Annotated in this window: 47 protein-coding genes (1 of these 47 cut by a window edge); 19 read left to right on the top strand and 28 right to left on the bottom strand. The window is 39.3% G+C overall.

The window, feature by feature from the left end:
• Positions 1-137, top strand: partial view of an alpha/beta hydrolase gene (locus V6R21_RS28490; protein ID WP_334246899.1) — the end only. It extends 832 nt beyond the left edge of the window; the window shows 137 of its 969 coding nt (coding positions 833-969); the start codon falls outside the window, past its left edge; its stop codon occupies positions 135-137.
• Between the two features lie 121 nt (positions 138-258).
• Positions 259-1,422, top strand: coding sequence for an AIR synthase related protein (locus tag V6R21_RS28485; RefSeq protein ID WP_334246898.1), 1,164 nt, complete (start codon positions 259-261; stop codon positions 1,420-1,422).
• Positions 1,423-1,504: 82 nt separating this feature from the next.
• Here the strand turns inward: V6R21_RS28485 and V6R21_RS28480 are convergent, their stop codons facing one another.
• From V6R21_RS28480 to V6R21_RS28460, 5 genes are all read right to left on the bottom strand, one after another.
• Positions 1,505-2,425 (bottom strand): DUF3078 domain-containing protein, encoded by a 921-nt coding sequence (locus V6R21_RS28480; RefSeq protein ID WP_334246897.1) that lies wholly within the window; start codon positions 2,423-2,425, stop codon positions 1,505-1,507.
• A 123-nt stretch (positions 2,426-2,548) separates the two neighbouring features.
• Entirely contained in the window at positions 2,549-3,229 is a 681-nt protein-coding gene (locus V6R21_RS28475; RefSeq protein WP_334246896.1) for an ABC transporter ATP-binding protein, read from the bottom strand.
• Between the two features lie 20 nt (positions 3,230-3,249).
• Complete coding sequence (gene nadD / locus V6R21_RS28470; protein WP_334246895.1) at positions 3,250-3,825, bottom strand: nicotinate (nicotinamide) nucleotide adenylyltransferase; 576 nt, start codon at positions 3,823-3,825, stop codon at positions 3,250-3,252.
• Between the two features lie 153 nt (positions 3,826-3,978).
• Positions 3,979-4,548, bottom strand: coding sequence for a guanylate kinase (gene gmk, locus V6R21_RS28465; RefSeq protein ID WP_334246894.1), 570 nt, complete (start codon positions 4,546-4,548; stop codon positions 3,979-3,981).
• A 147-nt stretch (positions 4,549-4,695) separates the two neighbouring features.
• Positions 4,696-5,292, bottom strand: coding sequence for a sigma-70 family RNA polymerase sigma factor (locus V6R21_RS28460; protein WP_334246893.1), 597 nt, complete (start codon positions 5,290-5,292; stop codon positions 4,696-4,698).
• Between the two features lie 96 nt (positions 5,293-5,388).
• Between V6R21_RS28460 and V6R21_RS28455 the strand changes: the two genes are divergently transcribed.
• Positions 5,389-6,378 carry a glycosyltransferase family 9 protein gene (locus tag V6R21_RS28455; protein WP_334246892.1) on the top strand — a complete coding sequence of 330 codons (990 nt, stop codon included), beginning with the start codon at positions 5,389-5,391 and terminating at the stop codon, positions 6,376-6,378.
• A gap of 28 nt (positions 6,379-6,406) precedes the next feature.
• Here the strand turns inward: V6R21_RS28455 and obgE are convergent, their stop codons facing one another.
• From obgE to V6R21_RS28440, 3 genes are all read right to left on the bottom strand, one after another.
• On the bottom strand, positions 6,407-7,411 hold the full coding sequence (obgE, locus tag V6R21_RS28450) for a GTPase ObgE (RefSeq protein ID WP_334246891.1): 1,005 nt from the start codon (positions 7,409-7,411) through the stop codon (positions 6,407-6,409).
• A gap of 261 nt (positions 7,412-7,672) precedes the next feature.
• Positions 7,673-8,245: an adenylate kinase gene (locus V6R21_RS28445; RefSeq protein WP_334246890.1), complete on the bottom strand. Its 573-nt coding sequence runs from the start codon at positions 8,243-8,245 to the stop codon at positions 7,673-7,675.
• Positions 8,246-8,503: 258 nt separating this feature from the next.
• Positions 8,504-8,866, bottom strand: a complete 363-nt coding sequence (locus V6R21_RS28440; RefSeq protein WP_334246889.1) for a hypothetical protein — start codon at positions 8,864-8,866, stop codon at positions 8,504-8,506.
• 568 nt (positions 8,867-9,434) lie between these two features.
• Here V6R21_RS28440 and V6R21_RS28435 point away from each other — a divergent pair.
• The 4 genes from V6R21_RS28435 (at position 9,435) to V6R21_RS28420 (ending at position 14,680) form a co-directional block, all read left to right on the top strand.
• Positions 9,435-9,965: an RNA polymerase sigma factor gene (locus V6R21_RS28435; RefSeq protein WP_334246888.1), complete on the top strand. Its 531-nt coding sequence runs from the start codon at positions 9,435-9,437 to the stop codon at positions 9,963-9,965.
• Between the two features lie 31 nt (positions 9,966-9,996).
• Complete coding sequence (locus tag V6R21_RS28430; protein WP_334246887.1) at positions 9,997-11,025, top strand: FecR family protein; 1,029 nt, start codon at positions 9,997-9,999, stop codon at positions 11,023-11,025.
• 144 nt (positions 11,026-11,169) lie between these two features.
• Complete coding sequence (locus V6R21_RS28425; protein WP_334246886.1) at positions 11,170-13,878, top strand: TonB-dependent receptor; 2,709 nt, start codon at positions 11,170-11,172, stop codon at positions 13,876-13,878.
• Position 13,879: 1 nt separating this feature from the next.
• Entirely contained in the window at positions 13,880-14,680 is an 801-nt protein-coding gene (locus V6R21_RS28420; RefSeq protein WP_334246885.1) for a DUF4249 family protein, read from the top strand.
• 42 nt (positions 14,681-14,722) lie between these two features.
• Here the strand turns inward: V6R21_RS28420 and der are convergent, their stop codons facing one another.
• The 4 genes from der to V6R21_RS28400 all read right to left on the bottom strand — a co-directional run bounded on the left by der (position 14,723) and on the right by V6R21_RS28400 (position 20,112).
• Entirely contained in the window at positions 14,723-16,036 is a 1,314-nt protein-coding gene (gene der / locus V6R21_RS28415) for a ribosome biogenesis GTPase Der (protein WP_334246884.1), read from the bottom strand.
• 277 nt (positions 16,037-16,313) lie between these two features.
• Positions 16,314-17,237, bottom strand: coding sequence for a lytic transglycosylase domain-containing protein (locus tag V6R21_RS28410; RefSeq protein ID WP_334246883.1), 924 nt, complete (start codon positions 17,235-17,237; stop codon positions 16,314-16,316).
• Positions 17,238-17,540: 303 nt separating this feature from the next.
• A complete protein-coding gene (locus V6R21_RS28405; RefSeq protein WP_334246882.1) occupies positions 17,541-18,305 on the bottom strand; it encodes an LOG family protein in 765 nt (254 codons plus the stop codon).
• Positions 18,306-18,336: 31 nt separating this feature from the next.
• The gene (locus tag V6R21_RS28400) at positions 18,337-20,112 is read right to left on the bottom strand and encodes a hypothetical protein (protein ID WP_334246881.1); all 1,776 of its coding nucleotides are present in this window, start codon (positions 20,110-20,112) and stop codon (positions 18,337-18,339) included.
• Between the two features lie 136 nt (positions 20,113-20,248).
• Between V6R21_RS28400 and V6R21_RS28395 the strand changes: the two genes are divergently transcribed.
• Positions 20,249-20,770, top strand: coding sequence for a hypothetical protein (locus tag V6R21_RS28395; RefSeq protein ID WP_334246880.1), 522 nt, complete (start codon positions 20,249-20,251; stop codon positions 20,768-20,770).
• Positions 20,771-20,833: 63 nt separating this feature from the next.
• Here the strand turns inward: V6R21_RS28395 and V6R21_RS28390 are convergent, their stop codons facing one another.
• The 3 genes from V6R21_RS28390 to V6R21_RS28380 all read right to left on the bottom strand — a co-directional run bounded on the left by V6R21_RS28390 (position 20,834) and on the right by V6R21_RS28380 (position 25,531).
• Complete coding sequence (locus tag V6R21_RS28390; RefSeq protein WP_334246879.1) at positions 20,834-23,371, bottom strand: M14 family metallopeptidase; 2,538 nt, start codon at positions 23,369-23,371, stop codon at positions 20,834-20,836.
• Between the two features lie 99 nt (positions 23,372-23,470).
• Positions 23,471-24,709: a S41 family peptidase gene (locus V6R21_RS28385; protein WP_334246878.1), complete on the bottom strand. Its 1,239-nt coding sequence runs from the start codon at positions 24,707-24,709 to the stop codon at positions 23,471-23,473.
• 33 nt (positions 24,710-24,742) lie between these two features.
• Positions 24,743-25,531 (bottom strand): hypothetical protein, encoded by a 789-nt coding sequence (locus V6R21_RS28380; protein ID WP_334246877.1) that lies wholly within the window; start codon positions 25,529-25,531, stop codon positions 24,743-24,745.
• A gap of 458 nt (positions 25,532-25,989) precedes the next feature.
• Between V6R21_RS28380 and V6R21_RS28375 the strand changes: the two genes are divergently transcribed.
• On the top strand, positions 25,990-26,403 hold the full coding sequence (locus V6R21_RS28375) for a hypothetical protein (RefSeq protein ID WP_334246876.1): 414 nt from the start codon (positions 25,990-25,992) through the stop codon (positions 26,401-26,403).
• A 243-nt stretch (positions 26,404-26,646) separates the two neighbouring features.
• Positions 26,647-27,879 (top strand): nucleoside recognition domain-containing protein, encoded by a 1,233-nt coding sequence (locus tag V6R21_RS28370; protein ID WP_334246875.1) that lies wholly within the window; start codon positions 26,647-26,649, stop codon positions 27,877-27,879.
• A 73-nt stretch (positions 27,880-27,952) separates the two neighbouring features.
• Here V6R21_RS28370 and V6R21_RS28365 read toward each other — a convergent pair whose 3' ends face one another.
• Entirely contained in the window at positions 27,953-29,260 is a 1,308-nt protein-coding gene (locus V6R21_RS28365; RefSeq protein WP_334246874.1) for a tetratricopeptide repeat protein, read from the bottom strand.
• 272 nt (positions 29,261-29,532) lie between these two features.
• Between V6R21_RS28365 and V6R21_RS28360 the strand changes: the two genes are divergently transcribed.
• Positions 29,533-31,023, top strand: a complete 1,491-nt coding sequence (locus V6R21_RS28360; RefSeq protein ID WP_334246873.1) for a TIGR00341 family protein — start codon at positions 29,533-29,535, stop codon at positions 31,021-31,023.
• Between the two features lie 47 nt (positions 31,024-31,070).
• On the opposite strand, the gene cydB is transcribed toward V6R21_RS28360, so the two are convergent.
• From cydB to V6R21_RS28335, 6 genes are all read right to left on the bottom strand, one after another.
• Positions 31,071-32,147 carry a cytochrome d ubiquinol oxidase subunit II gene (gene cydB / locus V6R21_RS28355; RefSeq protein ID WP_334246872.1) on the bottom strand — a complete coding sequence of 359 codons (1,077 nt, stop codon included), beginning with the start codon at positions 32,145-32,147 and terminating at the stop codon, positions 31,071-31,073.
• Positions 32,148-32,192: 45 nt separating this feature from the next.
• A complete protein-coding gene (locus tag V6R21_RS28350) occupies positions 32,193-33,605 on the bottom strand; it encodes a cytochrome ubiquinol oxidase subunit I (RefSeq protein WP_334246871.1) in 1,413 nt (470 codons plus the stop codon).
• 92 nt (positions 33,606-33,697) lie between these two features.
• Entirely contained in the window at positions 33,698-33,790 is a 93-nt protein-coding gene (locus V6R21_RS32440) for a DUF2180 family protein (protein ID WP_408613146.1), read from the bottom strand.
• A gap of 295 nt (positions 33,791-34,085) precedes the next feature.
• On the bottom strand, positions 34,086-34,925 hold the full coding sequence (locus V6R21_RS28345) for a phosphatidate cytidylyltransferase (protein WP_334246870.1): 840 nt from the start codon (positions 34,923-34,925) through the stop codon (positions 34,086-34,088).
• Positions 34,909-35,115 carry a putative signal transducing protein gene (locus tag V6R21_RS28340; protein WP_334246869.1) on the bottom strand — a complete coding sequence of 69 codons (207 nt, stop codon included), beginning with the start codon at positions 35,113-35,115 and terminating at the stop codon, positions 34,909-34,911. The genes V6R21_RS28345 and V6R21_RS28340 overlap by 17 nt, the downstream gene beginning before the upstream one ends.
• A 73-nt stretch (positions 35,116-35,188) precedes the next feature.
• Positions 35,189-36,136, bottom strand: a complete 948-nt coding sequence (locus V6R21_RS28335) for a CPBP family intramembrane glutamic endopeptidase (RefSeq protein ID WP_334246868.1) — start codon at positions 36,134-36,136, stop codon at positions 35,189-35,191.
• Positions 36,137-36,337: 201 nt separating this feature from the next.
• On the opposite strand from V6R21_RS28335, the gene dusB reads away from it, so the two are divergent.
• Entirely contained in the window at positions 36,338-37,333 is a 996-nt protein-coding gene (gene dusB, locus V6R21_RS28330; RefSeq protein ID WP_334246867.1) for a tRNA dihydrouridine synthase DusB, read from the top strand.
• Between the two features lie 78 nt (positions 37,334-37,411).
• Here dusB and V6R21_RS28325 read toward each other — a convergent pair whose 3' ends face one another.
• Together V6R21_RS28325 and miaA are read right to left on the bottom strand one after the other, a co-directional pair.
• Positions 37,412-37,651 carry a hypothetical protein gene (locus V6R21_RS28325; RefSeq protein WP_334246866.1) on the bottom strand — a complete coding sequence of 80 codons (240 nt, stop codon included), beginning with the start codon at positions 37,649-37,651 and terminating at the stop codon, positions 37,412-37,414.
• Positions 37,652-38,077: 426 nt separating this feature from the next.
• A complete protein-coding gene (gene miaA, locus V6R21_RS28320) occupies positions 38,078-38,980 on the bottom strand; it encodes a tRNA (adenosine(37)-N6)-dimethylallyltransferase MiaA (RefSeq protein ID WP_334246865.1) in 903 nt (300 codons plus the stop codon).
• Positions 38,981-39,177: 197 nt separating this feature from the next.
• Here miaA and V6R21_RS28315 point away from each other — a divergent pair, with 197 nt between their 5' ends.
• The 3 genes from V6R21_RS28315 to V6R21_RS28305 all read left to right on the top strand — a co-directional run bounded on the left by V6R21_RS28315 (position 39,178) and on the right by V6R21_RS28305 (position 44,369).
• Positions 39,178-39,777 (top strand): thymidine kinase, encoded by a 600-nt coding sequence (locus tag V6R21_RS28315; protein WP_334246864.1) that lies wholly within the window; start codon positions 39,178-39,180, stop codon positions 39,775-39,777.
• A 354-nt stretch (positions 39,778-40,131) separates the two neighbouring features.
• Positions 40,132-43,905, top strand: a complete 3,774-nt coding sequence (locus V6R21_RS28310; RefSeq protein WP_334246863.1) for a PAS domain S-box protein — start codon at positions 40,132-40,134, stop codon at positions 43,903-43,905.
• Positions 43,906-43,928: 23 nt separating this feature from the next.
• Positions 43,929-44,369: a peptidylprolyl isomerase gene (locus tag V6R21_RS28305; protein ID WP_334246862.1), complete on the top strand. Its 441-nt coding sequence runs from the start codon at positions 43,929-43,931 to the stop codon at positions 44,367-44,369.
• 81 nt (positions 44,370-44,450) lie between these two features.
• Here V6R21_RS28305 and tatC read toward each other — a convergent pair whose 3' ends face one another.
• On the bottom strand, positions 44,451-45,281 hold the full coding sequence (tatC, locus tag V6R21_RS28300) for a twin-arginine translocase subunit TatC (protein WP_334246861.1): 831 nt from the start codon (positions 45,279-45,281) through the stop codon (positions 44,451-44,453).
• A gap of 373 nt (positions 45,282-45,654) precedes the next feature.
• Here tatC and V6R21_RS28295 point away from each other — a divergent pair, with 373 nt between their 5' ends.
• On the top strand, positions 45,655-46,860 hold the full coding sequence (locus V6R21_RS28295) for an N-acetylmuramoyl-L-alanine amidase family protein (RefSeq protein WP_334246860.1): 1,206 nt from the start codon (positions 45,655-45,657) through the stop codon (positions 46,858-46,860).
• A gap of 216 nt (positions 46,861-47,076) precedes the next feature.
• Here V6R21_RS28295 and V6R21_RS28290 read toward each other — a convergent pair whose 3' ends face one another.
• Both V6R21_RS28290 and V6R21_RS28285 read right to left on the bottom strand, forming a co-directional pair.
• Positions 47,077-47,559 carry a nitrous oxide reductase accessory protein NosL gene (locus V6R21_RS28290; protein WP_334246859.1) on the bottom strand — a complete coding sequence of 161 codons (483 nt, stop codon included), beginning with the start codon at positions 47,557-47,559 and terminating at the stop codon, positions 47,077-47,079.
• A gap of 27 nt (positions 47,560-47,586) precedes the next feature.
• Positions 47,587-48,102, bottom strand: coding sequence for a TlpA family protein disulfide reductase (locus tag V6R21_RS28285; protein ID WP_334246858.1), 516 nt, complete (start codon positions 48,100-48,102; stop codon positions 47,587-47,589).
• 239 nt (positions 48,103-48,341) lie between these two features.
• Here V6R21_RS28285 and V6R21_RS28280 point away from each other — a divergent pair, with 239 nt between their 5' ends.
• From V6R21_RS28280 to V6R21_RS28270, 3 genes are all read left to right on the top strand, one after another.
• Positions 48,342-49,718 (top strand): neutral/alkaline non-lysosomal ceramidase N-terminal domain-containing protein, encoded by a 1,377-nt coding sequence (locus V6R21_RS28280; protein ID WP_334246857.1) that lies wholly within the window; start codon positions 48,342-48,344, stop codon positions 49,716-49,718.
• A gap of 361 nt (positions 49,719-50,079) precedes the next feature.
• Entirely contained in the window at positions 50,080-51,648 is a 1,569-nt protein-coding gene (gene rho, locus V6R21_RS28275) for a transcription termination factor Rho (RefSeq protein ID WP_334246856.1), read from the top strand.
• A 246-nt stretch (positions 51,649-51,894) separates the two neighbouring features.
• Positions 51,895-55,269, top strand: a complete 3,375-nt coding sequence (locus tag V6R21_RS28270) for a cyclic nucleotide-binding domain-containing protein (protein WP_334246855.1) — start codon at positions 51,895-51,897, stop codon at positions 55,267-55,269.
• Between the two features lie 30 nt (positions 55,270-55,299).
• Here V6R21_RS28270 and V6R21_RS28265 read toward each other — a convergent pair whose 3' ends face one another.
• Positions 55,300-57,486 carry a bifunctional alpha,alpha-trehalose-phosphate synthase (UDP-forming)/trehalose-phosphatase gene (locus V6R21_RS28265; protein ID WP_334246854.1) on the bottom strand — a complete coding sequence of 729 codons (2,187 nt, stop codon included), beginning with the start codon at positions 57,484-57,486 and terminating at the stop codon, positions 55,300-55,302.
• Positions 57,487-57,671 lie beyond the last annotated feature (185 nt).

The raw sequence follows: 57,671 nt of genomic DNA, 5'->3' as shown, positions 1-57,671 counted from the left end.
CAGAGAATATTCCTGACATGATAGACTATTTGTATGAAACTGTGATACAAAAAAGAACTATTCAGCAGCATATTATTGTAAAAAATAAAATAGAGGACCGTTGTGCCGCCTACGGTACTTATGATTTCTGTGAGTAACAGAAAAGGAGTTTAGGGTAAATTTTCCTGTATTATTAAGTGGAAAGTCCTAGATTTGCGGCAAATAAGGCTTTGATTTATCCTAAATTCCTTCAATTCTTAAAAAAATAAGCATAGCGTCATGCAAGAAAGATATGCACAGCGGGGTGTTTCAGCCTCCAAAGAAGATATCCACAATGCCATCAAGGATCTAGACAAAGGACTTTTCCCAAAGGCATTCTGTAAGATTGTTCCTGACTTTCTGGGCGGAGACGATGCGTACTGCAACATCATGCACGCTGATGGAGCGGGCACAAAGTCTTCACTGGCTTATCTGTACTGGAGAGAAACAGGTGATATGTCTGTATGGAGAGGCATTGCACAGGATGCAATTGTCATGAATACTGATGACCTGCTGTGTGTAGGTGCAACTGGTAACACTTTGTTGTCTTCTACGATTGGTAGAAACAAGAACTTGATTCCAGGTGAGGTGATTTCAGCATTGATCAACGGAACTGAGGAAGTTCTTCAGATGCTGAGAGACAATGGTCTGAACATTGTCAGCACAGGTGGTGAAACTGCTGATGTAGGTGACTTGGTACGTACACTGATTGTGGACAGTACAGTTACTACTCGTATGAAGCGTGAAGACGTGATTAGCAATGACCGTATTAAGGCAGGTGATGTGATTGTAGGTCTTTCATCTTTCGGACAGGCTAAGTACGAAACAGAGTACAATGGTGGTATGGGCTCAAACGGTTTGACTTCAGCTCGCCATGACGTATTTGCCAAGTATTTGGCAGAGAAATACCCTGAAAGCTTTGACCCTTCAGTTCCTGAAGATTTGGTATACTCAGGTAATAAGAAGTTACTTGATGCAGTAGCCAATGTTACTTTGGATGCTGGTAAGCTGGTATTGTCCCCTACTCGTACATATGCGCCAATCATCATTGAAGTACTGAACAAGTACCGCAAGGTGATTAACGGTATGGTACATTGTAGTGGTGGTGCTCAGACAAAAGTATTGCACTTTGTAGATAATGTACATGTAATCAAAGACAACATGTTTGACACGCCTCCACTGTTTGACATGATCCATAAGGAAAGTGGTACTGATTGGAAAGAAATGTACAAGGTATTCAATATGGGACACCGTATGGAGATCTACTTGCCTGAGCAGTATGCGCAAGACATTATTGATATCTCAACATCATTTGGTGTAGAAGCGAAGATTGTCGGAAGAGTAGAAGCACATGAAGGTAAGAAACTGACACTGAAGAGCCAGCATGGCGAGTTTATTTACTAAACTTCAGTTGTTACTTTATATAAAAAATGGGATGGAAAATCAGTTTTCCATCCCATTTCTTTTATCTAATCGCTGAGGCTTACTAGATAGAATAAGTGAAGCCAACATTTAGGACGTTTTTAAACTGTATCCCCTCTCCTGTAGTTCCATCAGACCTAGGTACATCTACATCAGGGTCATAGATTAGCTGAGTGCCAAAATTGGTTGTGATAAACTTATTTACTTTCATGACAAGTAATGTACCCCAGTTAGCAACCCATTTATCCATATTATCATATGGTGAAAAGAGTGTAAAGTTAGACTGGAACTTGGTATTCTTGAAAAGCGGTACATCAATATTGTTGTTGAACGTAAAACCCACCTGATAACGTACATGCTCACCCGGATCTACACCAAATGCTCCTCTTGCTGAAAGCGTATCGTCCATTACAAACGTAATCCTGTTAGAGAGTGGTGAAACAGAGAAGTTAATATGCTCACTTGGCTTATAGAGTCCTGTCAGGTTTACCCCCAAGTAACCTGGAGACATAAAGTTGGAAATAATGTTACGAGACTCAGGGTTATTATCACCGTCAGCCGCCTTATATTCATAACCGATATTGAACTGTGTAGCAAGGCTCATTCCTGCTTTTACCTGCCACTTTTTATTGAACTTATAACCATAGTCGGTCGAGAACAAAAATTCATCATCGGTTTTCCGGATTTCATATTCAGTATTCTGCTGCTTGATGATACCGTAAGCCATACGAAGCTTATTTGTCCAAACAGTTTTTTGTCCTTCACGAACTGTTTGGACATCAACCAATGCACCTGCAGATATGGAACTGGAACCACCACCTGCCCATTGGTATAATCCTACATTGGAGAGGTTGATACCAAAAGTACCTTGGTACTTCCACACAGAGTCCTGTGAATATTTTTGTGCACTAGCTTGGCTGGTAGTAAAAATCAAAAAGACAGCTAATGCAGCTAGATACTGCATTAAGTGTAAATACTTTTTCATAGATAAGCGGATAGAGCTAAGGTATTTAAAATAATGTACTATTTCATCTTACAAAAGTAACATATTTTCATGTCTCCCCCATAAGTGTTAACTAATGTTAGAATAGTGTTTTTAGCTTATCTATCAGTGTTTTACAACAATTCCATCTCGCATTTCAATTACTCTGTCAATCATAGGGTGCTGTTCCACTATTGGATCGTGTGTGGTCATCAAAATGGTTTTTCCTTTACTTTTCAGATCTGCAAAAATTTCAAGAACTCCTTCAGAGTTGTGGCTGTCTAAATGAGCAGTTGGTTCATCAGCAAAAAGCAACTCAGGATTACTGACCAATGCACGTGCAATAGCCACACGCTGTAGCTCACCTCCTGAAAGGGTATCTACCTTGAAGTTTAGGCGGTGATCAATATTGACTTTAGCAGCAGCTTCTTTTGCTTTGGCGTCTATCTCCTGTTGAGTATACCCCAAGGGAAATAGTGGTAACCCGATATTTTGGGATGTTGTAAAGCCCTTTATCAGGTTGAAATGCTGAAATACAATTCCAATATGGTCTTTTCTAAAGCGTGTCAAAAACTTTTCTGACCAATGGGATACAGGTTTCCCTAGACATAAATACTCTCCCGATGTAGGCTTGGAAAGACAACTGAGCAGCGTGAGCAGTGTGGTTTTCCCTGAGCCAGAAGGACCTTTCAGTAGTACGCACTCTCCAGTTTTAACACTGATACTAACCTCATTGACAGGGCGTACTTCATTTGGCTTTCCAAGGTTGAAAGCCTTGGTGACAGCTTTGGTTTCTATCGCATTCATAGCTTGTTTGTCAGAATTTTTTAGTCAAGGTAAAACTTCTTGCGTTTGATCAGTTCCAGCACAGCCTCGTGTACAAGGTAACGGATTGTCTTGCCATCACGGATTGCGTCACGTATAAATGTAGCTGAAATATCAACCAAAGGGGCTTTAATAACTTTCACATTAGGGTGGTCAAGCAATGGAGATTTGACAGTATTAGGACGAGGGTAAACAATCAGGCCGTAATATTCCAAGATCTGTTCTTGATTCTTCCATTTATGGAAATGCTGGAGGTTATCTTCTCCTACAATTACCTTGAACTTGTGTTTAGGATACTTATCTGACAGGTAGGCTAGCGTGTCGATAGTGTAGCTCGGTTTTGGCATCTTGAATTCAACATCAGTTACACGGAGTTTGGGATTTTCAACGATAGCCTGCTGAACCATATCGTAGCGGTCAAACTCATGCAGCAATGTTTTCTTTTTCTTGAAAGGGTTTTGTGGTGATACCACAAACCACACTTCGTCAACTTCTCCACTTTCTGCAATGGTATTGGCAATAATGAGATGCCCTACATGGATGGGATTGAATGAGCCGAAAAATAAACCAATTCTCATGAATGTAATTTCTTAGATAAAAGCATTCTGTTCATTACAAAGTTATACGAAGATCAATAGGATTAGAAAGGAAATAGTATTTTTCACTGAAAACAACAATCCCCATCACAGTCTTGCTGTAATGGGGATATAAGCTGTTGCAATATTTTTGGTCTAGTTGTCTATTTTTTCCTGAACCAATCTTTCTGCTTCTTCAAAAGCATGCTCCAGTGTATCATTGATCAAGATTGTATCAAACTGACATGAGTATTCCATCTCAGAGGCAGCTTTGCTGACCCTTTCCTGAATACTTTCTTCTGTGTCTGTCTGACGGCAACGTAGCCTGTTTTCAAGTTCTTCAATACTTGGAGGCTGGATGAATACAGCAAGCGCCTTGTCACCAAAATATTTTTTCAGGTTGACTCCCCCTTGAACGTCTACATCCAGTACTACGTGTTTGCCTTCAGCCCAAATTCTTTCAATCTCAGACTTGAGTGTACCGTAGTAAAGACCTTCATACACCTGTTCGAATTCAACAAATGCATCAGCATCAATTTTAGCCTTGAACTCTTCAGGCTTCAGGAAGTAATAGTCTTTGCCATGAACTTCTTTCCCGCGAGGTTGGCGTGTGGTAGCGGAAATCGAAAAAGTGAGGTGCGGATTTTTCTTGAGTAAATGATGTACAATCGTAGTTTTGCCCGAACCTGATGGTGCCGAAAAGATAAATACCTTGCCAGATGCCATGTTTTGTATGATGCCTTTTTTTGAAAATGGAATATGATTTTAAAGAAGAGAAGCCATACATACACCTGACGTGCAGTTGCTCTCTTTTGAGGTTCTGAATATTCAGCCTCCGTTAAGAGCACGCAAACTTACAACAAATTTGGAGTTTTACATATCTTCTTCAGCGTTGTAGCCCATTTTCTTGGCATATTTGGCGAGTTTCTCTTTCAGCAAGTTACGGGCGCGGTGAAGTCGGCTTCTAACTGTACCAATCGGAATATCCAATATTTTGGACATTTCCTCATAGGTGAAGCCTTCAAGGTCACAAAGTATAATGACAATACGGAAATCGACAGCGAGAGAATTAAGGGCGTTGGTTACCTCGTCCCCTATCCTGTTCTGCATGGTTTCCACACGAAGGTCTGTGGTGATATCCATATCGACATCGTCAGAGTTGTAGATACTTTCTACTTCCTGATAGTCGATTTTGGAAGGTTGCTTACTCTTTTTGCGGTAGTCGTTGATGAAGCTATTTTTAAGAATTCGGAACAGCCATGCCTTGGCATTGGTTCCTTGTTCGAAAGAGGCAATAAATCGGAAGGCCTTCATGTAGGTGTCCTGCACGAGGTCTTTAGCGTCTTCTTCGTCGAGCGTGAGCTTGTAAGCAAAATTGTACATCGAATCTAGATGAGGAACGAATTCTGATTCAAAGATCCTCATCTTTTCATTCTCCGTATAAGCTGGCTTTATAGGATCTTTCTCCATAAGGTGGAACCTTTAGTAAGTTGAATAATATACAAAACACCTTAAAATAATTAAAAGTAATTTTGCACTCTCCGAAGCATCATTACAGTGAAATACATGAAAAAGATAGTAATCAATAGTACTGGAACGGAAAGAGATACTTTTTTGAACCTACCGGTGGCGGGTTTTCTTAAGGAAAAGGTTCCGGGTTGTGAAATATATTTTATAGCACATGAGCATAGCCGGTTTTTGGTTGCGTCTTCAAAGCTGGTGGACGGGTTTGTTTCCGTGCGTAATGTGTTAGCGGAACTGAAAGATATTGTTCCCGATGTAATAATTTTTCTCAATAAAGATAAGCAAATCGCAAAAGCTGCCAAAAACGCAGCCGTTCCATTAAGAATTTGTGAGAAATCTTCTGTCACTGACAGGCTTTATTACAATAAAAGATTGGTTTTAGACAAAACAGAGACAACCTCTTTGCGTAGTCTTGCTTTTGTTGCCAAAGCACTTGAGTTGGATTTTGAATGTAAGGTTCAGCTTGAATGGTTAGGTATGGAAGAACCGGTTTCATCACGAATGAAATATCGGGGTATTATTAAGAAGACACTTTACAATGTTGTACTCTACCCTTTTGCAAAAGGAGAAGATAAAATATGGCCTTTGGTAAAGTACCTTGAGTTGGTGGAGAGCTTACCAAAACATCAATTCAATTTTATAGTGGTTGGTTCGGAATGGGAAGGAAATCTACTGAAACAATACCTTCCAGAATTGTTCAGGCAGCCGAATGTCAAAGACATGACAGGAATGGAAAGCCTTCAGGAAGCTATGGATCTAATTGTTCATGCAGATACCCTGATTTCATTCAATAGCTTACTTGCCCATTGGACGTCGACGCTTGGAAAGTCAACGCTGATGGTTACGGCTCCTGCTGAGTTGCCATATTATCAGCCATTGAATCCGGATATAAAACTTTTGGTGATAGATAATATAGGTTGCAATACCTGTACACAGAAAAAGGCTTGTGCTTGTATCAAACAGGTTGAGGTTGATATTGTGAAGCAGGCTTTACTGGAAGAAATGGAGAAAGTAAAAGGCGCAGAAGAATAATATTCTTTGCGCCTTTTAATTATTTGATTTAGATATCTGTTCTATCATGGATTGCTTTCCATAAAAGGTCTTTCAGTTCTGTTAGACCTTTTTGAACAACCGATGAAATAAAGACATACGGAACATTTTTTGGAATAGTTTCCAATAATAGTTGTTCTAGTTCATCATCAATCATATCAGACTTGGTGATAGCTAGAACTCTATTTTTGTCGAGCAGTTCCGGATTGTATTTCTTGATTTCGTTTACCAAAATCTGGTATTCTTTAGAAATATCATCGGCATCTGCTGGCACCATAAATAGGAGTACAGAGTTACGCTCAATGTGGCGCAGGAAACGAGTCCCTAATCCTTTACCTTCCGCAGCACCTTCAATGATACCAGGGATATCTGCAACAACAAATGACTTAGAGTCACGATAAGCAACAACACCAAGGTTTGGCGTCATGGTAGTAAAAGGATAATCTCCGATTTCTGGTTTAGCTGCAGAAATAACAGAAAGCAGTGTGGATTTACCTGCGTTAGGGAAACCTACCAAGCCTACATCAGCCAATACTTTCAATTCCAAGATAATCCAAGCTTCTTCACTTGGCTCACCTGGTTGTGCATAGTGTGGAGCCTGATTGGTAGCAGTCTTGAAGTTGGTATTACCCAAACCACCTCTACCTCCTTTCATCAGGGGCTTCTCTTCACCATGCTCAGTGATTTCAAACAATACCTTACCTGTTTCAGCATCCTTGGCAACAGTTCCCAAAGGTACAGGCATAATTATATCCTCACCTTCAGCACCTGTACTTCCATGACCACCTCCGGGTTTACCATTAGGAGCATGAATGTGTTTGGTATACTTGAGGTGAAGCAATGTCCAGTAGTTGCTGTCACCTCTCAAAATAATGTGACCACCTCTACCACCGTCACCACCATCAGGGCCGCCTTTGGGTACAAATTTCTCTCGACGGAAGTGTACAGAACCTGCACCACCTTTACCGGAGCGGCAAAATATTTTTACGTAATCTATAAAGTTGGATGAAGCCATTGTCAAGTGACCAGTTATCAGCGGCCAACCTATTCAAAGGCATCAATGCCTTTATATATTAAGCTTAGGAGAATTCAGCCTGCTGAAGTTGTAAATTATTTTCAGAAAAAAAGAGGTATTGATTGAGTCAATACCTCTTTTAGTTTGCAAAGATATGAAAAATTCATTCGAAGAAATGAATCTTTTTCGTTAATGCTTATTGATCTGCAAGTTGTCTTCTAACCAATTCAAAATGTTGATTATCAGTTAACCCATGATGACTTATAATGAGTCAATTGCAGAACACAGTTTGTCGAAGATTTCTTCAATGCTGCCAACTCCATATACAGACTTGAATTTGTCTTGCGCTTTGTAGTAATCAGCAACTGGCGCTGTCTTGTTCTCATACTCTTGAACTCTGTTTCTGATCAGCTCTTCGTTCTGATCATCAGCACGGTTAGAAGTCTTACCTCTTTCAAGAATTCGAGTAGTCAGCTCTTCTTCATCTACCTCAAGAGCCACCATGCCAGAGATAGAAGTATTGTTTTGCTCCGTCAGCGTATCCAACGCTTTAGCCTGCTCCACTGTTCTAGGGAAACCATCAAAGATAAAACCGTTAGCAGCTTTATTTTCTTTTAGTTTGGAGTCGATCATCCCAATTACAACTTCGTCTGGAACAAGTTGACCTTGATCCATCAGGGACTTAGCCTTTAAGCCCAGCTCCGTACCTGCCTTAATTTCAGACCTAAGCAAGTCACCAGTTGAAAGGTGTACGAGGTTGTATTTTTCCTTGATTTTAGCACTTTGCGTGCCTTTTCCTGCACCCGGAGGGCCAAACAATACAAGATTAAGCATCTTTTATGTAAAATGTTTATTTAAAGTAACTGATTATCAGTCAGGTAGTGTAAAAAAGGCAATAATTGTCACCGTGCATGTTTTGCCTATCTCCCAACGAAAAAATAAATAAAACACATTTATTTAAAATTCGGAAGAAGTAATGGTAATATAGCCGTAAAATATAGGAAAAGAGGAGTTTGCCATAACGAAGACTAGTATAGTACTATAAGTAGATACAGGACTATATAAAGAAACTGACTAAAGTGGAGAGAAAAGCTATGAGACTGATACCTTATCAGAAACAGTCTCAATCACATTGTTGAGAACAGGCATTAGATTATTGAATGCCGTCAACCCATCACCTGATTTAGAAGTCATATACATGTAAAGGCAAAAAATAAGTGCAGTGGCCAATAAAATGACAGCACCTGCTGCTAAAAAAATATAACGGCGACCGAAGCTACTTTTCTTCGCTGAGGAGGAAGATATTTGCTGAGACAGTTTATTCCATGCTTCACCTTGATCTTTACCTACAGGAACTTTCCATTGACCCGCCGCTTGTGAAATGTCTACGAGTTGCTGACCTTCCTCAGACTTGCTTAGTTGGTCCATCTCCTCGTTAGATAATTGGTCTTCCATCAGCCTTTGTATTGTTTTGTCGCTAATGTGGTTATTCTCCATGCTTAACTATTCTTTTTATTTAGGTAAACACAACCAACTCAAAGAATTGGTATGTTAAAATTTAACACTGAACTAAAAGTGAATGATGGTGCTTATTTAGCATTAATACAGTTCAGACTTGCCTTTACCCTACCACGATGCTGCATTAACTATGAAATAACGAGTAAATGTAACTTTTCTTATATTTTATTAATTTCCACATTTCTATTAAGAATCTGTTAAAAAGTAGTACCACTAGAATTATTGCCATTAAGTTGTGAATCTTTCTAAACGAAAGTGGAAGTGTACGAATTATATATAATATTTGAAGGAATTAATATTAACAGAAGTTCTTTGTACTTAGTGGTTTGGCAGCATATAATCGAATGAAATTATCCGAAACTGCCAAATTCTGATCTGTAATAGAAGAAGGGATACATGTAGGGCTGGTGAACTGATCAAGTCAAAATAGGGTTTGGTTTTTTAGTGATGAGTGGCCGGAACGTAATTTGTATCCGGAGTTATTTACCTAAAATACTGAACTACATTGGCTGATATTGAAATGACAAAAGAGCGTACTACTGGACTGGAGCTGGATAACTTCAAGCAGCTTTTTGACCAGTATTATGAAAGCATTCGTAACTTCGCCTATTATAAGGTGGGAGATATAGATGTAGCGGAGGATCTGACACAGGAAGCTTTCATAAAAGTTTGGGAGAAACGTGAAGACATCAAGCAGGAGACTGTAAAGACACTCCTGTATACCATCACAGGAAACTTGGCAATTAATCATTTGAAGCATGGCTCTGTCGTGTTTAACTTTGTGTCAAACTACCAAGGAAATGATTCGTCAAATGGTCCTGATTTTGAAATGGAGATGCAAGAGTTTGACCAACGATTGAAGAAAGCGATTGGAGATATTCCAGAGAAGAGTCGTGAAGTTTTTCTGATGAATCGTATCGAAGGCTTGACCTATAATGAAGTAGCTGAAAGGCTTGAAATTAGTGTAAAGGCAGTAGAGAAGCGAATGCGAAAGGCCTTGGAGTTACTTAGAGAAAGAATCGACTATAAGATATAATTATAACTGTACCTAATAAATCAATGTTGCGATGTCACACGACCTTGATGACTTAATACGAAGGTGGTTAGAAGGTACTATTTCCGAAAGTGAAAAGAATGAGCTCCAAGAAATCATAGAGACAGAGGGTGAGTCTTTTCACGAATTGGAGCGTTCTGTTGAGCGGATTGCTCAGTTGAATGTACCGGAAAACCAAAACAAGGATGTGGCATGGTTAAAAATTAGCGAAAAATTGGACCTATCTGATTATAACCAAACAGTCAAAGGCAATAATTTAACTGTTCAGAAGCCAAACGAAGAGCTTTTTGAAAATGGTAAGAAATCACGACCTCGTGTCGTAGTGTGGACGCAGCGTGCGTACTTTTCATCTGTAGCAGCAGCAGTTGTCTTACTTGCCGCAGCTTTTTGGACCGTTTTAGCAAATCAGGGGACAAAAGTTGAGTCAGGTAATGGAGAACAGCTCTCTGTTGTATTGCCTGATGGCTCGGAAGTTCAGCTTAATGCAGGAACAACGCTCTCCTATGATGAAAGCAGTTGGGATGATAGCCGTATTGTCACCTTAGACGGACAAGCCTATTTTGATGTGGAAAAAGGAAGTCGATTTGATGTAGAAACGGAGAATGGTACAACAACAGTATTGGGTACGCAATTTTCCGTTTTGTCAAGAATTGGTCAATTCAAAGTAGATTGTATTGAAGGGAAAGTAGCCGTAAAAGTAGGGGATGGTGTTGGAGAGCAGCAGGTACTTAGTAAAGGTAAGTCTACTAAGCTGCTAGAAAATGGCTTGCTTTGTGAACCTTATGACAATGATGCTGAAAAAGTGTTGGGTTGGCAAACAGGTACGTTTTATTTTGACCAAGAACATTTACAGAATGTGTTTGGTACACTTGAGAGACAGTATGACGTTAAAGTTGATTGTCCGCAAGAAGAAGGAAAAAGAAAGTACACAGGCTTCTTTGCCAATGATAATCTAGAAAAATCATTGAAGTTGGTATGTGTGCCAATGGGACTCAAATATAAAGTCGACAGAAATAAAAGAGTAGTCAGTATTACTCATTAGCATATTCACTTTCATATCAGCTTGCAGAAGAATGAAAAACCTTTGGAGTAAATCCAAAGGTTTTTCTCGTTTCTATGAATTGATTTATTGAAAGATGTAACTTGCTGTTTGGATTGATAATAGGGTGATCCACAATAAGGGAATATGATGATTCGTGACTTAAAGCTAAAACTGATCTTTTTATTGATGCTCGGGTTGTTCTGCTCATATGCTGGTAATGTTGAAGCACAGGTGCAGGATACCTTAAAGATTTCAGAGAGCTATCAGGATGTATTATTAATGGACATCTTGGAGGACTTTCAATCGAAGTACAATTTGCAGTTTGCTTTTGATGGAGATCTGCTAAAAGATATCAAGATAAGTGTAACACTAGATGAGGCCTCCGTGGTTGAGGCAATGAATACCATTCTTTCAGACACAGATTTAGGTTTTATGCTGCTTGATGATGTTCAAATTCTAATTAGACCAAAAGATGAGATCGAAGAACTGAGTGAAGTGTCTTATGATATAAATATCACAGGGACCCTGAAAGATGCCCAATCGGGAGAGCCATTACCATATGCAACCATTTATGTAAAAGATACCCGCAAGGGTACAGTAACCAACCAGTTTGGTTTTTTTACTTTATTGGAAGTACCTACCGATACATCCACGATAGTCTGTCAGTATATTGGTTATCAGCCAATGGAATATAAGCTATCATCTTATGTAAGTAAGCAAAGGTTAGACTTACGCATGGAAAGAGGCGCTAAAGAGCTTCAGGAGGTAGTTGTTTGGGACGATAATATACCACAGTTGCTGGATGCATCATCTGATGCAGGTAGTTACTCAGTAGACCCCTCTACATTTAAGGTATTGCCATCATTGGGACAGGTAGATGTTTTTAGGTCTTTACAGCTGATGCCTGGAATAGGAAGTACCAACGAAACATCGGGAGGATTAGTCATACGGGGAAGTGGAAATGATAAAAACCTGATGCTTTTTGATGGTATATCAATCTATCACTTGGACCATTTTTTTGGAACCTTCAGTGCATTTAATGCTGATGCCATCAAGAATATTCAGGTAAACAAAGGAGGTTTTGGTGCCGAATATGGAGGAAGGGTTTCAGGAGTAGTAAATATAACAGGAAAAGAAGGTAGCAGTTCCAAGATGGGTGGTACGATGGGAGTTAACTTGTTAAGTGCATCCGGATATTTAGAGGTTCCGCTTGTTAAAAATAGGTTACGGTTGATGCTGGCAGGTAGACGCTCCTATACGGACCTAGTAAGAAATAGATTATTCCAGAAACTATTTGATGCTGCGGTTGAAACAAATGCATCTATTGATAGGGTTGGTTTTGGTGGAGAACCTTTTATACCTACGTTTTTCTTTTATGATGTAAATGCAAAGTTGACATGGACACCTAAGGATAAGGATGTGTTTTCATTATCCTATTATGGAGGTCGGGATGAACTGATATTTGATGAAAGGCAACAAGACTCAGAAGATGGGTTTCTAGTTACTTACAACCTTGATCAATTACAGAATTGGGGAACAAAGGGAGGTAGCTTTCGATGGGGGAGGCAGTGGAGTGACCGTTATGCTTCTGACTTCAAAATCTCATATTCACTGTACAGGAGTAAGCTAGATGACCGCCACCTTTTTACATTGAAATCAGATGCAACAGGTGAAGAAGGAGTAATTTTCAATTTCTTTCAGGTACAAAATAATAAAGTACAGGATGCATCAGTAAAGTGGGACCATGATTATGCTTTAAACTCAAAACATAGACTTTCGTATGGTGTGCAGGCAACTTACAATGATGCCCGATTGACATTTGATTTGGTCTCGACAACACTGGATGAGTTTGATGAGGAAGGAACACAGGTAGGTGTTTACGTACAGGATATATACAACCCAATACCAGATTGGAGTATTACGGCAGGACTTAGGTACAACTATTTTGACCTGAGTAGGTCCAAAATATTGGAACCAAGGTTATCAACTTCTTATTCCTTTAATCCTTCTTTGAGGGTGAAAGCAGCATGGGGACAGTACAGTCAGTTTGTTTCTAGGGTTGTAAGGCATACGGTATATAGTGGTAGTCCTGATTTTTGGGTACTAGCCAATGGTAACGAGGTTCCAGATATTACAGCGACCCATTATATCGCAGGTGTTACTTATGAGCAGGACGCTTGGTTATTGGATGGAGAAGTTTATTTCAAGAAGTCAGAAGGGATTGTCAGTTATATTCCGAGAGTTGTGAACTTCTCTCCTACTGTTGTAATTTCAGAAGATGACTTCTATTTCCCCGGAGATGAGCGGGTAATTGGACTAGATGTATTGCTTCAGAAAAAAGTTGGCAAATACACGGGTTGGATAAGCTACACACTAGCAAAGGTGACGAACAAGTTTGACAAAGTGAATCAGGGAGAATGGTTTCCAGGACAGGATGACCATCGGCATGAGTTCAAAACTGTCAATATTTATAACCTTAAAAGATGGGTGTTTGCACTTACTTGGGCTTATGGTTCAGGTAAGCCTTTTACTTTACCTGATAATACTTTAACCATTGAAAACCCAAATGGAGATGAGTTACTTTTTAACTATGCTGATATCTATAATGATAACCGTTTGCCTGCATATCATCGACTTGACATTTCTGTAACTTATAGGACGCATATAAAGGATAAACTGGAGTTGGAGCTGGGAGCATCATGCTTTAATCTTTATAACAGGAAAAATATCAAGTACAAGAAATTGGTGAGCGTTCCACAGGAAATTACAGAGCAAACAGGGCGAACATTTGTACTGACAGATGTTCAGCAATTGGGAATATTACCGGGTGTATCCATGAAAATCAGTTTTTGAGATGAAGGCTTTTTTGGGAATATTTTTAGCGTTATTAGGGTTTGTTTCCTGTGAGAGTACAGAAGTTCGAGACCCCTCGAATGTAATTGTAGTAGAAGCCTACCTTTATGCAGGTCAACCTGTTAAGGATGTCCGTTTGAAACGGTTGAATGAAGTAGCTGTTAATGAAGGACTCTATATCAATGATGCACTTGTCACTGTTTTATGGAGAGGTAACCGATACCCACTTGAGCAGGACTCTCAAGAGGAAGGCAACTATCTTTATGAGGGGAATGAACTAGAGGTGATGGAAGGAGAACAGTATGGACTAGAAATCAGGTACAATGGCGTTTTGATCACAGCCTCCACAAGGGTTCCAATGCGGCCTAGTAATGTGAGACTTTCTTCAGGAACCATGTTTTTACGAGAAAATGATGGCTTAGTACAGCCTGGAAATAATTTTGTCAGTTTGGTTTGGGACAACCCTGATAGTGCCAATTTTATTGTGACAACCAAAAGTGTCGTTGAAGAAGAGGAGAAAATCCCGTTTGAGGAAGGAAATATATTACTAACCCTTCTTAACATAAGAGGGACACTCACCACAAAAGAAGAACAGGTGGTGTATGATGTCAATTTCCAGAAATATGGTACAAATCAAGTTACCTTGATGGCTGTAGACAGTCCTTATGTAGAGTTTTTTGGAGGAAATAACCCTGAGATAGAACACCTTTTACGGGACCCAACGAATATTGAAAATGGCACAGGAATATTTTCAGGAATCGCGACAGATACCTCTTTTATATTGCTTATACCTGCCGAATAAAAAAGCCTCTTACTGAATAGTAAGAGGCTTGATGTTTATTTTTTACTTGTTTCTGAATACGAGTTGTACAGGAACTCCTTCAAAATCAAAGTGGCTTCTCAGCTTGTTTTCCAAATACTTCTTGTAAGGATCCTTAATGTGTTTAGGGAAGTTACAGAAGAATGCAAAAGTTGGATTGTACGTTGGGATCTGTGTAATGTATTTGATCTTGATGTACTTTCCACGATACGATGGTGGTGGATAGTTTTCTATCTCTTTCAGCATCGCTTCATTCAGCTGTGAAGTAGGGATTTTCTTGCGTTTGTTCTCATAAACAGTAACAGCCTTTTCAATCACTTTCATTACACGCTGCTTTTCGTGTACTGATGCAAAAATGATTGGTAAGTAAGGCAAGTGAGGTAGTTTTGTACGAATCTCACGCTCAACATCACGAGCGGTATTGGTTGACTTTTCTACCAAGTCCCATTTGTTCACCATCAGTACCACCCCTTTTTTATTCTTGATGGCAAGGTTGATGATGTTCACATCCTGAGATTCTACACCATTGGTGGCATCTACTACCAATACACAGATATCCGAGTTCTCAATGGCCTTGATAGAGCGCATTACTGAGTAGAACTCGATATTTTCATGTACTCTTGATTTACGACGAATACCCGCAGTATCGGTTAGGATAAACTCATGTCCGAATGCATTGTAATGGGCATCGACAGCATCACGTGTAGTACCTGCAATATCAGTTACGATACTTCTGTTGTTGTTCAACAAGAAGTTTACAAAAGACGATTTACCTACGTTAGGACGACCAATCACCGAAATTCTTGGAATGTTATTTTCTTTTTCGTCCGTTTCTTCCTCATCCTCTTCGAAGTGGTTGACTACTGCATCCAGCAGGTCACCAGTTCCTGAACCACTAACAGCAGCTATTGGGAATGGATCTCCCATGCTTAGTTCATAGAACTCATTGGCTGCGTACAGTTTTTCTGTATCATCAGCCTTGTTCGCTACCAAGTATACAGGTTTGTCTGAGCGTCTCAGTACTTTTGCAAAGTCCTTATCAAGGTCAGTAAGACCAGTGATACAGTCTACCACAAAAAGCACAACAGATGCTTCTTCTAATGATACAGCTACCTGATCTCGGATAGCTGCTTCAAAAGTATCCTCAGATCCTACAACATATCCACCAGTATCAATGACAGTGAAACTTTTGTTTGTCCAAGTTACTTTTCCGTAGTGACGGTCACGGGTTACACCGCTTTGGTTGTCCATAATCGCATCTCTTCGCTCAACCAGTCTGTTGAACAAGGTTGATTTGCCGACGTTCGGACGACCTACAATAGCCACTATATTTGCCATAATCTTAAAATCTTTACTTTTGAAGTATTTTGTTTGCTCCTGAAAATAAATTCAGTCCAACGACGATAGTGATGACCATCGTGCGCGGTATGCCTGAGGCTCCTTTACTGTTATAACAAAAGATGTACAGATACCGACGAGACTAAATGTACTTTTCATTTATGAGGCTTTTTGAGCCATTGGAGCATCAGGGTGATTTTTGAACCCGCAAATATCGGAATAAGTATCGAAATATGTTGTATTACAGGGCTGTAAAATACTTATAGATCCTTAATGTTTACCTTGGCAGGGCTATCAGGTATGATTCACCATTCTTTAAAGTGAGTTTTGAATCCCTGAGCCAAGGGTTATAACGTTTCAATAGTTTGTAAGAAATCCCTTTTTCCTGAGCATAAGCAGGTAAGTCACTGATAGACTGCTCCACTTTCTCATATTTTAGGCGCTCTTGTGTATAAAGAACACGGTCATTAAGGTCAAAACCATATTGCTGTGGATCAGAATGAATCATCTTGATGGCAAGAATGCGGAAAAGGTAACGTGAAGTTTCCTCATTTAGAAGCAGATCATAATAGTCATCGGCTTTTTGCTCATTTAATGCTTTTCTGACTCCATTAACTCCCCTGTTGTATGCAGCGGCAGCCAATGTCCATGACCCCAGTTTATCTTTTGCTTCTTTAAGATACGAACAAGCAGCTCTTGTGGATTTTTCTACATGATAGCGTTCATCCACTTCACCATTGACCGTTAGGCCATAATCTTTGGCTGTACCGGACAGGAATTGCCAAAAGCCTCTTGCACCGGCAGGGGAAACTACATTTTGCAGCCCACTTTCTATCATAGACAGGTATTTAAAGTCCTCTGGAACACCCTCCTCTTTTAACACCTCTTCGATGACAGGAAGCCAACGGTTTGCTCGTTTTAGCATTAAGATTGTGCTCGAATGCCAAAATGTATTGACATACAATTCTCTGTCAAATCGTTCTCTGACATCAATATCTTCCATTTTGACTTTTTCGCCACAAAAGGTAAAGCTTTCAGGCAAGTCAATATTCAGTAATGGGTTAGCTTGCTCCTTTTTGGGAGCTTCCATTGAGGCTATTGCATTTTGCTGACTCTGTTGTGGCTGCTGAAAGTTACAGGACGATGAACCTAATACCAGAAGTCCTGCTGCTGCTAGTATGATTTGATGATAATTCTTCAAGGTTTTCAATTTTTTGAATGTGATAATCCTATTTTTTGCTAGTTGATCCCTTCTGGATAGTTATGTAATACTGATCAAAATTTGGTTTGTAAAAGCGATTATTCGTTAACAGTGTTGTGTGCTTCTTAAATCCATACTTATACTTGATGTGGATTGTCTGAAGTAATGCGAAGATGATACTTTTATATGCTAATTATCAAGAACTTTGATTAAGATTTTTTCTTTTGTAAAGATTTTTTTGGATAAAATACTCACATAATGAATTTTTTAATAATTAAGCACACAACATTGTTAATTCTTCTTTTAGAAATTTGGAGAAAGCAGGTACTGTGCATAAAAATCATCAATGACTTTAACTGCTTCATCAGGAGTGTCTACCAAGCTAATCAAGTTAAGGTCTTCAGGGCTTACATTGTTTTCTGCTTCCAATAATGTCGTCTTGATCCAGTCCATTAGACCTGACCAGTAATTTTTTCCGACAAGAACTATTGGGAACCTTCCAATTTTCTTGGTTTGGATAAGTGTATAAGCCTCAAACAGCTCATCTAAAGTGCCTAGTCCACCTGGCATCACAATAAATCCCTGTGAGTATTTGACAAACATGACTTTTCGTACAAAGAAATAATCAAATGTAAGTAGCTTATCTCTGTCAATGTATGGGTTGTCAAACTGTTCAAATGGTAAGTGAATGTTAAGTCCTACAGATGTACCTCCTGCTTTGTGTGCACCTTTGTTTCCAGCCTCCATAATACCAGGTCCTCCACCAGTAATGACACCATAACCATGCTCTACAAGTTTGTATGCAATTTCTTCAGTCATTTTATAGTATTTATGGTCGCCTTTGGTACGGGCTGAACCAAATATCGAAACGCATGGTCCTATTTTAGCGAGCTTCTCGAACCCTTCCACAAATTCAGACATGACTTTAAAAATCACCCATGAATTAGTGCTTTTGATTTCATTCCAGTCCTTCTGTTTAAAAGCCTGTATAATTTTTTCTTCAGAAGCATCCCACTTTTTAGGTTGGTTGGTATTGTCTTTAGGTTGTTTGTTTTTATCGTCTTTCATGCTTGAATAATTTGGTTGTCAATGGTTGAAATTAATTTGCCTGTAGCATATTCTGACTGTCAGCTAGCTGTGGTGCTATTTCTGAAAAAGCTTTCCATCCTTTTAGCGTATCACCGTCAAGTATGGCTGACAGTCCATTTCTATCTTGCCAAGCTTGATCTTGTGCTATATGGTCAAGTTTCAGGCGTGTGTGACTTGGTTTCCCATATTGATATACGCCTGAGACTGAAAAGTTTTGCCCATCCTTTTTTAGCCCAAATGTAGCCGACTTGCAGGAAAGAAAAAGTTCCTGATTGGAGAGTACTGCTTGGTAATATTCAGGCGCAAGAAGTCCGTGCAGCGCGTCAAAAGCGGTGCTTCCTTGCAAGTGTAGTAAGAAAGTACTGCCATCAACCTTGCTGATATTGTGACGGAAGCTTTCTTGGTTGGCTAGTGTTTTTCCAGCTTCAAAATCATCAATAATTCTTTTGATAGTGACAGGGTGATTGCTAACGATCAATGTATTATCGATGATACTGAAAAAAGGTCGCTCGATCTTGCTGAAAAACTCACCAAACAGTAAACGGAAAAAGTCTTTTACTGGCAGATAGCCTACAAGATATTCGCGATAATTTAGTTTTTCAAACCGCTGAAGTGTTAGTTGGCGTGTTTTGTCACTTATTTGCCATAATTTTTCCTGTGCCAGCGTAGGGTTGTTTAGACTTATGGCAATTGTTTGCTCATTCTTATAACCCAATTCAAAAGAAGCAGTTTGAATAAAGGCCATCTCTTTGCCTACCCAAGAAAAGATATCTTCATTTATATCTATTTCCAGCTTTTGTTCCAAGTCCGAAATCTGTTGACGGTATTCTTGGTCATACTCTATCATCTTGGTATAGGCGTAGCGCAAGCCTTCTGTCCCAAAACTGGAAAATAACGCTACACTCTCTGGTACTACTTTGCTTATGGCTGCTTTTTGCTTACTCATTGCCAGCATTGTAGTGAATCGGGAATTTTTAGTATAGGCTAGTTTGCTTTTGCCTCTTGCTGTAATATCCCCTTTGCTATCTATATGACAACTGAGAGCTGTTGTGGTGAATTCATGCCCAGCTACAAGCAGATTGTCTTTTTCCTCTATAGTCAAAAAATCACTTCCCCATGTAGCTATATTTTCACCTTGTGTAAAAAGATCAAAATCACCTTTTAATGTTTCAGTCTGCCAGTAATCAGTAGAGCTAGCCAAGCTCTGATTTAACCCAAGGCTAATAGATTGCTTCAGTAAATCTTCACTGCTAGAAATGACCAATAAGTTTCGGTAAAAGTATCCAAAGAGCTTCTGCTGATTTTGGCTAATGACAAATGTATCGTGCTCACTACTTTGGGTAGATAATTCTTGGATATGAAGCCCTCCACGAACAAACTTTCGCATAGCAGGAATAAACAGTCCCCTCAACCGACTCCATTGGTGTAAGTCTGCCACCAGCATTAAATCTTTATTGTTTCCAGTCAGATGTAGTGAAATGTTGACAGGTCTTTTGGCTAGCCAACCTAAGAATGGGTATGTGGAAAATGCGCCATCGATACGTAAAAGTGCTTGAGAAGTTGTGTGAAAATGTGTTAAAGTTTCAATTTCCTTACATATGGGCGTTTTTTGGAACTTCTGCACCAACTCTCTTGGTTTGTTTGTTGAGATCGCTGCCAGCATGCTTTGCTTAGGGACAGTGCGTAGTACTGATTCACTGAATGGAGGAAACACAAATTCAGCAATCAGCCCTACTAAAAGCAAGCAGCATAAAAACAGCAATCCCCATTTTATCAATTTTCTCATTAACTCTCAGCGTAAAAAATTACAAGGAACAGACCTGGTAAGGTCTGGGACTATTACCTGTAAAATCATTAAAAAATCGCACTGACACAAATTATTTATTACACCTACCCACTATCACATTTTAAATACCCTAACCATGAAAAACAATGTATTTAAAACTAGCATTTCAGTTCTCCTATTGACCTTGTTATTGTTTGGAGAATTAGTCTTTACAACAACTGTTATGGGACTGGATAAGAAGACGGCGGCAAACAGAAAAGTCCATAATATTGTAGCGGAAATAAACTCAATCTTTGCCTCTCCTCAGAACGAGCAGTATGTCATAGCACCAAATGGGGAACAAGTACGGTATGTGGAGTTTGTCTACAAACCTCAGGAAAAGACAATCTTTGTCAAGTACTTCAGTGATAAGGATTTGCAATTTAAGACCTTTCCGAAGAAAGTAGATTTTGCAAATTTCAATTTCTTTCAAGCAGTTGATGATGGAAAAACCCTTATGGTACAAGTGATGGATCATGAGGCGTCAAAAGTAGAACCCAATGAAGAGCTTTGCTTAATCAGACTTCATAAAGATGGATATGGAAAAAGATTAATCAAGGGAATTGTCAATATGATGACACAGGCGCAGGATATATATGATGGTGAAAGCAGTTACTGAGGTTTTTACTATCGATCAAAAAAAGAGTCCCCTTACCAATAAGTTTGGTAAGGGGGCTTTTTATTAAAAGTCAAAGAACAGTGCATTATTAAGCGTCATCATGCTACCTCTCCAGAATCCTCGAAATACAGGTGAGTCTGAGAAATAAACTAATTGACCTTTACCGAATTTTTCCGCTCCAATGGATAATGTACCAGGAATTTGCTTCTTAAGTTTATATCCAACAAAGCCACTCATAAGGCTATTTTGATCAAATACACCAACATTCCAGCCATTTTCAAGTGCTGGGTAGAGGTGTTTATTCCCTTTGATGACAAATAGTTTGTTCTGTTCACCGTATGCAATTGGGTGTGTTGTATCTAGGTCTACCTTATAGATACTTCCTGCTATATATTCTGAAAGTTGTTCCCTTTCTCGCTCTGCATAGCTTCTTCTGTTTTTTCCTTTTTTCTCCTTTTCCTTCTCTTTTTCAAGCTCTTCAGTGAGTTTATTGAGCTCAGTACCTGTGGCTTTTGAGGCAATCTCAATGGCTTTTTCTACCATAATCAATTTACCTCCCTGTTTGGCAAAATCAAGAAGTTTTGCTCTCCCTTCCATCTGGTCATAATTACCCGAAGGTACAATGATGGTGCTGTATTGCTGTAAATCTACCGAAGACAGGTTTTCTGTATTAATGACAGTCACGGGATATTGAAGCACTTGCTCGAAGTAGTACCATAATTCACCGAAGTCAGTTGGCGTTGTTTTATCTCCTCCAACCAAAGCTATATTCGGTTTTTTCAAAAATGCTTTGGAAGAAGACCCCAAGTCTTTACCGCTGTCAGCCATACCAGTAAAAGCAACCTGTAGTTTTTGCTTATGCTTATTTGCGAGATCGACAATAGTTTTTTCAAACTTGTCACCCAATTGAGGATTGTCTTTACGGGTAATTACCAAGGAACCGGGTTCAAATTGCTCTATTACTTTGTTTTTCCCCCTTATCGTGAACTGCTCAGTTGCATAACGGACTTGAATCTGCTCTTGTAGAAGTTGTCCCAAGAAATAACCGTCTTCGATGTTTTTCCATTTAACTAGGAAGGCGTACGTATTGTCCTGAGGTGTATCATTTTCAGTCCAATGATTGGTAGGTTCCTTTGATGTAGTTTTAATGGTAGTCTTGAGTGCGGAAGCTTCAATACCATAAGCATATGGAAGCGCCCATGCAGTTAAGTCATATGTTAGAGAGTCAGACAGCGTAGCTTCAGGCTCAAACAATACATTAGCGAACTTGCCTTTTGGCTGATTGGTACTTATTACTAGGTCTCCTGACTGTATGGTAAATGGACCTTCTTTTCCTTCAAAGTAATTGAAACCATTTACCGTTCTGTTGCTGGCTGCATAGGTATATTGAATTTGCTGTCTGTCTAACAGTTTTTTGAGTGCTTCAATTTTACCTTCATTCCCTTTATATTTCAAAACATAAGTTTTGTATAAGCCTTTAGAACCTTCTTTGAAAAAGGTGTCAAACTCTTTTAGCAACTCATTCTTGTGCTTGTAAGCAACTTCTAGAGTTGAAATACTACTGGTATAGTGGTGAATGACTCTGTCTGCTAAAGTCAATGTATCTCCAGACGCTCTTTCGTAAGAGAGTCCAGCTCTTCCATTACCTCCTTGTTCATAGGTAAACCCAATAGCCCCGTTAAACATAGGCCATGTATCGCCATAACTTGGGTAAAAAAGGTCATAAGTCTCTTTAGAGAAATAAGTCCAGCCCTCTTTGTCAAAATGCATAGCATGGTTTTGACCTGCAATCTCATGGAAGGAACGTTGCCAAGGTGTAATTTCCTCATGCATTGGCTCTGCTGCAGGACCAAAGAAATACGGAGCTTCGGCTGTCATCTCATGCAAATCGACATGGATTAGGGGCATCCATTGCTGATATAGTTTGGTTCGCTGACGGCTTTCTACCTGAGTTTGCCAAGCCCAGTCCCTATTCAAATCAAAGACATAATGGTTGTACCTGCCACTAGGCCAAGGCTCATGATGTTCCCAAGCTTCCTTGTTTGCACGTGGTAGGGTACTTTTTTTCTGCTTGTACCAATTTACATATCGGTCTCTACCGTCAGGGTTTTCACAAGGGTCAAGAACAACCACCATTTCCTGTAGCCACTGGTTGACGGTGTCGCTTTCACTTGAGATCAACTTATAAAGCACTTTCATGGCTGTTTCTGTGGAGGCAGCTTCATTGCCATGGATATTGCTGCTTAGCCAAATAATAGGAAGGCGTTTTCCTTGCACAGTACCTTGCTGAAGTCCTGAACTGATCAAGTTGTTTTGGCGTATTTGCTCTAGTTGTGCCATATTCTCTTCTGAGGTAATTACGGCAGCTACCAACTCCCTCCCCTCATTAGACTTACCGTATGAGAGAAGCTTTACTTTTGACGACACTTCGGAGGCATGTTTGAAGTAAGCCAATGCTTGATGATGAAAACTGAATTGGGTACCTAACTCATATCCCAGAAATGATTCTGGAGATTTGAGCTTAAAAGGAATTTCTTCCTGTCCCATTAGAGTTGTGGTAGACAAGAAGGTCAAAAGCACCAAAAAGTATAGTTGTTTCATTGAGATAAAAAGTAGTTTGTACAGATGAATTATTAGCAGTTGATTCAAATGTACCTTAAAATTGAGTTTGATTTAAATACAGTTTAGAGGAATATGAGATCAAAGTTCAAAGTCAATCAGTTGACCTGGGCTTATCTGGTTCCATTGTTCCTGATTCTGGATAATCAGTCGCATAGTAGCCTCCATCAGGTAGTCACGTTGTATGTCTTGAGCAGCTTCAAAGCGCTCATTGCTGATTGGAAATTCGACTGGAACACCCGCTTCAAAATCAAATCTGTTTTCAGGATGTACTAGCTCACTCCCATTAGCTCCTTTAAATTGGTTTTCGCCTATATAGATTTGGTCTGTGCCAATAAATGGGGTGTATGTTCTGGTTGTCGAAAACCTGTAATACCAGCCATTTGGTAATTGAAAGTCGGAAGGTAAGCCTCCTCCCCCGCCAGTGTTGTTGCCAAAACTGCGTACATGTTCAAAACCTGGGGCACGCATAATGGCAGCAAAGTAGGATGTAGCACTAAATGAGTTTCTGTTGATCAGTAAGGCAACAGGCTTTGTAAATTGTATTGGCCCCTCTTTTTTGACAGAGTATGCAGCGGGTGCTGTAAAACTGTCTATTGCAGGACCATCCTTGTAGACTGTCTCAAGTACAGTACTTTCGTCAACGTTGATTAGGCGACTACTCAAACGGAATGCATTGGTGAGAGAGCCTCCTCCATTTTCACGCATATCCAGTATAAGTCCAACAACTCCTGCGTCTTCAAATCTCTTTAGCGTATTATCCAATGCTTCTTTGTTGATTGTATTGACAAAACTTGAATAACGGATATAGCCAATTTTGGATAGTCCTCCTTGTAGATTAACCCTTGAGAAAATCTTGTTGGAAAATCCGTTGGCAATTCTGATTTCCTCATCATTGTCATCAAGCTTGATAAAGTATCGTTCCTCCAGAATATCTCCATCATAAAAATCTGGAATAAACTCAGTGAAGAGACTGTCCTCACCTTCTACCCTATTGATGCCTTTATAAACACTAACATCGAATCTAGACCTAATGTTGACATGTCCATCCCTAAGTTCGTTAAGCATATCAGCCAATACATAAAAAAGATCTTCATCCGACATTTCAGGGGATATACGAGATTCATATTCTGCACGAATAGATTCCCAGTCGATGTTTTTATATTCGAAAAAAGAATACTTATCCCTGACAGTCTCCCACATACTATTGAAAACAGCTTGTGGGTCTTCAGAAGGGCTAGGTTCCATGAAAAGATTTTCACAGGAAACAAAAGAAAGGCAGCTTATCAGAAACAGTGTGGCAAGAATGATTTTTTTCATGGTATTCAATTGCTGAATAAATGGTACTGAAGTTTAGTATTGGAAAAGGATGGAGAATTTAAATCCATGCGAGGCATTCTTAACAACGTTCAGACTGTTGTAACTGTAATAATTCCATAGGTAAGCAATGCCTAATTTATTGCCATTGAATAGGCTATACGTAAGTCCTATTTCGCTGTCGACTTTTGGAAAAGTACCTATACCAGCAAAATTCCCATAAAGAGAACTTACATCTAGTGTTGTCGCATAAAAAGTTTTAAAAGCATACCCCAGTAAAGGAACGTCTAAGAGGTGATACCCTGAGATAACGTGGCGGTCAGTTTTAAAAAGGTCATACTCTAGGCGTGAACTGAGTCCTAAATTAGGGTATAGTTCATAACTGAAAGCACTATTACTGAATAAGGTATTGTATCGAAGGTTTCCAAAGACGGAAGCATTGCCACCCGCCCACCATCTGAGCTTTTCCTCATTGCGCCCAAGTATATGCCTTAAATGCCTGTACCCGAAATTTATTTGATTGGAAATAGCTTGTGCATCAGAAAGCTCATTTCCTGTGACTGGTTCCATCAAACCTAATGTGTACTGGCCATAGAAGTGGTTTATGGCTTTGGACCGGTAGCTTGTAAAGCCGGTTTGAAGTCCGAATCCAGGGCCTTTGTACATCAGGGGTGATGTGGCCTTATCCTGATTTTTTACGATAGCAGCGTGTACACCAAACTCAAAATGTCGATGTTTTACCTTGCTGTTTCGGTATTGGGCTTGAGCAGAGAAAAAGCCAGATAGCCCCATTATGATGGTTAGGGATAATACAGATTTATTCATGTATTGATGAGTCGTTTTAGTATTTCAGCATACAGATACAGTATGTCAAAAAAAATTGATGAAAGGTACTCATTATCAAAATACCTATCCATATTGATGTTAACAAAAAGTAAACCTTTATAATTAGGAATGGGATCAACTTCGCTTTATTGCAATATGAAATTGTAAAGGAATAATATTTGCAATCTGAAGTCGTGGTGAGTTATTTGTTCTGTTTGAAGTAGCGTCAACAATGGAACTTGAATGGTTCTTGATCAATATTCTTAAAACAGAATTTATAACTGAATTGAGAGTAAATGAAAATGTATTGTTTTGTTAACTCTGTGAAAATGATTATTAAATTTTTTAATTTTAATTACGTTAACACTTTTAAATTTAACTGTATTTTATTTATTTTCGTCGGAACTGAAAACGTCCTTACAACTAACAACAATCTTAATAGCCAACTTTTGTAACTTATGTTAGTAAAAAAACTTTTTAGAGTAATATCACTGCTGTTATTACTTTGTAGTGGATTGCTACTTTCGATCGAATCTTCTGCTCATGAGGGTAAGCCTAAATCTGAAGAGGCAAACATGGAGGTCTTTACTTACCTTGTTGTAACGCAACGCAATTGTGTGACTGGGAACACCCATATTTTCTCACCAATTGTAAAAGTATCAAAAGCCTCTTGGGCAAAGGAAAAATATGCGATTCTTCAAAAGTTTGAACATTCGCTAAGTAAGTATTATCCCAAGAGTGTTTTTCAGGTGAACTTAGAAGTGTTTCAAGGAGAGTTTACCTCTTTGGAGGAAGCACGGTTACACAAAACCAATAGCATAGCAAAGAAAAATGCAGTTTCCAGAAGTGTGGAGGCACTTCCAATGGAATAAGTGATAATATATCCGAACAGACGCCAGGCTTATCAAATTGAGCTTGGCGTTTTTTTGTTTAGGGAATGATAGAATGAGGTTTTGTGATTTTCATTGAAAAAATTGTTAATAATGTAGATCAGCAGATTGATTTACCGATATTTATAGAATGGTCAGAGTGCAAATCTATTACTACCTCCTTTAAGTAGCCTATCTATCTGATCACGGAAGAGAATTGAAGAACGAACGAAACAGGATTAACCTATGGTATTGAATTACATTTGGACTGCATTTATCTTGATTGCATTTCTTGTTGCACTAGTCAAAACAATATTTTGGGGAGACCAGCAGGTGTTTACAGCCATTGTTGACTCCACATTTGATATGTCAGAAACGGCATTTAAGATATCCATTGGCCTGACAGGAACGATTACCTTATGGATGGGATTGATGAAAATAGGTGAAGAGGCAGGTATAGTAAAAGTGATGTCTAAAGTCGTGGGTCCATTTTTCAAAAGGATCTTTCCAGATCTAGGTGAAAATCACCCAGCCATGACGCCCATCCTGATGAACTTCTCTGCTAACATGTTGGGGCTGGATAATGCAGCAACACCTTTGGGGCTTAAAGCTATGAAAGAGATGCAGGCGACCAACCCAAATAAAGATACCGCTTCTAATTCCATGATCATGTTTTTGGTGTTGAATACCTCAGGGTTAACATTGATACCAATCACAGTGCTGATGTACAGGGCACAGATGGGAGCTGCTCAGCCCGCTGACGTCTTTATACCAATTATGCTGGCAACTTTAGCCTCTACCTTGGCTGGACTTATGATTATCGCCGTATACCAACGAATCAATTTATTTGATAAGGTCATCATGCTTTACCTTGGATTGATTGTCGCGTTTATTGCAGGTGTCATCTACTTGTTCAGTAATATGGACAGTGAACAGGTAAAGACTGTATCCTCCATGGTCAGTAATATTATTCTGTTCAGTGTAATCGTATTTTTTGTAGGGTTGGCATTGTATCGAAGGATCAATGCCTATGATGCGTTTATTGATGGCGCAAAAGATGGGTTCAGTACTGCTGTACAGATTATCCCATACTTGGTCGCCATGTTGATATCTATTGGGATTTTCCGTGCTTCAGGTGCATTAGATATCGTTATGGACGGCTTGCATACAGCATTTAACTGGGCAGGATGGAATGGTGAGTTTATTGAAGCATTGCCAGTGGCATTGATGAAACCGCTAAGTGGTAGTGGTGCAAGAGGATTGATGATTGACGCCATGAATACTTATGGTGCAGACTCATTTATTGGCCGATTGGTGAGTACAATGCAAGGTGCTACAGATACAACACTCTACATTATTGCCGTATACTTCGGAGCAGTTAATGTCAAGCATACAAGGTATGCGATTACCTGTGGTCTTTTTGCGGATGCAGTGGGAGTAATTGCAGCTATCTTAATTGCCTATATGTTTTTTGGTTAGGCTTAATTAGGTAGCTATAAAAAAAGGGATGTTTGCTCAGACAAACATCCCTTTTTTTAGAAGTATTGCTATACTATTGCTGATCTTGTATCATACTTTCCATCATGTCAATAGCAGCAAACCTGTAGTTGTTATCCAGTTTGGCGCTCGTGAAAGCTCTCTTGGCTGTTACTTGATCTCCCATCCCCATACTGATCATTCCTAATGTAAAGTTATACTTTGCTTTAGAAGATATGTCAAGACCATTAAATTTCAATAGTTTAATCAATTCATCCATCGCTTCCTGTTCCATCCCTTTCTTATGAAGTGCTATAGCCTTGATGTATTGTACTACATAATCTCCCTTATTGATTTCCAAACACTCTGATGCAGCTTGAATACTTGCATCAAAGTTTTGTTGGGAAAGGTACAGTTGTGCAATTTCATTAAGTGCTCTACCTCTTCTGATAGGATCAGTTTCTGTCTCAAGAAGCCCCTTTGAGTGTGCGATTAAGGTTGATTTATCTGCTGTTGCTTCTGCAATCTTTACCTGAAGGTCAAAAACCTTTGTATTGGTGTTGTCTTGCAGGATTGCTTCATTGAGTAAGTCACGGGCTTTCTGAAATTCATAGATCTCATAATAGCACTTTGCAATGGTATACTTATAATCAGAAGTAAGTTTGACTACTTCCTTTTTATAAGGGCCATGGTTTGCCTTCGGCAATACATTGTTCAGTGTATCGTATTCCTGCAAATGGTAATAAGCATAGCACAGCTCATAGTAGTAAGGAGCTGTGGTAGGAATCGACTCACTTTTGATAATATCTAATGCCTTTGTGATATACTCTTTAGATTTCTGGTATTGTCCATGACTGTTGTAGTACTTGCCTGCATAGTATAGTGCAACAATATCATGCGGCTTGATACTTAAAGCATCTTGAATGTGCTTTTCTGCTTGATCAAACTTACCAGTTTTATATAGGATTTTGATGATCGTGATTTTACTCATGACACGGTCATCAGTGTTATCGGAGTGTTGATAGAATTGATCAAAATGATAGATGGCTTTTTCAAACTGCTCTTTGCGTTGATAAAGCCAAGCCATTCGTTTATGAGTTTCTATATTTCCTTTTTCAAGCCTGAGAACTTCAGTAAAAGCTCTAAGTGCGTGCTCTTCCTGCTTGATCATAAGGTGGCACATGGCTTTTTGGAAATGAAACTTAAAATTGTTAGGATCAAGCTTTATCGCTTCGTTGTATTCATCAATAGCTTCCAAAATCCTCTTGGATTCTCGGAGTTTTTCTGCACTCACATAATGCACTAAAGCATCCTGAGCTACGGCAGGAGAAGCCATTTTGCAGAGTAAAGCCATGAAGCAAACAGAAACAATAAGAAACCGCATATTTAGTCTTTAGATAAATTGATCGTAATACTACTTCTTAAAATAACGCACTAACACTTGATAAATTTCTTCTATTGGGTTAGGCTTATAGCTGGAAAGCAAAAAAAAATCTCATATGAGATATAAAAATAGTTCAAAAATTAAAAATTATAATACATTAACGATGGTTTTGAAAGGTATTGCCGACTATTTTGGTTTTAGTAATGTTTTTTCGGTTCAAAATACCACAAAAACCTTTTTCATTTATACTTATTAGTACGCTCATTAATTAGATGAACAACACTGAAAAAGAAACAAAGGATAAAGATTTCCTTGAGATGGAAGGACGTAAAATTCAAGTCTTTCTTCGCAGGTTTGTTTTCCGTATAACTCATTTGGCTTCAGACACAGATGTAGAAGGAACTATACAAGGGATACAGAGTGGAGTAGTGTTAAGTGGCTCTCACCTTTGGATGCTAATATGTTCCGTTTTTATAGCCTGTATAGGTTTGGATACAGATTCTCCAGCGGTAATTATTGGTGCCATGTTGGTGTCTCCCCTAATGTCTCCAATTTTGGGAATTGGACTTTCAGTAGGTATCAATGACCGTGAAATGTTGGGGAAATCACTCCGGAATTTTATGGCAGCAACCTTTTTGAGCCTTTTTGTGAGTTACGTCTATTTTCAACTGTCTCCTTTGGGTGAATATACAGACGAAATGAAAGCACGAGTGAGTCCAACTATTTTGGATGCATTTGTGGCATTTTTTGGTGGTTTGGCAGGGATCATTGCAGGTTCTCGTACAGAGAAAACGAATGCTGTTCCAGGTGTAGCAATTGCAACTGCTTTGATGCCTCCGCTTTGTACAGCAGGTTTCGGTTTGGCTACAGGACAGGCAGAAGTATTTGCTGGTGCTTTTTATCTGTTTTTTATCAATGCAGTATTGATCAGTGTATCCACTTACCTGATTGTTACGTTACTGAAGTTCCCAAAGGTAGGTGAAACTGATCCTGCAAAAGCTCAAAGAACAAAGACACTGGTATATGCATTCTTGCTGCTTTTGCTTATTCCTAGTATTATTTTCCTGTTGGAGAGTCTTCGTAATATCACAAGGCACAATACGGTAAGGGATTTTATCTCAAAAAATATACATGAAGATGTTGATAAGGGAGCGCAATGGAACTATACAGCAAATGATTCAATTGCAACCTTGAGGGTGTATTATTTTGGTCAGTCTATTGGAGATGATTCTGTCAAGGTATTGGAAGGGAAGATCAAGGAAGCATTTAAGAGTCAAATTCTTTTAGGGTGGTATGATATGCCTGACTCGATGGCATTGAGCCTGACTTCTACAGAGGCTCCACCTGACAAGGAAAAAGAAATGATCAAGAATAATATAACTGCGTTACATGCCAAATTGGGTGAGCTGACGAAGTTACAAGAAGAGGAGCGATCAGAGCTGATGCAAGTAATTAAAAGTGATGGGGCTCAGATTGACAGTCTCAAAAGCGAGTTACTTACAATTGTCAATGATTCTATTCCTTTTGGTGCTGTAGAAAAAGAACTAAAGGCTTTTTATCCTGAACTGAAAGAGCTTTCAGTGGCAAAGGCTCACCATACCAGTTTTGGAGATGAAGGGGCAAGAATGAAGTATATGGCAGTGATCAGATGGGATAGCAAGAAGTTGGGACGCTATTCAGATAAGAAGAAGATGGAGAAACGATTGGCTGACTACTTGAGTGTTAAGCTAGGTGGGGCTGATGTACAGGTGGTAGGTTATTAGAAATTAAAAAGGCTGCTTTGAATCTAGATTTAAAGCAGCCTTTTTACTTAATAGCTATGTTCGTCTATTTTGGTTTTTCCTCTGAATACCCAATAAATGGATATGGTATAAGACAGTACAAAAGGCACTCCTACAATAGCTAAGTAAAACATGATTCGAAGCGTTTTTTGAGAAGAGGCGGCATTATAGATATCAAGACTGTAATTAGGGTCAAGGTTTGATACCATCATGTTAGGGAAAATGCCCATCGCAAAAAGGGCGATAAATGCCCCAATGGACAAAGAAGAAGAGATAAAGGCCCATCCGTAGTTGTTCTTGGACAATGACCGGTGAATGTTAAGCACCGCCAAAAAGTTAAGGATGGCAATGCCCCATGTAAATACAGAAAGGATGTATTCATGTTCAGAAATAAGCGGATGTTTTACCCCAACAGCTTGTACATTTCCGAATGAGAAATTGGCAACCATTTCCGGTTTTGCTAATAGTGTAAAAGCAGTTACCACAACATACAATACAACAAACACCCAAAATGCATTGAAAGCCCATTTACGAACCTGTCTTTGTAAAGCTCCTTCTGTTTTGATCAGTAAATAATTGGCACCATGCATGGTGAACATACTTAAGGCAAAAATACCTGTCATTATAGCATAAAGGTTGAGTTGGTCCAACAATGTTCCTTTGTACTCCATATCTGAACCTATTTTCATTCCCAGTATAATATTACCAATCGCCACTCCAAAAAGAATAGAGGCTAAAATAGATCCTATTGAAAATACCTTGTCCCAAGTAGACCGCCAGACGGTACTTTTTTCCTTGGATCGAAACTCCATTGCTACAGCTCTAAAAATCAAAGCCATCAACAAGAGGAAAAATGGTAGGTAAAACCCAGAGAAGGCAGTAGCATAAACATGTGGAAATGCAGCAAAAAGAGCCCCTCCCGCTGTAATTAGCCAAACCTCGTTACCATCCCAAACGGGACCGATTGAATTCATAAGGATACGCCTGTCATGATCACCTTTCGAAAATAAGTGCAAAGCACCTACTCCTAGATCAAAACCATCAAGTATTGCATAACCGATCAGTAGTACCCCTACTAGAAAATACCATATTACATTGTAATCCATAATTGCATAAGGTTCATCATTTCTAATCAATAGAAAGTGCTACTATTACTCACCTTTACCTTTGATAGCTTTACCAATGTTTTGAGCTTTTTCAGCCCGATGCAGATAACCGCTTTCAAAGTGTTCAGGGTCATGATCATCAGGACCATGTTTGATTTCTTTATCAAGAATGTAAAGCCAAGTAAAGAATAGTAGCACATAAAGTATGAAGAAAAGAATTATAGAGGTGAGCACTTCCTCTCCTGTAACAGATTTGGAAATAGCTTCATTGGTACGCAGCATACCATATACTATCCAGGGTTGCCTACCGACTTCAGCGGAGACCCATCCTGCCTGATTGGCAAGCACTGGTAAAAAAACAGCCCAAGAAAATATCCTAAGGACGAGCGTGTTCTCAAATAGCTTACGTTGCCTGTTGAGTAGTACACCGATAGCCGTCATAAGGATGAAAAGTGTTCCTAGGCCGACCATCAAGTGATATGACTGAAAGACCAATCCGATACTGCCAGGCCAGTCTTCTTTAGGAAATTCCTTCAGACCTTTGACACTATGTTCGGTGCTGCCGGAGATTAGGAAACTCAACATTCCAGGAATGGCGATACCATATGTTTTTTCATCTTCAGGATCTGTAAAGCCGAGTATATAAAGTGGAGCACTTTCAGTGGTTTCATATAGCCCTTCAAATGCTGCAAGTTTTGTTGGTTGGTATTCAGCGACCACCTTAGCGTGTTCGTGTCCAAGAATGGGCTGAATAAGAGATGCAAAGAAAGCGACATACAAACCAATTTTGAAAGACCGTTTGGCAACTGACTTATGGCGCTTCTTGATCAGGTAATAAGCAGAAACACTCATAACCAGAAAGCCAGATTGTATAAAGGCTCCAATAATGGTATGAGTATATCGGATCATCATAGAAGGGTTAAAAACCATTGCCCAGAAATCTGTGATAACAGCTCTTGCTTGTATGCCCTCTCCCACGATTTCGTAAGCAGTTGGTGTTTGCATCCATGAGTTGGCTACAACTATCCAGAACCCAGACATAAGAGATCCTAATGAGACCATACAAGTAGCGAGGAAGTGAACACGTGGAGTGACCCTGTTCCAACCAAACAACAGTAATGCTAAAAAGCCAGACTCCAAGAAAAAGGCGAAAATACCTTCAGCAGCAAGAGGAGAGCCAAAAATATCTCCAACATAACGGGAGTAAGTCGCCCAGTTGGTTCCAAACTCAAACTCCATCACAATACCGGTAGCAACTCCGATGGAGAAGTTGGCTGCAAATATCTTTGTCCAAAATTTAGCAGCTACTTCAAATGCCTTGTTACCGGTTTTGAGGTATAAGCCTTCCATGATTACAAGGATAAACCCTGTCCCCATCGTAAAAGGTGGGAAGATGTAATGGAACATTATTGTGAAGGCAAATTGGATCCTCGCCAGGATTTCGACATCCAAATTCATAGTTAGTTCGGGTTAGTAGAAAATAATTCAGATTGAAACTGATTGCCATCTGAATAATCTGTAATTCTGGATTGCCTTATATTTATGTACGGTTACTTTTCTTTAGGTAAAGCAAAACCGCAAACAGGACAAACAGACACCCAGTCCCTATTTTTACCCATTTTTTTACAATGTCTGTAGGGTATGTATCAATTAGAAAGGGTAGTGTCCGTGAGAGGATCACATATAAGGACATCGCAAATATAGAAAGCAGGAATAGCTTTTGTGTCTGACTGAAATTTTGTCTATTCATTATAATAGAATGAGAGGAAGTTAAGCCATTGCCTCTTATACAAATATAAAGCATAACCACTTCAGTTTTAGGGTCTTTTTAGGCTATATGACATAAATCATCATAGTGGTAGTACATTGTAAAAGACAAAAAAATACCCGAGACCATTTACTGATCTCGGGTATTATATATTGGGGATTTGTTAGGTGTTACCTAGTTAGCGGAAACAGGTGCAGGAAGGCAGCGATAAAAGGAGCTGCAAGTAGTAACCCATCAAATCGGTCAAGGAAACCACCGTGACCAGGAATACTTCTGCCTGAATCCTTGATATGGATACTACGTTTGAAAAGAGACTCAACAAGGTCACCATAAGTACCCATAATAACGATAATTAATGCAAAGATTACCCACATCCAAGTAGCCAGCGTATCAAAGAATTGGGCAAACACAAGGCTGACAATTACAGCCAGAATAGTTCCTCCGATACTTCCTTCCCATGTTTTCTTAGGAGAAACACGTTCAAAAAGCTTTCGTTTACCAAATGTTTTTCCTGAGAAGTATGCCCCTGTATCACTGGCCCAAAGAATACAGATTAGACCGAGAGGTATCTCAAAATGGTATTCATTCTCAAAAAAGCTGGCAGCGTTTATCAATGAGATTGGGAGTGCAACGTAGGCTATTCCTAAAAATGTAAGCGCAATATTGATAAATGGTTTCTTATCGTCTTTTTTGTAAAGCTTGACAAGGTAAACAGTAGAGAACCCTACAAAAGTCAAGTACATGTAATAGAAGTCAAATATTCCCTTTTCAACAAGAAATGTTACCACAAAGAGCATGGTTCCTAGTAGTGTGCCATAGGTTTTTAATGGCAGGTTTCCATCGAGTCCGAGTAGTCTGTAAAACTCCTGCATCGTGAAAATGCAGATTGCCAAAAAAACAAAAAAGTAAGTCCAAACACTGTAACTGATCCCTGCTACGATAACCAGTCCTCCAATGAGTCCGGCAACGACTCTTTGCGTCAGCTCGGAATATTTATTTAAATTCAACATCCTGTTTGATAATTAGTATTGCCCTATCCAAGTACTTCTCTTCCACATACACTTCGCGTTGGCCAAAATCATTATAGGCAGAGTCCACTTTATCAACAATTACAGCATTGACGCCTCTCTCTTCTAAAGTAGCTTTGACGATCTCAGCTTGATAGATTTCTTTGGTGCTATAGACCTTTGCCCATTTCATGAACTGTGTGTGTTGTATTGGTTATAATGCGTTTATAAATTATTAAAAATCTTTCTTCGTGTGCTTTTCTCTATCACTGCTGATGGATCTGTTCTTCACTGCGGACAGTGCTTTTGTAAAAGGTAAATAGCAATGCTACTAAAACCATTACAGAGATCAGCAATACATATACAGGCGGGGTACTAACCTGTTCGAAGTCCACTTGGTCTGTGAACAAATCTTTTTTCAAGTAGAACGCGGTTACTGTATAGGCATTATTTAGGAAATGCGCAAAAATTGGAACTATTAATTTTCCTGACCAAAAATATAAATATCCGAATAATGCACCAAGTACCATTCTCGGAAGAAATCCATAAAACTGAAAATGGATAGCAGCAAAAACAAATGCTGATATCCATATTGCCCAATGAATATTGCGTGTATAACGATGTAAAATGTTTTGCAGAATGCCCCTGAAGAGTAGTTCTTCCAATAATCCGGGTAACACTGCAATGACGATTAGCCCAACAAGAAATTGCCCTGTAGATTCAAAATCAAGTAGAAACTTGGTCAACTCCCCTAGTCTGTCCTCCGTCTCACGCATGTATTCCTCTACCAAGGATAGTGATTCAGGTAAGTGCATAGATTGGTTCCATGCTCCCAAATAAGTACCGAGTGGCATAGCTGCAATAGCAATAGCACCTCCAAGCAAACATAATATTGGCCAGTTGCTTTCTTTGAATGTCCAGATGTCGACTAGTGACTTTTCTTCAGAAAAATGCCAGAATGCCATTGGAGCTAGCCCAAACATGGATATACTCATACAGGCTTGCAGCATCAAGTAAGGGATTCTGACGTCGGGGGAACTCATAGGCGCTGTAATCATGTTATTTACAGCGTTGAAGTCGAATTGATAAATAGGCAGTAACATTCCATAAGCGAGAAACTGTCCTACAAACAGACCCCCAATTATGTAAATCACAAGCTTAACAAGTTGTAAAAATGGGTTTTGTGTCTGCTGATCAATATGTTTGTATTCCATTTGTTGTAATTTTGTGCCGACGTTAGATCATTACCGATTGTTACAGCCTTATTGGCGGCTGCAAAAATACAGTTAAGGAAAAATAATGATCGTTGTTGTGAAATTTTAACACTGATGCTGAAGCTTAATTTGAAGTGTTACACCTTCAAACCCACTAGAATGGCTGTTTAGGCTATCAGCATCCAAATATACTTTTATCCAGTGGTAAAGATAGGAAATTTAGAAATAGGTGAGTTCCCCCTGCTGTTGGCTCCGATGGAAGATGTGAGTGATCCTCCATTTAGAGCGGTTTGTAAAGAAAACGGCGCAGACATGATGTACACGGAGTTTATTTCTGCCGAAGGGCTAATCCGTGATGCAGCTAAAAGTGTGCAGAAGCTTGATATATACGACTATGAGCGCCCAATAGGCATTCAGATCTTTGGAGACAAGATCGAATCAATGAGAGAAGCAGCAGCAATTGCAGAACAGGCACAGCCAGAGTTGATTGATATCAATTACGGTTGCCCTGTAAAAAAAGTAGCTTGTAAAGGAGCAGGAGCTGGTATTTTGAAAGATCTGCCGAAGATGCAGAAGATGACAGAAGAAATTGTCAAGCAAGTCAATTTGCCAGTAACTGTAAAAACCCGTTTGGGTTGGGACCATGATAGCATTCAAATCCTTGAAGTAGCCAAAAGGCTTCAGGACGTGGGAATACAAGCGCTTACGATTCATGGTCGTACAAGGCAGCAAATGTATAAAGGTGAGGCTGATTGGTCACATATCGCTGAAGTGAAAAACCATCCAGATATTCATATTCCTATTTTCGGAAATGGGGACATCGATTCGCCTCAGAAGGCATTGGAATATAAAAATAAGTATGGAATTGATGGTATCATGATTGGTAGGGCTGCCATTGGTTACCCTTGGATATTCAGAGAGATCAAACATTTTATGGAAACAGGTGAAATCATGGCTGCACCAACATTGGAGGAGCGTATTGATACTTGTCTTCGACATGTGAAGTTCTCTGTAGAATGGAAAGGTGACCGTCAAGGTATCTTTGAGATGCGCCGTCATTATACACAATACTTCAAGGGAATGATCAACTTCAAGCCTTTCAGAACAAGGCTGGTAGAAGCGATGACACTAGAAGATATCATTCAAATCCTTGATGAGGTAAGTGAATACTATGCACTAAACGAGAATGTATTGTAGTAATACATTGAAAAGCATAAAACGGAGCATTAACTGAAGTGTTAATGCTCCGTTTTTGTGTTTATAGCATTTACCGAATTATCTGAGAGAAGGAATTAACCCAAAGGCTTTTCCCCAAAGGTGTAGACTTCCAAATTTATGTTCTGTACTTTCTTCAGCTCCACTGCCAGCTTGTTTCTCTTCAATATCTACACCATGATCAAGGTGGAAGTGATGAGAGAACTTTTGAAGCAGCATTGGATTCTTTACCATGAATATTGATGACACTAGTATGGCAGTTAGTAGTACGATTGCCAAAACTTCCTTTTTGAACAGCATAAGGTAATTATTTGCAATGAAGTTTTCGTAATTGAAAGGTAAGTTATATGGAGGTAATGACCCTTAAATCAAAACTTTATGTTGAAATTGTTCAATTCTAAGCAATATTAATGATTTCAGCAAATTAACTTGTTAATAAACAGGGGAACAAATGTTTTGTTCATTTTATTTGATTGGGCATATCTCAAAAAAATCAGTTTTGAAAACAGAATAAGTGAGTCAATGAACTGTTGAGGAAGAGGAAAGGACAAATTGTGTTATCTGTGTATTTCAGATAATAAGGCTAAATTGCATTAATTGACATGTGAAAGGAAGCTTTTATTCTTAATGTTTGTTCTCAATATGAATTTTAGCTTAAATGTCAGAGTTATCCATAATACCCCTCCTTGTAATATTTTCATATTCATCAGGAGGGGTATTTTTTGGTTATATGGTAGCTTCGATGAGCTCTATAATTTGAGGTAACTCGTCAGGATGAAACCAATGAGTGTTCGTGTCTTTCCTGAACCAAGTTAATTGTCTCTTGGCATATCTACGGCTATTTCTTTTTAGCAGTCTGACCATCTCCTCCTCATCATATAGCCCATCCATAAAGTCGAAAACTTCTTTGTATCCTACGGTTTGTAAGGCATTTTTATCTCTGAATTGCATTACACTGTTGACCTCATTCATCAAGCCTTGTTGTAGCATCAAGTCCATTCTTAGGTTGATTCTATCATACAATTCTTCCCTATCCCTGTCTAGCCCTATTTTAAGGATACGGAATGGTCTTTCTGCTTTTTCCAAGTCTCTAAATGAGGAAAAAGGTTTTCCGGTTTGACGGACTACTTCCACAGCCCGCATAATGCGTTGTGTATTTGATCTGTCAACCCTATCGTAGTGTGCAGGATCTTTTTCCTTGAGTTCTTCTAGCAGACCTGATAAGCCTTCTTCCTGATATTGGTTGATAACAGCATCCCTGATCGAAAAATCAACTGGAGGTAAGTCATTCATTCCTTCACATACCGCTTGTACATATAGCCCCGAACCTCCAGACAGGATAGCGATGTCTTTTTCTTGAAAAAGGGAATCTAATTTTTGTAGGACATCTCGCTCAAATTGCCCTGCGCTATATTCATCAGCTACAGACATGCAGTCAACAAAATGGTGTGGAACTCCCTGCATTTCTTCTGGAGTAGGTTTGGCAGTACCAATGGCTAGTTCTTTAAAAAACTGTCTTGAGTCTGCGTATAGAATTTCCGTCTCAAAGTGCTTGGCAACATCAACACAGAGAGTGGTTTTTCCTACAGCAGTAGGACCAACGATAACGACTAGTAACTTTTCTTTCATGGTGGCGCTGAATTTAAAATCAGGCAAAGTTAGGCAAAATGTGCAAATCAGCGATTTCTGAAAGAAACAGGATGAAAGGTTTAAAAAATCCTAACCTGTCCCCAAATTTTGTAGTTAATCCATTACTTTTGCACCTCTTCGAAAGTCACCAAGGCTTTCAAGAGTTGTGCTTTTCCATTTTTAAATACCTAATAGTCATGTTTGTAGAACCGAGGTTTAATAATCCATCCACCACTCATACAGGATGGATAGAGGTAGTCTGTGGCTCCATGTTTTCTGGTAAAACAGAAGAGTTGATCAGGAGAGTAACAAGAGCCTTGATAGCTAAACAACGGGTCCTGATTTTTAAGCCATCTATTGATGTACGATACGATGATAAAGATGTGGTTTCCCATAATAAAAATGCAGTCACTTCGGTTCCTGTCAACAATGCCAAGGAGATTTATGACCACGTTTCAGAGTGTGATGTAGTGGCAATTGATGAAGCACAATTCTTTGACAACGATTTGGTAGAAGTCTGTACAGAGCTGGCAAATAATGGACTTAGGGTGATTGTCTGTGGCTTGGATATGGATTTTATGGGACAACCTTTTGAGCCAATGCCACAGCTGATGAGTGTTGCTGAGTTTGTAACCAAGTTACATGCGGTTTGTATGAAATGCGGAGAGCCTGCACAGTTTTCCTATCGTTTTGATGCTTCAGGTGAGCAGGTGGTGTTAGGTGAATCAGATGTATATGAAGCAAGGTGCAGGAAGTGTTATTGTGAAGGCATGAAAACACAGAAAGAAGTAAAATAAAAAGGATAACACCAGAGACGGTGATATATAAAGAGTTTATTGGCTGGAGTTGATCAGTCAGTAAACTCTTTTTTTGTACTTAATTTTTCTAGCATTATGTCTTGTTGAGGGTTAGTAGAGTTCAGACTTATTTCTTAATTTATATTTACAAAGGCTTTATTTGTGAATACCTTTTCCTTTGGATTTTGCGAATAAAGCAGCTGAAATAACCAATTAGTAACCCTGATACTGATAACCAATGGAATCAATGAGTATGAACTGATACTATTCCCCTACTGATTCCCCTACCTATCTGAAAAGTACCATTTTGGTTACACATTTCTCTATCCAGACATTAAACTGACATTGTTAACAATGCTGAGAAAGGATAACACCTCCAATTTGCTCAAAAAGCTAGGAAAATATGTAAGTCTCGAGACCATTATGGGGCGTACAGTCCTGCTTACTTTGTTCTTCTTGATTATTCTCGGATCCTTTACGGGGTTGGTTCTAATCCAAAACAGTGAAGTGAAAAAAATAGGTGAACGGGTCGTAAATATCAGTAACCCGATAACCTATGAGATTTCACGGATATCTGCTGGAATAGAGCAGTCGTCTTCTGTCATGCGAGGATATTTTTTGACCCATTCAGGAGAGTTGAAAGATGAACGGAACGCACTTTGGGATTTGACGGTGTTTACAAGTCTAAAAAAATTGGAGCAGTTAGCGGTAATGCTAACACCGGAAGAACGGAGAAGCATTGATGCTTTGGGAGTGCTTTTGAAAGAGTATAAGCATGCACAAGATGACTTGGAGCTTTATTTTGAACAGAGATATAATCAAGCAGAGTCAGGAGACATTACGGCAACTGCCCAAAATGGATTTCTGACTGAATCAATGCGTGGGCAGGAAGAGACAAGAAAATATATTGAGGAGTCGATTGTCAATACATTACGACCTCTGAAGATAGAGATTCAAGAACTGCTTCAGCCTCTAAGTAAGACACAGTCCAATGCATTGGAAGAAGATATCTCTCATATTCATGTTGATATTGCAAAAGCCAACTCAACTATTGGACTTATAACCATTCTGTTTGCCATAATGGCGATTGCTTCCACTCTAGTAGTTATCCGTATTCTTGGGCTTTCTATCCGAAAACCAGTGGAGCTGTTGCAGGTATTGGCAACAGGTAACATCTCTGAAGTAGATATTTCATATACTAAGGATGAGTTGAATGATGTAATTGTGGCAGGTAATCAGGTGAAAGAAAACCTGAAGAGTGCCAGTGAGTTTGCTGCCCGTATCGGAAATGGAGAGTTTGTGATGGACTTTCATCCAGCAAGTGAGACGGATGTGTTGGGGAATGCACTTATTCAGATGAGGGATAAGTTACAGGCAATAGCAAAAGAGGATGAGAAAAGGAATTGGTCAACCAAAGGAGTAGCCCATTTTGGTGAGATTTTACGTGACTATAATACAGGAACGAAGTCACTTAGTGAACATCTTATTTCTGAATTGGTAGAGTTTGTTGAGGCAAACCAAGGAGCCATTTACATCCTGAATGAAACAAAAGAAGAGAGCCAGTACCTAGAGTTGATGGCAGCATACGCTTACAACAAAAGAAGGGTGTTGAACAAACAGGTGTTTTTGGAAAGTGGCTATGGTGAAGGACTCATTGGGCAAGTCTTTATTACAGGAGAAACTATTTATATGAACAATGTCCCTGATGGCTATACGGAGATTACATCGGGACTTGGAGAGGCAACACCCAAAAGTATTCTGATTGTTCCACTAAGGATGAATGAGTCTTCGGAGGGAGTAATAGAACTGGCTTCATTCAAGGATTTTGAAGAGCATGAAATAGCGTTTGTCGAAAGGCTTAGTGAAAGTATCACCTCAACGCTCAGAGCCGTTCGGACAGCTGAAAGAACCAAGTTATTGTTGGAGGAAAGTCAGCTTCAAAGTGAAAGAATGAGGGCACAGGAAGAAGAAATGCGCCAAAATATGGAAGAGTTGGCGGCTACACAGGAGGAGATGGATCGGAAACAACAAGAGTTGCAGGTACTCAAATCTGACTTGGAAATAGAAGTACAAAATAGAACGGAAGAACTGAATAATGCATTGGAGCGATTTAACCTAGCATTAGAGGGAACAACAGAAGGCCTGTGGGATACAGTACTTCCGCAGGATGGTGTGATAACGGATGACACAAAGTTTTGGTGGTCTCCAAAGTTCAAGACGCTATTAGGTTATAATGATAATGAGTTTGCCCACGAGTTCAGAAGCTTAAAGGAGAATATACACCCAGACGACAGAGAGCAGATAGTTGAGATGATGATGAAGCACCTTGGAGATACAGCAGGTAAGGTGATGCTCGATATGGAAGTGAGGTTAAGGATGAAAAATGGTTCGTACAATTGGTTTAGGGCGGTAGGAACAACTCAAAGAAATGAATATGGCTTGCCTGTCCGTTTTGCAGGAGCTATAAGTGATATTTCTGCTAAAAAGTTATTGGAGAAAAACCAGCAGGTCTTAAGGGGGCGGGAAGCTCAATTTAATGCCTTGATGGACAATACTGCAGATATGATTTTAGGAGTCAACAAGGATTTCAAAATCATTATGGCAAATGCTCCACAGAAAAAGCATTATAAAACATTGGGTGTACAGATCAAGGAGGGAATTTCTACATTATGGCAATTGTTGCCTGAAACAGATCATGAACACTTTAGGAAAATATTGAATCGGGTACTTGCAGGAGGCAGACATACAGAAACAATCAGTAATAAGGATCATCGAGGTAACTTCAAGCACTATGAATATAATTTTACTCCAATTATCACTGAAGAGCATGAAACCTTAGGGATTGCCATTGTCACCAAAGATATCACAGAGATAAAGCAGAAACAGCTAGATGCGGAACAGTCACAGAAACAGTTACAATCCATCCTTGATAATTATAAGGCAGAGGTCTACCTCAAAGACACACACGGAAAATATATTATGGCAGATTATACGTTCTGTCAGGCAGTAGGAAAGGAAAACTATGAAATAATAGGGAAGATAGATTCAGAGTTATTTCCTGAGCAAATGGCACAGGATATTTGGGCTTCAGATAAACAGGTGTTAGAATCTAGGCAAGCTTCACATTTTGAATATCGAGGGCGTTCAGGTAAAATTTATTCCTTTACAAAATTTCCGCTGTTCAATAGAAAAGGAAAGGTCTACAGTATCTGTTCCATTGGTATGGACGTGACAGAATATAAACAAATTGAGGTTTCTTTCAGAAATAAGGAAATCATATTTGAACGTATGTTGGCCAATGTGCCAGGGGTGATCAGTGAGTTCCATTACAAACGTTTGCAGAATGAATATGGCTTTAGTTACCTGTCTGGATATGTAGCCAATTTACTGGGCGAAACACCTCAAAAACTGACAGGAATATTTAGGCAAGAAGACTCCCCTATCCAGTTTGAGTCACAAGAGGACTTTTCAAAACTGATTAGTGAGCTAGAAAAAGGAGAAAGTGTTGTATGGAGTGGACTGATGAAGGCTGCTGTAGGGGGGGGATTTATAATGGTAACATGGAATGGTCGGGTGACGGAGAAAGATGATGAGCAAATTACATGGAACGGGTTGTTGACAGCCGCCACTACATATAGTGATGAAAGTGTTATCTTGCAGCTCCAAAAATCTTTAAACAAAAAAGAGGAGCAGTTAGCGAGTTTGGCTAGTCAACCTTATGATATAAAACAATCAGAGGAATTGCCCATTTGGTTGTCACATTTGCCAGGTGTTGTTTGTTTGAGAAGCACAACGGATGTACAGGTACAAACCATTATAGCTGGAAATATTGAGGAATTGACGGGGTATAATGTAGCTGACTTTAACCATGCAGAACTGAAGTTGAAGGACCTTATTCCTGCTACAGGACAAAGCAGTTATGCAATGGCGCTAAAAGAGATTGAAAAGGCGTTAGAACATAGAACAAATTATACTGTAAAGTATCCAATTACGGATAAGAATGGTCAAACCAGACTTATTCTGGAAAAAGGGAAAGTGATTACGGGGTTGGATGGAAAGCAGGAGATAGAAGGATACTTAACTGATATCACCAACTTGCGTCCACAGCGTAAGCGCAATTTGAATTAAGAAACAATTAACTGTAACACACGATGAAAAAAGCGAAGATCCATACAGACAAAGGGGTCATGACAGTAGAGTTTTACGAAAATGATGCACCTAAAACAGTTGAGAATTTCGTGAAACTATCAGAGTCTGGGTTTTATGATGGACTGACATTCCACAGAGTAATTCCTGATTTCGTTATTCAGGGTGGATGTCCAAATGGTGATGGTAGAGGTGGACCAGGTTATACAATTGACTGTGAACTGAATGGTGAAAACCAGTACCATGATCGTGGAGTATTATCTATGGCTCATACAGGTTCTCCAAACACAGGAGGTTCTCAGTTTTTCATCTGCCATAACCGCAAAAACACACAACATCTTGACAGACGTCACACTTGTTTCGGAAAGGTAGTGGAGAATGTAGACCTTGTGGATGATATCAGAGCGGGTGACAAAATCATCAAAGTAGAGATTATTGAAGAGTAGTCAATCACCTCTACTTATTCAAGAAAAAAGGCTGACAGTTAATATTACCGTCAGCCTTTTGTATATAAATGATATTATGTTTTAATCGAATGATTTGCCCAAGATCATCTCCGCTTCCTTAGCAAGTTTCTTCTGTACTCTACCTGCAATCAAGATACTCATTTCATAAAGCATAATGATAGGGAAACTGATCAGTAACTGAGTCATTGGGTCTGGAGGTGTGATAATCGCTGAAATGATTAGGATAACCACAATCGCATGCTTACGATATTCACGCATGTTTTGCGGGGTCACCAAACCAGCTCTGGCAAAGAAATATACTACGATAGGAAGCTGGAACATCACACCACCTGATAGCACAATCATTGCGATGGTTGAGATATATGAAGACAGGTCAATTTCATTCAGGATACTAGGGTCAATTTGGTAGTTGGCTAAAAAATTAACCGCCAAAGGTGAGACAATATAGTAACTGAATAATACGCCAGCCATAAACAGCAAAGTTACAAAGAAGGTTGCACCAGTTGTGGCACTTTGTTCATGCTTGTAGAGTCCAGGCTTTACAAAGCGCCAGATTTCCCAAAACATATAAGGAAATGCGAAAACCAACCCAATGACGACTGATGACATAATGTGCATCGCAAACTGTCCTGTCATGGTACGGTTCTGTATCGTAAAAGGAAGTTGCTGAATGCAGAGAGCATCCGAATGTAGCCATGCAGACAGGCGGCAAAGCAATTTGTAGGTAATGAAATCAGTTTTGGAAGGCCCCAAAATGATTATATTAAACACGAACGATTTTGATACAAAGGCAGCGATTGAAAACACAAGTACTGACGCTACTCCTCTTAATATATGCCATCTCAGTTCTTCAAGATGGTTTAGGAATGACATATCCTTCTTTTCTGACATAGATCTAAAAAGTTTCTGCTGTTATTTTTAAGAAGCCAACCCTCTTGCTTCCACCAAAGAAAGGCATGAATAAGCTATAACTACCTCTCTAATAATTCATGAACTGATTTTCAGTTGATTGAGCCAATTGGGCACGCCAAATTTCGTGAATTTTTTCATAATTATTTCTTAAAATTATTTTATTCAAAAAAGTTATCATCCTATTCAGTGATTGAAGTGGATAAAACCCGCCATGAAGTCACATTCTTTGAAGGCCTATCAAAATTTTTATTTTTGTGCAATGACCAATGAGAATCTGACTTGTTTTTACTGCTTCTAGCAGCTTTTTTGTATAGTAAAGCCTATACCAATTAACAAAATGTGTGTTGAGGATATGCTAAGACCAATTATAGTAGTTTTTTTATGCTTAATACTAAGCCTAGGATATGGACAGTCCGGCAAGGAAAAAAAGCCTAAAATATTCAAGGCTCCCGTTCCTGTAACGGTTGTGATAGATCCAGGACATGGAGGAAAAGATGTGGGTAAAGAAAAGGGCTCATCTGACAGGAAGCATGAAAAAAACCTTAACCTTGAGATAGCATTAAAGCTTGGAGGCTATCTTGAGACTCTAATGAAAAATGTCAAAGTCGTTTATACCCGTAAAGATGATAGCACATTGTCATTGGACGAACGTGTTGATATTGCCAATAGCAGTAATGGAGATTACTTTATAAGTATTCATTGTAATTCTTTGCCCGTAAAGAGTTATCACGGTACCCAATCTCATATTCAAAGCAGGCAGTTTAAAACTTCTTATAAGCTAGCTCAGCAAATTGAAAGTGAATTTCAGAATAGGGCGAGACGTACCAGCCGAGGTGTGAAGGATCATAATGACAGAGGACATAATTTACAGGTTTTACAATATACTGATATGCCTGGTGTCTTGGTGGAATGCGGATTTATGAGTAATCCTTCTGAAGAAAAATTCCTGAATTCTGATAATGGGCAAGCATTGGTAGCTTCAGCTATTTTTAGGGCATTGCGAGGAGTTATTATGAAACACCCATCGTTGGAACCAGAGCCAAGACGACCTTACTATAAGGTACAAGTTCTAGCATCTGACAAAGAGGTAGATACGGCAAGCACAACGCTCGAAAAGCTAGATATGCGTATAGACTTGATGAAAGATATCGTGGAGACAGCCCCAAACCGATTCAGGTACATGGTTGGCAGGGAATATGAAATGCGTTATGCTAAGGAGCTGCTTAAGGAAGTGAAACATAAGGGGGTTAAGGATGCATTTATTGTCCCAATTTATCAGGATGAGGGAGGTAATGACTATCCAGAGCCTGATTATTCTTACCCTCATTATTGTGTGCAGATCATGTCAGCGACCAAAAAGATTAGCACTAAAAAAAGAGAGTTTGTTAAGTTAGGAACGCCTGTAAGAGTGGTTGAAAACCCGTCATCAAAGACGTCTTATAAGTATCAGTATTTGGTTGGGAAAACCTTTGATAAACAAGAAGCGAGTGCCTTGATGCAAAAAGTGAGGAAGATGGGATTTCCTGATGCGTTTATAATTAAGGTAAGTGCTCGTTAATGTTTTTACGAGTTGGATCAACTTTCATTGATGATTACAATCAATAAATTTTAAAGTACAAAAAACTTTTACTTTTAAGTGTTTTGATTACATTTGTATTGTAAATGAAGATTAATCTTAAGTAGAACATAGCTAAGCATTATGTTTCTGCCGTAAATATGAAAATGAACTACAAAAAAGCGGAGCCTTTAGGCTCCGCTTTTGTTTTATGTATTATTAGTCTTCAATAGAAGCTTTTACAGCTTCTAGATCAATCTCTTCAAATGTCAGAACTTGTTTTCCGTTATGGTCTTTGGAAAACTCATCAGCAGCTTCTTTGGATGAGAAAGCAACAAAACCTTTCCCCATAGGACCTGTAATATCACTTCCTGAAACATAGTAGGCACTTTTACCATCCGTTTTCTTAAGTGTATAGTAGTCCGTAACATTGACAGTTTTCAGACTTTCAGCCATTTCTTTGGTCTCTGTAATTGCTACAAACAGGCATCTGCTACTGCAATAGTGTTTCTCAGTACCATCCTGTGAGGTTGTGTTGGCATTCCATTTTGGGTACTCTTGAGAAGGCATCCCACAAAAAGCACAGTCATAGTTCACCTGTGAGGTAGTTTCGGTTTCTGTGTTGCCTTGGTCGGATGTTTTGGTATTACATCCTGTGATGCATAACATAAGTACTGTTAATGCCCCTAATAAATATCTCATTGAATTTGAATTTAGACTGTGAAGATGTTAACCATCGTGTCTTTTAAGACTTTTCAGAAGGTTCTCAATTTGTTGCTTATCGACAAAGCCTACAATCTTGCGAATTACCTTTCCTTCAGGGTTGATCAGGAAATTGGTAGGCGTTGCCCTTACATTGTATTGCCCGAAAGCAACCTCTTGCCCACCGGTCAGGATTGGAAATGAAATTCCGAAATTTTGCTTGAACTCTTCAGGAGCTGTTTTGGATTCGCCAATATATACAGCGAGTATTTCCAAATCTTCGCCAGCCAGCTCTTTGTAGTACTTTTCAATCATTGGAAATTCTTTCTTACAGATATCACAGTTATCAGTCCAAAAATTAACCATTGTTAGTTTGCCTTTTTGCCCTGACAAGGAGTAGGTTTGCCCGTCTACACTGCTGAGTGAAAAATCTGGCGCAGTTTCACCTGGCTTTGGTGTTTTGGCACCACCACATGATAACAAGGTAGTTATAACTGAGATATATAAAGAGGTGACGATAAGTTTCTTTAAAGACATATTCATTCCCGTAAGTTTAGCTGTCATTCAATTCGTTATGGCACAAATTTAAAATATGGTATTGTCACATAAAATGAAAAAACTATAAATACTCAAGAGAGAGCGTTAACGAATCTTTATTAACACTCATTTGAATTTTTAGTAGATTATTTGTGATTCAAAAATAAAAAAATAGAACTTTGTCAAAGAGAAATAAACCTCTTTTACCACTACCAAAACTAAATAAGCAACGAACGTACGCTCGAATGAAAAATTTTTTGATCAGGTTCCTCAAATGGATATCGGTTTTTCTACTGTTTCTATTGGTGATTGCAGTAGCTGTAATCGGTAAAATCGACCGTGAACCTTTTAAGGGGTCAGAGGCATATCAAGCAACTTTTCAAGCAATCAATGAGACAGACTTTCCTAACAAGATTAGCGAAGCTCCTCTGCAGGCAGGGTGGGCAAAGGCGAATATTGTTCCCTCTGAACCACATGTTATGGCAGGCTATGGGATTAGAGGTGAGTTTGAATCAGTGCACGACTCACTTTATACACGAGTTTTTGTACTGGAACAAGGGACTTCAAAAGCTGTATTAGTCACATTGGACTTGATGATATTTCCGCCTGCGGTGGTTGAACGATTGAATGAAAAACTATCTGAGATTGGTATTGATAAGGACCAAGTGTACTGTTCGGCTACACATACGCATAATGGTTATGGAGGGTGGGACCCTTCTGCGGTTGGGCAGGCTATGACAGGTATATTTAGTGAGGAAGTTGTAGAGTTTATCGCCAGCCAAATTTTTGAAGCAGTTACAGAGGCTAATAGCCAAAAGGACGTTGCTGCTATCTCTTTTGGTAAAGAAGCTGCTCCTGATTATGTAGCAAACAGGTTGGTTGGAGAAGATGGTGACAGGGATGTGTGGTTGCGATATATCAAAATTCAGCAAGAAGGAGGTAAAACAGCTATATTGTCTTCATATTCCGCTCATGCTACTTGTATCAGTAAAAAGAAGCTTACACTAAGTTGTGATTATCCTGGTGACTTGATCGCAGAATTGGAACAAGATGATCGAGTAGATTTTGCAGCATTTTGTGCAGGTATGGTGGCTAGCCATTCTCCTAATTACAAACAAGGTGAAAACTTTGACTTAACGGAGAAAATGGGAAAAGGCTTATCTGCCATCATATTGTCTAGTATCGATAGTGTTAAGGTTATAGCAGATGCACCTTTGTATGCTTGTCATATCCCTATAAATCTGGGTGAAGCACAGTTTAGGTTAAGCCAAGACCTGAGATTAAGAGATTGGGTATTTGGCGGAATAGCAGGAGATTTAAATGCCGATATCAGTGTCCTTAGAATAGGTGATATACTGTTGTTGGGAATGCCGTGTGATTTCTCAGGAGAAATATCAGTTAATCATCATTTTGACCAAAAAGCTGAAGAACATGGACTTAACCTGATGGTTACGAGTTTTAATGGCTACTATGTGGGCTATATCACAGCAGACAAATATTATGACAAAGTAAAGAGAGCTGAAGTCAGAGAAATGAATTGGGTGGGGCCTTATAAGGGCGCTTTTTTTGCTGAAATTGTTGAGCAAATTCTATCTAAATTCCCAAACAAGCCGCAAGCTTGAGCGGGGTAACCAAATATCGAGGCAAGGAATTAGGATAAGTCCTTAGATTAGGGCATATTATGAGATAATATTAAGTGGATATTTTGTATTTTTTAGGGTATTCATGTAATATTGCATCGTACAAATAACTTCAAGTAGTTATTTAGATTTTTGAAAGTGATACGAAAGTGTTTTTTTACGCTAGCAAATTGATTGGTCTCCACCGGTCAAGAATCATTTTCATCCTAAACTTTTTCCACCTCTCTACACAAGAGTTTAATTACTAGTTTTATCACCTTATTAGACATTTCACAACAATTTCTTGTATCTATTCTAATCAAGGGAAATTACACGGTTTCATGAAAACCGCTAACACATCACTATGTACACGATTGAAGAATTGGAAATCAGATTGCTTTCAGAACTGAAGGCGATTGCAAGAGATTTGGGCGTAAAGAGCTACAGCGGACTATCGAAAAAAGAACTCATTTATAAGATTCTGGATCAACAGGCTATTATTCCAGAAACAAGAGTAACTGAAGTTGCTGAAAAAGAATCGACCCCTCCGGCAGAAGAAAAGAAAGAACCGAAGAAGGAACCTGCGAAGACAGAGATCAAGAAACGCCCAAGAGTAAAAAGAGAAAATGTTGCCAGCATGCCTGAAGGTAAAGCTGAGAAAACACCTTCCACTGAAGCTCCTTCAAGACCTTCAAGACCTGAGCGTGAACCAGTGCTGTCAAGAAGAGAAGGACGTGAAGGCAGAGAAGGACGTGAAGCTAGAGAAGGAAGAGAGGACAGAAAACCTGCCAAAGAATCAGCTGGCTCAGTAAGAGACTTTGACGGTGTTATTGTCAATGAGGGAGTTTTGGAAATCATGCAAGATGGCTACGGTTTCTTGAGGTCTTCTGATTATAACTATCTAGCAAGCCCAGACGATATTTATGTATCTCCTTCACAAATCAAGTTGTTTGGTCTGAAGACAGGTGATACTGTAAAAGGTCAAATTAGACCACCAAAAGAAGGAGAAAAATACTTTGCGCTTCTGAGAGTAGAAAGCGTAAATGGTAAAACTACAGAGGAAATCAGGGACAGAGTTCCTTTTGAGTACCTCACACCACTTTTCCCTGAAGAGCAACTCAAGCTCAGCACCAAGCCTAACATTTATTCGACAAGGGTACTAGACCTGTTTGCGCCTATTGGTAAAGGTCAAAGGGGTATGATTGTAGCACAGCCTAAAACAGGTAAGACTTACTTGCTGAAGGAAGTGGCAAATGCAATCGCTAAAAACCACCCTGAGTGTTACCTGATCGTGCTGTTGATTGATGAAAGACCGGAAGAGGTGACAGATATGCAACGTAGCGTTAAAGGTGAAGTAATTGCTTCCACTTTTGATGAGACAGCAGAAAGACACGTAAAGGTATCTTCAATTGTATTGGAGAAAGCCAAAAGAATGGTAGAGTGTGGTCATGATGTGGTGATTCTTATGGACTCTATTACGAGATTGGCAAGAGCATACAATACAGTATCTCCTTCATCAGGTAAGATTCTATCAGGTGGTGTGGATGCCAATGCACTTCACAAGCCTAAGCGTTTCTTTGGTGCTGCTCGTAACGTAGAAAACGGTGGTTCACTAACAATCATCGCTACAGCCCTGATCGATACGGGTTCTAAGATGGATGAAGTAATCTTTGAAGAATTCAAAGGTACAGGTAATATGGAATTGCAATTGGACAGAAAGCTTGCAAACAAGCGTATCTACCCAGCAATCGATATTCCAGCTTCTGGAACAAGAAAAGAGGATCTGCTGCTTGATAAAGATACTTTGTCAAGAATTTGGATCATGCGCCGCATGATGTCAGATATGAACTCAAACGAGGCAATGGACTACCTGTTGAAAGCAATGCAGGGAACCCGTACCAACGAAGAGTTCTTGTTGTCTATGAACAACTAGCAGACGGTAAATTATATATCAAAGAAACCCAGTCCTCTAAAGACTGGGTTTTTTTATGTACTTTTTCTTTGGTCTCCTTCATTTACTGCTTGTCATTTTCAATAAATTACACAAAATTAAAGCAAGGCAGGTCATTTTTTGATAAGCACTTTTACTTATTCATTGCATCCAATCTGTACTTGCATTAGTGATAACCAGTTATAATTGACTATCAACACCTATTATCTTATAAGACTTTCAATCTATATGCATGACGAATCTGTACCATTACTTAAATACTTTCGTAGTCTAGCTCCTAATATCCGATATTTACTCCTGTATCACTTGGCGCAGGGTGTAGGTGTAGCAGCAATCCTTTTTTTAGTATTCTTTCAGCTTTTTGTGGAGTTGCCTGTTAATGGTATTCCATTGGTATTGGGTGGCTCAGCTTTATTATCCTTAGTGATCAGCCGTATTTATGCCTTTATTGAGCGACAGACACAACCTCATTACCTGCTTAAAGGTATAGTCATTACGATGTTGATGGTAGCAGCTGTATTGATGTTTTTTCCTATAAAAACCGTGTTTGGAGGGACGTATTTGGTCGTGAGTTATGGCGTTTTTTGGGGATTGGATAACCTGAATAACTGGGGGATTTCGGAGAAGGTATATTCACCAGTCAGCCATAAGCAGCTTTATCGTTATCACCAGCTTTATCGACTAGTAGGACGAGTGGTTGGTTATACTTTGACCTTAGTTTGTATGCTGCTTATTGGGACAGAAGGGTTGCCTTATATCGCAGTAACAGGGTTTGGTTGTGCATTTTTTGCATTGCAAGCTCTTCTAAAACTACCTGAAGTAAAAACCACGTTAGATGATTATTTTACCTCAATAGTATTGCCTGAACGAGACATTACTCCTGATACCTTTTTGAAGACCTGTCTCAAGAATCGATACTTTCTGATCATTGCTCTATTATTGCTACTGGTCAGTGCAACTTTTACCCTAACACTTATACAAGGAGTAAGTGTATTAAGATCATACAGTGGAGCTGAAGAAGTGATATCTCTATTCTGTTTATTCTTGCTGATTACGACATACGCTATAAGTACAGCGTTATATGCCGTGAGAAAAAGTTTGACGCTTAATTTCAGGTTCAATATCCTCAATACACTGCTATGTATACCGTTAGCGACAGGGGCTCTTTTACTGTTATCCGTACCTGTTTATTTTCTGTTGCCACAAACGGACTTGTTGATGGCAGACTTTGCCCTAATTATACTGGTCTTTATACTAGCAGAGGGGCTTTCCTTTAGTTCGTTATCGAATGTCCTGTTGTATCCTCTTAAGCCTATATTCAGAAGTGCAGCTTATACAACCCTTGTTGGTTTGTTTGTGCCAGCAGGAACAGGGATTGTTTGTGTGTCATTGCTAGCATTTCATTGGGTTAAATTTACAGATCATTACCTCTCTTATGTAGGCGTGTCGGCATTCCTATTGTCAGGCTGGGTACTTGTAGCATGGAGAGTTGCAGTAAGGTATACGAATACCATAAGGAAAGCTGTCAAGCTGAGAAATTTGGAACGATATGAATTAGCAGCGCAGGATGAGGAAATGCTGGAGGTATTACATGAGAAGGTGTATTCGGCATTTTCAGAAGAAATTATCTATGCACTGGATGTATTGGGAAAGTTAAATGTTCCTCATTTTGCATTGATCTTAAAAGAATGCTTGAGCCATGAAGCCATAGAAGTAAGACTGTTTGCGTTGGAAACAGCCAAAAAACATAGAATGGCTTCTCTGGTTGATGAGATCTATTTCATGGTTCAGTATGAAGAGGTATATGCTGTTAGACAGGAGGCTTTGCAATGCTATTTTTACCTTAAAAATCCTGATATCGATGAGGTGCGTAAGATGCTCTCTAACCGTTCAGTTGCAGAAGAGAAGCTAGTTTTGATGGCAGCTTTATCAGAGGATTTAAACCCTGAAGTAAAGGAACTGCTAGAGCAATATTTACAAGCTTTCTTGGGTGATGAAACAGATATTCCTCACCTAATATTAGCAATTGAAGTGATTGCAGAGGGACAAATGCTTGCTTATGTGGATAAGGTTGGTAAGCTGCTGAAGCATAAGAATACAGAAGTGAGATATGCCGCTATTCAGGCTTGTGCCGAACTGAAAGCTCCTGCGTTTATTCCTGGCTTGCTGTTGATGTTGCAGAACGAAGAGATGACAAAGGAAGTCAAACAGGTATTGGTGGCTTATGGAGAGATGGCTTTTCCAAGTATTGACAAGGCTTTGGCATTTAGTAAAAGGGAAGATCGCAATTATCCACTTCAGCTATGTCAAATAGTAGGAAGGATTGGAGGAAAGAAAGCGCAGGAAATTCTTTGGGGATTGGCTAGTTATCCTTGGCAAGAAATGCAGATCAATGCTTATGAAGCACTGAGGAAAAGCAGGGTCAATGTACAGGACAAGGTTTCTTTATACTATGTGTGTGATCACTTGGAAGGAATGTTCAAGCATATTGCGTGGCTCTATCAGGCATTGAGAGTGATAGAAAACAACAAGGTTTATATACAGCTTGCACATGCTTTGAAATCAGAAATCCGCATCACAAACAGACAAATTGATATTCTATATTATATCCTGTTGGAGGGGCAAGGAAAAGTATATGAAAGTATGGAAGAGGAAAACTTTTTCAACGATGAAGAAGGGGACAATGAATTTATAAGGGAAGATATAGAGAATAGATTGTTACTGTTGCTACCTCGTGACATAGCGGAAAAACTGACCATTGTACGAGGCTTTTACACTAATGATGAAAAGGCTAAAAAACTCTCAATCTATTATAGTTACCAACCGCAGGATGATTTAGGAGTAGTCTCCAATATTCTGAAAAAGAGAAGTAGCCGTGGAAGCCTTTTTAACCGTTGGACAATTGCTTCAGCACTTTACTCTGTCTCAGAGATTGCGTCACCGGGTATGCTACAGTATTTTTCATATTACTTGCAGCGAGATGACCTGTTACTAATAGAACCGGCACTCTCAAGATTGGTCAAATACAGTATTTACAGAGGCTTTGACATTGAAAGATTATTAGAGGAAATAGTACCTGAGATCCGTAAAAACCTGCTTATGAGTATACTTAACAACGACACAAAACCCTTAATGCAGATCGAGAAGATCATCATTCTCAAATCAACACGTCTTTTCGCTGATATTTCCGAAAGAGCACTGATGGACGTTGCTGATATTGTCAATGAAGAGCGTTATAATGAAGGTGACCATATCTATTTTAAAGGAGATTTGGTAGGAAGCATGTTTGTGATTTATGAGGGGGAAGTACAGATGCTGGTAAATGGAGATGTGGCAGACACTTTGATAAATAGGGATGTTTTTGGAGAGTTAGAGTTGTTGGATTCTTTACCAAGCCCGACAATGGCAGTTGCATCTAGGGATACCATTCTGTTAAGAATTGATAGGGATGATTTCTATGACTTAATGGAGGCAAAACCAGAGATAATGCACAAAATTGTGTTTACACTTTGTGCTCGATTGAGAGAATATGAGCAGCCCCCTTTCCCTACTGCAAGCAACCTTAATTCAGAAAATAAAAGAAAATTCCCGGCAGGTTTTTAACCAACCGGGAATTGTTTTTTTAAGTAATTATTACCCGTCAATTAACGATCTAAGCAAGGTTCGAATATCCTTGAATGATTTTACATTGTAGTTGGCTGCAGTAGCATCCAGACCAACTTTTACACAGTAAGCATCTTCTGGCATTACAGTGAAAGTATCTTCATCTGTGACGTCATCCCCTGCTGTGAAAACGAAGTCATATTTATCTTCGTTAAGCCATTTTAGTGCGGCTTTTCCTTTGTTCACATCCCTACTTTTGACTTCAATAACCTTATTGCCCCACATTGTTTGAAGGTTCATGTTAGCAGTAAGGTAATGCAGTGTTTCGATAAGTTCTCTCGCACGCATATCTCCAAATTCAGGGTCAGCTTTTCTGAAGTGCCAAGCAATAGAGTAATCCTTATATTCAAGGAAAGACCCTGGTGTTCTGTCTACGTATCTTTCCATGATGCTGCTGATTTTCTGTTTCCAGTCTTGGCTCAATGGCTCAATGGTATGGAAGTCACCACCATTTTTACACATCCAGATACCATGCTCAGCGATGATGTCCAACTTAACGTCTTGCATCCATTCAGACAAGGTGTATCTGTCTCGTCCGCTAATAATAATCACGCGGTTGTGAGGATCAGCACAAAGGTCTTGTAGCAGGTCAATAAGCTCAGGGTCGGGCTTGACAGCTTTAGGATCTTTAGAGAACCCTTTAAGTGTTCCATCGTAATCAAGGAAGAAAATACGTTTTTTAGACTCGTCGTAGTGTTTTTTGAGCTTTTTCTGCTGTTTGTTTCCAAGTAGCTTGATATTCATTTTAGCTTGCCTGTCTTTCACATTCAGCAGCTCTTCAACAAATACTTCAACCCAACGGTGTACACTGTAACGTTTAAGCTTTTCTTGCATTTCAAGTAACCTGTTTCTTTGCTCAATCTCAGGCATCTCAAGTGCTTGCTTTAAGGCTTCTACAATTTCCGCTTCATCATTCGGATTGATTAGAATCGCTTCAGAAAGCTCTTTGGCTGCTCCAGCCATTTCACTAAGGATCAGCACACCCTTTTGGGTAACTTTACTGGCTACATACTCCTTGCAAACAAGGTTCATCCCATCCCGAAGTGGAGTGATCAGCGCGACATCAGCCTTTGAGTATAGAGCAGATAGTCCATCAAAAGAGAACGAGCGATAGAAATACTGGATTGGTGTCCAGTCAATGGTGCTGTATTTACCATCAATTTTACCAACCAGTGTGTCAATTTCCTCCTTTAACTGCTGATATTGGTCAACCTTATCCCGTGAAGGAACTACTAATAGAACTAGTACTACTTTCCCAATATACTCAGGGTACATCTCCAGAAACTTATCAAAAGCATAAAGCCTTCGCTTGATGCCTTTTGTGTAATCAAGACGGTCAATAGAAAGAACCACTTGTTGGTTTGCAAAAAGACTTTTGTACTTGTCTACTTTTTCGTAAGTCTCTTTGGAGCGAGCTGCTTTTTCAAACTTGTCGTAATCAATACCCATAGGAAAGGCATCTACAGAAATAATTCTGTTGGCCATCTTGATAGTACCCATTGAGTTTGGATAGCCGGCAATACGGCTGACAGAACTCATAAAGTGGCGGGTATCGTCATAGGTATGGAATCCAAGTAAGTCTGCGCCAAGCATTCCTTCAAGAATTTCTGAACGCCACGGCAACAGACGGAAAATTTCATAAGATGGAAATGGTATATGCTGAAAGAATCCAATCGTTGCATTGGGTAGCTTCTCCCGAAGCATGGAAGGCAATAAAAGCAGCTGGTAATCGTGTACCCAAATAATATCGTCTGGTCCTGCATATTCTAGAATAGCATCACAGAACTTTTGGTTGACAGCTACATACATATCCCAGTCTTCTGGGGTGTATTGCGTAAACTCAGTAAAGTAGTGGAAAAGTGGCCAAAGGGTTCGGTTACTGAATCCTTCGTAGTAAAGTAACACTTCTTTTTTGTTGAGAAATACGGGAGCCATGTTCTCCCCTCTTAATGATTTAATGACTCCAGGTTTTTCATCTTCCTTGAAGTCGGGAATGCCGGGCCAGCCAATCCAGAGGTTCCCTTTTTCTTTAAAAATAGAGCTAAGACCAGTTGCTAATCCTCCAGCACTAGGCTTAAATTCAAGGGCGCCACTTTCTTCATCCCGATTGGCAGTTACGGGCAATCTGTTAGAAACAATGATCTTTTTTTGAGACATGTTATTTTGGGGTTCTTATGATTGGATTATTTGTGAAGTACTAAAATTAAAGAATGGTAATATTTTTTTTAAATAAATCAATCTTTAAAAAGAAAGGATTAATAAAAGTCATTTTTTAAGTCCAATAAATCTATCAAGTTGCCATTATGAGGACAATGTGCCAATATTGCACCGTCTCCTACCAA

Origin of the sequence: Limibacter armeniacum (assembly GCF_036880985.1) — a bacterium.
In the GTDB taxonomy this organism is placed as follows: Bacteria; Bacteroidota; Bacteroidia; order Cytophagales; family Flammeovirgaceae; genus Limibacter; species Limibacter armeniacum.
This window is presented reverse-complemented; position numbering and strand designations above follow the sequence as displayed.

Bases quoted from the DNA above. Each gene is read 5' to 3' on its own strand.
- V6R21_RS28485 (WP_334246898.1), top strand. From the start codon at position 259: ATGCAAGAAAGATATGCACAGCGGGGTGTTTCAGCCTCCAAAGAAGAT.
- V6R21_RS28480 (WP_334246897.1), bottom strand. From the start codon at position 2,425: ATGAAAAAGTATTTACACTTAATGCAGTATCTAGCTGCATTAGCTGTC.
- V6R21_RS28475 (WP_334246896.1), bottom strand. From the start codon at position 3,229: ATGAATGCGATAGAAACCAAAGCTGTCACCAAGGCTTTCAACCTTGGA.
- nadD (WP_334246895.1), bottom strand. From the start codon at position 3,825: ATGAGAATTGGTTTATTTTTCGGCTCATTCAATCCCATCCATGTAGGG.
- gmk (WP_334246894.1), bottom strand. From the start codon at position 4,548: ATGGCATCTGGCAAGGTATTTATCTTTTCGGCACCATCAGGTTCGGGC.
- V6R21_RS28460 (WP_334246893.1), bottom strand. From the start codon at position 5,292: ATGGAGAAAGATCCTATAAAGCCAGCTTATACGGAGAATGAAAAGATG.
- V6R21_RS28455 (WP_334246892.1), top strand. From the start codon at position 5,389: ATGAAAAAGATAGTAATCAATAGTACTGGAACGGAAAGAGATACTTTT.
- obgE (WP_334246891.1), bottom strand. From the start codon at position 7,411: ATGGCTTCATCCAACTTTATAGATTACGTAAAAATATTTTGCCGCTCC.
- V6R21_RS28445 (WP_334246890.1), bottom strand. From the start codon at position 8,245: ATGCTTAATCTTGTATTGTTTGGCCCTCCGGGTGCAGGAAAAGGCACG.
- V6R21_RS28440 (WP_334246889.1), bottom strand. From the start codon at position 8,866: ATGGAAGACCAATTATCTAACGAGGAGATGGACCAACTAAGCAAGTCT.
- V6R21_RS28430 (WP_334246887.1), top strand. From the start codon at position 9,997: ATGTCACACGACCTTGATGACTTAATACGAAGGTGGTTAGAAGGTACT.
- V6R21_RS28425 (WP_334246886.1), top strand. From the start codon at position 11,170: ATGATGATTCGTGACTTAAAGCTAAAACTGATCTTTTTATTGATGCTC.
- V6R21_RS28420 (WP_334246885.1), top strand. From the start codon at position 13,880: ATGAAGGCTTTTTTGGGAATATTTTTAGCGTTATTAGGGTTTGTTTCC.
- der (WP_334246884.1), bottom strand. From the start codon at position 16,036: ATGGCAAATATAGTGGCTATTGTAGGTCGTCCGAACGTCGGCAAATCA.
- V6R21_RS28405 (WP_334246882.1), bottom strand. From the start codon at position 18,305: ATGAAAGACGATAAAAACAAACAACCTAAAGACAATACCAACCAACCT.
- V6R21_RS28400 (WP_334246881.1), bottom strand. From the start codon at position 20,112: ATGAGAAAATTGATAAAATGGGGATTGCTGTTTTTATGCTGCTTGCTT.
- V6R21_RS28395 (WP_334246880.1), top strand. From the start codon at position 20,249: ATGAAAAACAATGTATTTAAAACTAGCATTTCAGTTCTCCTATTGACC.
- V6R21_RS28390 (WP_334246879.1), bottom strand. From the start codon at position 23,371: ATGAAACAACTATACTTTTTGGTGCTTTTGACCTTCTTGTCTACCACA.
- V6R21_RS28385 (WP_334246878.1), bottom strand. From the start codon at position 24,709: ATGAAAAAAATCATTCTTGCCACACTGTTTCTGATAAGCTGCCTTTCT.
- V6R21_RS28380 (WP_334246877.1), bottom strand. From the start codon at position 25,531: ATGAATAAATCTGTATTATCCCTAACCATCATAATGGGGCTATCTGGC.
- V6R21_RS28375 (WP_334246876.1), top strand. From the start codon at position 25,990: ATGTTAGTAAAAAAACTTTTTAGAGTAATATCACTGCTGTTATTACTT.
- V6R21_RS28370 (WP_334246875.1), top strand. From the start codon at position 26,647: ATGGTATTGAATTACATTTGGACTGCATTTATCTTGATTGCATTTCTT.
- V6R21_RS28365 (WP_334246874.1), bottom strand. From the start codon at position 29,260: ATGCGGTTTCTTATTGTTTCTGTTTGCTTCATGGCTTTACTCTGCAAA.
- V6R21_RS28360 (WP_334246873.1), top strand. From the start codon at position 29,533: ATGAACAACACTGAAAAAGAAACAAAGGATAAAGATTTCCTTGAGATG.
- cydB (WP_334246872.1), bottom strand. From the start codon at position 32,147: ATGGATTACAATGTAATATGGTATTTTCTAGTAGGGGTACTACTGATC.
- V6R21_RS28350 (WP_334246871.1), bottom strand. From the start codon at position 33,605: ATGAATTTGGATGTCGAAATCCTGGCGAGGATCCAATTTGCCTTCACA.
- V6R21_RS28345 (WP_334246870.1), bottom strand. From the start codon at position 34,925: ATGTTGAATTTAAATAAATATTCCGAGCTGACGCAAAGAGTCGTTGCC.
- V6R21_RS28340 (WP_334246869.1), bottom strand. From the start codon at position 35,115: ATGAAATGGGCAAAGGTCTATAGCACCAAAGAAATCTATCAAGCTGAG.
- V6R21_RS28335 (WP_334246868.1), bottom strand. From the start codon at position 36,136: ATGGAATACAAACATATTGATCAGCAGACACAAAACCCATTTTTACAA.
- V6R21_RS28325 (WP_334246866.1), bottom strand. From the start codon at position 37,651: ATGCTGTTCAAAAAGGAAGTTTTGGCAATCGTACTACTAACTGCCATA.
- miaA (WP_334246865.1), bottom strand. From the start codon at position 38,980: ATGAAAGAAAAGTTACTAGTCGTTATCGTTGGTCCTACTGCTGTAGGA.
- V6R21_RS28315 (WP_334246864.1), top strand. From the start codon at position 39,178: ATGTTTGTAGAACCGAGGTTTAATAATCCATCCACCACTCATACAGGA.
- V6R21_RS28310 (WP_334246863.1), top strand. From the start codon at position 40,132: ATGCTGAGAAAGGATAACACCTCCAATTTGCTCAAAAAGCTAGGAAAA.
- V6R21_RS28305 (WP_334246862.1), top strand. From the start codon at position 43,929: ATGAAAAAAGCGAAGATCCATACAGACAAAGGGGTCATGACAGTAGAG.
- tatC (WP_334246861.1), bottom strand. From the start codon at position 45,281: ATGTCAGAAAAGAAGGATATGTCATTCCTAAACCATCTTGAAGAACTG.
- V6R21_RS28295 (WP_334246860.1), top strand. From the start codon at position 45,655: ATGCTAAGACCAATTATAGTAGTTTTTTTATGCTTAATACTAAGCCTA.
- V6R21_RS28290 (WP_334246859.1), bottom strand. From the start codon at position 47,559: ATGAGATATTTATTAGGGGCATTAACAGTACTTATGTTATGCATCACA.
- V6R21_RS28285 (WP_334246858.1), bottom strand. From the start codon at position 48,102: ATGAATATGTCTTTAAAGAAACTTATCGTCACCTCTTTATATATCTCA.
- V6R21_RS28280 (WP_334246857.1), top strand. From the start codon at position 48,342: ATGAAAAATTTTTTGATCAGGTTCCTCAAATGGATATCGGTTTTTCTA.
- rho (WP_334246856.1), top strand. From the start codon at position 50,080: ATGTACACGATTGAAGAATTGGAAATCAGATTGCTTTCAGAACTGAAG.
- V6R21_RS28270 (WP_334246855.1), top strand. From the start codon at position 51,895: ATGCATGACGAATCTGTACCATTACTTAAATACTTTCGTAGTCTAGCT.
- V6R21_RS28265 (WP_334246854.1), bottom strand. From the start codon at position 57,486: ATGTCTCAAAAAAAGATCATTGTTTCTAACAGATTGCCCGTAACTGCC.